52 protein-coding genes, 6 tRNA genes and 1 pseudogene (2 of these 59 only partly in view) are annotated in these 56,057 nt (G+C 61.8%); 19 read left to right on the forward strand and 40 right to left on the reverse strand.

Features of this window, described 5'->3' with window-relative positions:
* Window positions 1-508: the final stretch of a ribonuclease E gene (gene rne, locus PDR5_RS20940; protein ID WP_064598558.1), read on the forward strand. 2,732 nt of this gene lie to the left of the window's left edge; 508 of the gene's 3,240 nt are visible here — the last part of the coding sequence; the start codon falls outside the window, past its left edge; its stop codon occupies window positions 506-508.
* 67 nt (window positions 509-575) lie between these two features.
* Here rne and PDR5_RS20945 read toward each other — a convergent pair whose 3' ends face one another.
* From PDR5_RS20945 to PDR5_RS21000, 12 genes are all read right to left on the reverse strand, one after another.
* A complete protein-coding gene (locus PDR5_RS20945) occupies window positions 576-1,172 on the reverse strand; it encodes a nucleotidyltransferase family protein (protein ID WP_064598560.1) in 597 nt (198 codons plus the stop codon).
* Window positions 1,169-2,149 (reverse strand): XdhC family protein, encoded by a 981-nt coding sequence (locus tag PDR5_RS20950; protein ID WP_064598562.1) that lies wholly within the window; start codon window positions 2,147-2,149, stop codon window positions 1,169-1,171. The genes PDR5_RS20945 and PDR5_RS20950 overlap by 4 nt, the downstream gene beginning before the upstream one ends.
* Entirely contained in the window at window positions 2,149-4,470 is a 2,322-nt protein-coding gene (locus PDR5_RS20955; RefSeq protein WP_064598564.1) for a xanthine dehydrogenase family protein molybdopterin-binding subunit, read from the reverse strand. The genes PDR5_RS20950 and PDR5_RS20955 overlap by 1 nt, the downstream gene beginning before the upstream one ends.
* Entirely contained in the window at window positions 4,467-4,937 is a 471-nt protein-coding gene (locus tag PDR5_RS20960; protein ID WP_039770687.1) for a (2Fe-2S)-binding protein, read from the reverse strand. Before PDR5_RS20960 ends, PDR5_RS20955 begins: the two co-directional genes overlap by 4 nt.
* Before the next feature lie 247 nt (window positions 4,938-5,184).
* A complete protein-coding gene (gene murB, locus PDR5_RS20965) occupies window positions 5,185-6,204 on the reverse strand; it encodes a UDP-N-acetylmuramate dehydrogenase (RefSeq protein ID WP_064598566.1) in 1,020 nt (339 codons plus the stop codon).
* Entirely contained in the window at window positions 6,201-6,665 is a 465-nt protein-coding gene (locus PDR5_RS20970) for a low molecular weight protein-tyrosine-phosphatase (protein ID WP_064598568.1), read from the reverse strand. The genes murB and PDR5_RS20970 overlap by 4 nt, the downstream gene beginning before the upstream one ends.
* Complete coding sequence (gene kdsB / locus PDR5_RS20975; RefSeq protein WP_039770692.1) at window positions 6,665-7,429, reverse strand: 3-deoxy-manno-octulosonate cytidylyltransferase; 765 nt, start codon at window positions 7,427-7,429, stop codon at window positions 6,665-6,667. The genes PDR5_RS20970 and kdsB overlap by 1 nt, the downstream gene beginning before the upstream one ends.
* Window positions 7,426-7,611 (reverse strand): Trm112 family protein, encoded by a 186-nt coding sequence (locus tag PDR5_RS20980; RefSeq protein WP_003179363.1) that lies wholly within the window; start codon window positions 7,609-7,611, stop codon window positions 7,426-7,428. Before PDR5_RS20980 ends, kdsB begins: the two co-directional genes overlap by 4 nt.
* Window positions 7,612-7,634: 23 nt before the next feature.
* Window positions 7,635-8,645 carry a tetraacyldisaccharide 4'-kinase gene (lpxK, locus tag PDR5_RS20985; protein WP_064598570.1) on the reverse strand — a complete coding sequence of 337 codons (1,011 nt, stop codon included), beginning with the start codon at window positions 8,643-8,645 and terminating at the stop codon, window positions 7,635-7,637.
* Complete coding sequence (locus PDR5_RS20990) at window positions 8,645-9,073, reverse strand: ExbD/TolR family protein (protein ID WP_039770694.1); 429 nt, start codon at window positions 9,071-9,073, stop codon at window positions 8,645-8,647. Before PDR5_RS20990 ends, lpxK begins: the two co-directional genes overlap by 1 nt.
* Window positions 9,070-9,705 (reverse strand): MotA/TolQ/ExbB proton channel family protein, encoded by a 636-nt coding sequence (locus tag PDR5_RS20995; RefSeq protein ID WP_163976130.1) that lies wholly within the window; start codon window positions 9,703-9,705, stop codon window positions 9,070-9,072. The genes PDR5_RS20990 and PDR5_RS20995 overlap by 4 nt, the downstream gene beginning before the upstream one ends.
* 78 nt (window positions 9,706-9,783) lie before the next feature.
* The gene (locus tag PDR5_RS21000; RefSeq protein WP_064598572.1) at window positions 9,784-12,027 is read right to left on the reverse strand and encodes a DNA internalization-related competence protein ComEC/Rec2; all 2,244 of its coding nucleotides are present in this window, start codon (window positions 12,025-12,027) and stop codon (window positions 9,784-9,786) included.
* A gap of 136 nt (window positions 12,028-12,163) precedes the next feature.
* Between PDR5_RS21000 and PDR5_RS21005 the strand changes: the two genes are divergently transcribed.
* Window positions 12,164-12,682: a DUF2062 domain-containing protein gene (locus PDR5_RS21005; protein ID WP_064598575.1), complete on the forward strand. Its 519-nt coding sequence runs from the start codon at window positions 12,164-12,166 to the stop codon at window positions 12,680-12,682.
* A 54-nt stretch (window positions 12,683-12,736) separates the two neighbouring features.
* Here the strand turns inward: PDR5_RS21005 and PDR5_RS21010 are convergent, their stop codons facing one another.
* From PDR5_RS21010 to PDR5_RS21025, 4 genes are all read right to left on the reverse strand, one after another.
* Complete coding sequence (locus PDR5_RS21010) at window positions 12,737-13,516, reverse strand: ABC transporter permease (protein WP_064598580.1); 780 nt, start codon at window positions 13,514-13,516, stop codon at window positions 12,737-12,739.
* A complete protein-coding gene (locus PDR5_RS21015) occupies window positions 13,513-14,445 on the reverse strand; it encodes an ABC transporter ATP-binding protein (RefSeq protein ID WP_064598582.1) in 933 nt (310 codons plus the stop codon). The genes PDR5_RS21010 and PDR5_RS21015 overlap by 4 nt, the downstream gene beginning before the upstream one ends.
* A 133-nt stretch (window positions 14,446-14,578) precedes the next feature.
* Window positions 14,579-15,202 carry a glutathione S-transferase family protein gene (locus PDR5_RS21020; RefSeq protein WP_064598584.1) on the reverse strand — a complete coding sequence of 208 codons (624 nt, stop codon included), beginning with the start codon at window positions 15,200-15,202 and terminating at the stop codon, window positions 14,579-14,581.
* Window positions 15,203-15,245: 43 nt separating this feature from the next.
* A complete protein-coding gene (locus PDR5_RS21025; RefSeq protein WP_064598586.1) occupies window positions 15,246-15,905 on the reverse strand; it encodes a transglutaminase-like domain-containing protein in 660 nt (219 codons plus the stop codon).
* 248 nt (window positions 15,906-16,153) lie between these two features.
* Here PDR5_RS21025 and PDR5_RS21030 point away from each other — a divergent pair, with 248 nt between their 5' ends.
* Together PDR5_RS21030 and PDR5_RS21035 are read left to right on the forward strand one after the other, a co-directional pair.
* Window positions 16,154-18,601: an acyl-CoA dehydrogenase gene (locus PDR5_RS21030; protein ID WP_064598588.1), complete on the forward strand. Its 2,448-nt coding sequence runs from the start codon at window positions 16,154-16,156 to the stop codon at window positions 18,599-18,601.
* 74 nt (window positions 18,602-18,675) lie between these two features.
* Window positions 18,676-19,083 carry a PA2817 family protein gene (locus PDR5_RS21035; protein WP_007950758.1) on the forward strand — a complete coding sequence of 136 codons (408 nt, stop codon included), beginning with the start codon at window positions 18,676-18,678 and terminating at the stop codon, window positions 19,081-19,083.
* Between the two features lie 57 nt (window positions 19,084-19,140).
* On the opposite strand, the gene PDR5_RS21040 is transcribed toward PDR5_RS21035, so the two are convergent.
* Entirely contained in the window at window positions 19,141-20,136 is a 996-nt protein-coding gene (locus PDR5_RS21040; RefSeq protein ID WP_064598590.1) for a LysR family transcriptional regulator, read from the reverse strand.
* A gap of 90 nt (window positions 20,137-20,226) precedes the next feature.
* On the opposite strand from PDR5_RS21040, the gene PDR5_RS21045 reads away from it, so the two are divergent.
* From PDR5_RS21045 to PDR5_RS21060, 4 genes are all read left to right on the forward strand, one after another.
* Complete coding sequence (locus PDR5_RS21045; RefSeq protein ID WP_064598592.1) at window positions 20,227-20,853, forward strand: hypothetical protein; 627 nt, start codon at window positions 20,227-20,229, stop codon at window positions 20,851-20,853.
* Between the two features lie 90 nt (window positions 20,854-20,943).
* Window positions 20,944-21,714, forward strand: a complete 771-nt coding sequence (locus PDR5_RS21050; RefSeq protein ID WP_064598593.1) for a 2OG-Fe(II) oxygenase — start codon at window positions 20,944-20,946, stop codon at window positions 21,712-21,714.
* Between the two features lies 1 nt (window position 21,715).
* The gene (locus tag PDR5_RS21055; protein WP_064598595.1) at window positions 21,716-22,354 is read left to right on the forward strand and encodes a LysE family translocator; all 639 of its coding nucleotides are present in this window, start codon (window positions 21,716-21,718) and stop codon (window positions 22,352-22,354) included.
* Window positions 22,355-22,549: 195 nt separating this feature from the next.
* Window positions 22,550-24,289: a dipeptidase gene (locus PDR5_RS21060; protein ID WP_064598597.1), complete on the forward strand. Its 1,740-nt coding sequence runs from the start codon at window positions 22,550-22,552 to the stop codon at window positions 24,287-24,289.
* A gap of 125 nt (window positions 24,290-24,414) precedes the next feature.
* Here the strand turns inward: PDR5_RS21060 and PDR5_RS21065 are convergent.
* The 6 genes from PDR5_RS21065 to PDR5_RS21090 all read right to left on the reverse strand — a co-directional run bounded on the left by PDR5_RS21065 (window position 24,415) and on the right by PDR5_RS21090 (window position 25,041).
* Window positions 24,415-24,490 (reverse strand) — tRNA-Gly (locus tag PDR5_RS21065).
* A gap of 2 nt (window positions 24,491-24,492) precedes the next feature.
* Window positions 24,493-24,568: transfer RNA gene (locus tag PDR5_RS21070), tRNA-Glu, on the reverse strand.
* 60 nt (window positions 24,569-24,628) lie between these two features.
* Window positions 24,629-24,704, reverse strand: a tRNA-Gly gene (locus PDR5_RS21075).
* Window positions 24,705-24,707: 3 nt separating this feature from the next.
* Window positions 24,708-24,783, reverse strand: a tRNA-Glu gene (locus PDR5_RS21080).
* A 104-nt stretch (window positions 24,784-24,887) separates the two neighbouring features.
* Window positions 24,888-24,963, reverse strand: a tRNA-Gly gene (locus tag PDR5_RS21085).
* Window positions 24,964-24,965: 2 nt separating this feature from the next.
* A tRNA-Glu gene (locus PDR5_RS21090) sits at window positions 24,966-25,041 on the reverse strand.
* A 388-nt stretch (window positions 25,042-25,429) separates the two neighbouring features.
* Between PDR5_RS21090 and PDR5_RS21095 the strand changes: the two genes are divergently transcribed.
* Entirely contained in the window at window positions 25,430-26,188 is a 759-nt protein-coding gene (locus PDR5_RS21095) for a hypothetical protein (protein WP_064598599.1), read from the forward strand.
* A gap of 605 nt (window positions 26,189-26,793) precedes the next feature.
* On the opposite strand, the gene PDR5_RS30525 is transcribed toward PDR5_RS21095, so the two are convergent.
* From PDR5_RS30525 to PDR5_RS21110, 4 genes and pseudogenes are all read right to left on the reverse strand, one after another.
* Entirely contained in the window at window positions 26,794-27,675 is an 882-nt protein-coding gene (locus PDR5_RS30525; protein ID WP_371857911.1) for a methyl-accepting chemotaxis protein, read from the reverse strand.
* Window positions 27,655-28,758: pseudogene (locus PDR5_RS30530) on the reverse strand (HAMP domain-containing protein); the annotation flags it as partial. The pseudogene PDR5_RS30530 and the gene PDR5_RS30525, both read right to left, overlap by 21 nt.
* Before the next feature lie 108 nt (window positions 28,759-28,866).
* Window positions 28,867-30,267 (reverse strand): aminotransferase-like domain-containing protein, encoded by a 1,401-nt coding sequence (locus PDR5_RS21105; protein ID WP_064598603.1) that lies wholly within the window; start codon window positions 30,265-30,267, stop codon window positions 28,867-28,869.
* 196 nt (window positions 30,268-30,463) lie between these two features.
* Window positions 30,464-31,225: an SDR family oxidoreductase gene (locus PDR5_RS21110; RefSeq protein ID WP_007917441.1), complete on the reverse strand. Its 762-nt coding sequence runs from the start codon at window positions 31,223-31,225 to the stop codon at window positions 30,464-30,466.
* A gap of 228 nt (window positions 31,226-31,453) precedes the next feature.
* Between PDR5_RS21110 and PDR5_RS21115 the strand changes: the two genes are divergently transcribed.
* Window positions 31,454-32,458, forward strand: coding sequence for an NADP-dependent oxidoreductase (locus PDR5_RS21115; protein ID WP_064598605.1), 1,005 nt, complete (start codon window positions 31,454-31,456; stop codon window positions 32,456-32,458).
* A 52-nt stretch (window positions 32,459-32,510) separates the two neighbouring features.
* On the opposite strand, the gene pyrF is transcribed toward PDR5_RS21115, so the two are convergent.
* Window positions 32,511-33,209: an orotidine-5'-phosphate decarboxylase gene (pyrF, locus tag PDR5_RS21120; RefSeq protein WP_064598607.1), complete on the reverse strand. Its 699-nt coding sequence runs from the start codon at window positions 33,207-33,209 to the stop codon at window positions 32,511-32,513.
* Between the two features lie 295 nt (window positions 33,210-33,504).
* On the opposite strand from pyrF, the gene PDR5_RS21125 reads away from it, so the two are divergent.
* The 3 genes from PDR5_RS21125 (at window position 33,505) to xopAW (ending at window position 36,271) form a co-directional block, all read left to right on the forward strand.
* Window positions 33,505-34,254, forward strand: a complete 750-nt coding sequence (locus tag PDR5_RS21125) for a response regulator (RefSeq protein ID WP_064600917.1) — start codon at window positions 33,505-33,507, stop codon at window positions 34,252-34,254.
* The gene (locus PDR5_RS21130; RefSeq protein WP_064598609.1) at window positions 34,254-35,303 is read left to right on the forward strand and encodes a sensor histidine kinase; all 1,050 of its coding nucleotides are present in this window, start codon (window positions 34,254-34,256) and stop codon (window positions 35,301-35,303) included. The genes PDR5_RS21125 and PDR5_RS21130 overlap by 1 nt, the downstream gene beginning before the upstream one ends.
* 110 nt (window positions 35,304-35,413) lie before the next feature.
* The gene (gene xopAW / locus PDR5_RS21135) at window positions 35,414-36,271 is read left to right on the forward strand and encodes a XopAW family type III secretion system calcium-binding effector (protein WP_064598610.1); all 858 of its coding nucleotides are present in this window, start codon (window positions 35,414-35,416) and stop codon (window positions 36,269-36,271) included.
* Window positions 36,272-36,854: 583 nt separating this feature from the next.
* On the opposite strand, the gene PDR5_RS21140 is transcribed toward xopAW, so the two are convergent.
* From PDR5_RS21140 to PDR5_RS21180, 9 genes are all read right to left on the reverse strand, one after another.
* Window positions 36,855-37,907 carry an AI-2E family transporter gene (locus PDR5_RS21140; protein WP_064598612.1) on the reverse strand — a complete coding sequence of 351 codons (1,053 nt, stop codon included), beginning with the start codon at window positions 37,905-37,907 and terminating at the stop codon, window positions 36,855-36,857.
* A 70-nt stretch (window positions 37,908-37,977) separates the two neighbouring features.
* Window positions 37,978-38,784 (reverse strand): DUF4892 domain-containing protein, encoded by an 807-nt coding sequence (locus PDR5_RS21145; protein ID WP_064598613.1) that lies wholly within the window; start codon window positions 38,782-38,784, stop codon window positions 37,978-37,980.
* Between the two features lie 127 nt (window positions 38,785-38,911).
* Window positions 38,912-39,766: an alpha/beta hydrolase gene (locus PDR5_RS21150; RefSeq protein ID WP_064598615.1), complete on the reverse strand. Its 855-nt coding sequence runs from the start codon at window positions 39,764-39,766 to the stop codon at window positions 38,912-38,914.
* Window positions 39,763-40,569, reverse strand: coding sequence for an alpha/beta fold hydrolase (locus PDR5_RS21155; protein ID WP_039772855.1), 807 nt, complete (start codon window positions 40,567-40,569; stop codon window positions 39,763-39,765). Before PDR5_RS21155 ends, PDR5_RS21150 begins: the two co-directional genes overlap by 4 nt.
* A gap of 118 nt (window positions 40,570-40,687) precedes the next feature.
* Window positions 40,688-41,131, reverse strand: coding sequence for a hotdog fold thioesterase (locus PDR5_RS21160; protein ID WP_007957810.1), 444 nt, complete (start codon window positions 41,129-41,131; stop codon window positions 40,688-40,690).
* 31 nt (window positions 41,132-41,162) lie between these two features.
* On the reverse strand, window positions 41,163-42,818 hold the full coding sequence (locus PDR5_RS21165; RefSeq protein ID WP_064598616.1) for an AMP-binding protein: 1,656 nt from the start codon (window positions 42,816-42,818) through the stop codon (window positions 41,163-41,165).
* Window positions 42,819-42,899: 81 nt separating this feature from the next.
* Window positions 42,900-43,352 (reverse strand): phosphohistidine phosphatase SixA, encoded by a 453-nt coding sequence (sixA, locus tag PDR5_RS21170; RefSeq protein WP_064598618.1) that lies wholly within the window; start codon window positions 43,350-43,352, stop codon window positions 42,900-42,902.
* Window positions 43,349-43,696 carry a DUF4389 domain-containing protein gene (locus PDR5_RS21175; RefSeq protein WP_039772859.1) on the reverse strand — a complete coding sequence of 116 codons (348 nt, stop codon included), beginning with the start codon at window positions 43,694-43,696 and terminating at the stop codon, window positions 43,349-43,351. The genes sixA and PDR5_RS21175 overlap by 4 nt, the downstream gene beginning before the upstream one ends.
* 18 nt (window positions 43,697-43,714) lie before the next feature.
* Window positions 43,715-44,740: an NAD(P)H-dependent glycerol-3-phosphate dehydrogenase gene (locus PDR5_RS21180; RefSeq protein WP_064598625.1), complete on the reverse strand. Its 1,026-nt coding sequence runs from the start codon at window positions 44,738-44,740 to the stop codon at window positions 43,715-43,717.
* Between the two features lie 196 nt (window positions 44,741-44,936).
* Here PDR5_RS21180 and PDR5_RS21185 point away from each other — a divergent pair, with 196 nt between their 5' ends.
* From PDR5_RS21185 to PDR5_RS21210, 6 genes are all read left to right on the forward strand, one after another.
* Window positions 44,937-47,060: a TonB-dependent receptor plug domain-containing protein gene (locus PDR5_RS21185; RefSeq protein WP_064598628.1), complete on the forward strand. Its 2,124-nt coding sequence runs from the start codon at window positions 44,937-44,939 to the stop codon at window positions 47,058-47,060.
* Window positions 47,061-47,993, forward strand: coding sequence for a hypothetical protein (locus PDR5_RS21190; RefSeq protein WP_064598631.1), 933 nt, complete (start codon window positions 47,061-47,063; stop codon window positions 47,991-47,993). It abuts the gene before it with no gap.
* On the forward strand, window positions 47,990-49,891 hold the full coding sequence (locus PDR5_RS21195; protein WP_064598634.1) for an ATP-binding protein: 1,902 nt from the start codon (window positions 47,990-47,992) through the stop codon (window positions 49,889-49,891). Before PDR5_RS21190 ends, PDR5_RS21195 begins: the two co-directional genes overlap by 4 nt.
* Before the next feature lie 247 nt (window positions 49,892-50,138).
* The gene (fabA, locus tag PDR5_RS21200; RefSeq protein WP_003227150.1) at window positions 50,139-50,654 is read left to right on the forward strand and encodes a 3-hydroxyacyl-[acyl-carrier-protein] dehydratase FabA; all 516 of its coding nucleotides are present in this window, start codon (window positions 50,139-50,141) and stop codon (window positions 50,652-50,654) included.
* A gap of 11 nt (window positions 50,655-50,665) precedes the next feature.
* Window positions 50,666-51,886, forward strand: coding sequence for a beta-ketoacyl-ACP synthase I (gene fabB / locus PDR5_RS21205; protein ID WP_007957797.1), 1,221 nt, complete (start codon window positions 50,666-50,668; stop codon window positions 51,884-51,886).
* A 395-nt stretch (window positions 51,887-52,281) separates the two neighbouring features.
* On the forward strand, window positions 52,282-52,470 hold the full coding sequence (locus PDR5_RS21210) for a hypothetical protein (RefSeq protein WP_039772867.1): 189 nt from the start codon (window positions 52,282-52,284) through the stop codon (window positions 52,468-52,470).
* 96 nt (window positions 52,471-52,566) lie between these two features.
* Here the strand turns inward: PDR5_RS21210 and PDR5_RS21215 are convergent, their stop codons facing one another.
* The 3 genes in view from PDR5_RS21215 to relA are tightly spaced (at most 26 nt apart) and all read right to left on the reverse strand, a layout consistent with a single transcriptional unit that may run on beyond the window.
* Window positions 52,567-53,109 carry a DUF2058 domain-containing protein gene (locus PDR5_RS21215; protein ID WP_007957793.1) on the reverse strand — a complete coding sequence of 181 codons (543 nt, stop codon included), beginning with the start codon at window positions 53,107-53,109 and terminating at the stop codon, window positions 52,567-52,569.
* A 26-nt stretch (window positions 53,110-53,135) separates the two neighbouring features.
* On the reverse strand, window positions 53,136-53,978 hold the full coding sequence (gene mazG, locus PDR5_RS21220) for a nucleoside triphosphate pyrophosphohydrolase (RefSeq protein ID WP_064598637.1): 843 nt from the start codon (window positions 53,976-53,978) through the stop codon (window positions 53,136-53,138).
* On the reverse strand, window positions 53,975-56,057 hold the 3' portion of the coding sequence (relA, locus tag PDR5_RS21225; protein ID WP_007957789.1) for a GTP diphosphokinase. Its footprint extends 161 nt past the window's final position; 2,083 of the gene's 2,244 nt are visible here — the last part of the coding sequence; the start codon falls outside the window, past its right edge; it ends in the stop codon at window positions 53,975-53,977. The genes mazG and relA overlap by 4 nt, the downstream gene beginning before the upstream one ends.

Raw genomic sequence — 56,057 nt, forward strand, 5'->3', positions numbered from 1 at the left:
AACCGTGCGTGAAGTTCGCGAAGAACAGACCGCGTTCAACTGGGTCGCCGAGCCGGCTGTCACTGAAACACCAGCGCCAGTGGTTGAAGCGCATGTTGTTGAAGAAGCCAAGGCTGCCGAGCCAGTAGTTGTTGCTGAACCCGCACCGGTCGTTGAAGCCCCTGTGGTTGAAGCGCCAGTTGTAGCCGAAGCACCAGCGCCAGTGGTTGAAGCAGCTCCGGTCAGCGCCCTGACCCCAAGCGGCCGCGCGCCGAACGACCCGCGTGAAGTGCGTCGTCGCAAGCGTGAAGAAGAGCGTCTGCAGAAGGAAGCCGAGCTGGCTGCCGCTGCTGCTCCAGTCGCTGCCCAGCCAGTGGTTGCCGAAGTGGTCGAGGCAGCTCCTGCCCCGGTCGCTGAAGAAGCTGCCGTTGAAGCCGTGATTGCCGAAGCACCACGCTCCGTTCAGGAAGCGGTCGAGCAACACGAAGAGGCCCAGGAAAAAGAACACGAGCCTAAACCCCTCGTCTGATTCCAAAAGCCACTAAAAAGCCCCGCCTGGTGATCCAGGCGGGGCTTTTTTATATCTCAAGGTTTTATCAGGATGGCGGGAACACCAGCGCATCCGGCACATCGATATCCCACAACACCCCCGGGTCATCCACCGCGACTTCAATCACCCGACCTTGGGCAAACAGCGGTCTGGCGCCCCGGTCACCGGACAAAGCCATCAGCCCTGCGGCGAACGAGCGGCCAAACCCGACCGGATGCCCGTAGTCACCGTTCAACGTCGGTACGCTGACGGAATCCTCGGCAATCGCCGCCACGACCCGCTCAATGCTCGACGGCAGGATGAACGGCATGTCGCCCAGCACAATCAGCCAGCCATCGGCCTCCGGGCAAGCCGCCACACCCGCCGCAATGCTGTCGCCCATTCCCGTGGACTCGATCGAGACAATGTCACATCCGTAAGCCTGCGCCATGCGCATCGCCTGCGGCCGCGCCTCGGTCGTCACCAGCACTCGCTTGTCGAGGCTCGCCGGCAGGTTCACCAACACCTGCTCGATCACCGAACACACCGCGCCATCGCGCCCGGTGCAATCGGCCAGCAGCTTGTCCTTGTCGGCACCCGCCACTTCGCGAAAGCGGCTGCCCTCGCCCGCCGCCAGCACAATCACTCCGATGGATCGGCTCATACGCTCTCCAGTGTCTTCTTCTGTTTGAGCTCGACACCATTCTTGATCGCGACGATTTCCGCCAACAGCGACAGGGCGATTTCCGCCGGTGAATGGCTGCCGATGTGCAAACCGATCGGCCCGTGCAAACGGGCGATGGCCGCTTCCGACAAGCCTAGCTCAGCCAGATTTTCCCGACGCTTGCGGCTGTTGACCCGTGAACCGAGTGCGCCGACGTAGAACGCCTTGGAGTCAAGCGCCGTGAGCAGCGCCATGTCATCCAGCCGTGGGTCGTGAGTCAGCGCGACAATCGCCGTGCGTTCATCGGTCTGGATATTCAGCACTGCTTCGTCCGGCATGCCGGGGACAAAACGCCCATGCTGCTCTTCCCAGCCATAGACGAACTCGGTGCGCGGATCACAGATCAGCACTTCGAAATCCAGCAATCGCGCCATCTCGGCCACATACCGCGACAACTGCCCGGCACCGATCAACAGCAGGCGCCAGCGCGGGCCGTAAATGGCGCGCAGGGTCTGGCCGTCGAAGCTCAAGGTGTCAGCCTTGCCGGCCGGTCGCAACACCACCTCGCCAGTGCCGATGTTCAGCTCACGAGCGACGATTTCGTGAGCCTCGCAGCGATCCAGCAACTCGGCAACCCACGCCGGATCGCCGACCCGCTCCTCGGTGAGGCGCAGGGTGCCGCCGCAAGGCAGGCCGAAGCGCGCCGCTTCTTCCTGCGTCACGCCGTAGGTGATCAACTGCACCGGCGGCCCGTTGGCGGGAATCCGCCCATCGTGCAGCCGGGCGATCAGATCGTCCTCGACGCAACCGCCGGACACCGAACCGATCACCACGCCATCTTCGCGCAACGCCAGCATTGCGCCGGGCGCCCGGGGCGCGGTGCCCCAGGTCTGCACCACGCTGAACAACATTACCCGCTGTCCGGCGCGGCGCCATTCGAGCACGCTGCGCAGGACATTCAGATCGGCGCTGTCCATTACGCTTGCGCCTTCTGCCAGCCCTGCAACTGGTAACGCACCGGCAGGTTACGGATGCGCTGACCGGTGGCGGCGAAGATCGCGTTGCACAGCGCCGGCGCAATCGGTGGCACACCCGGTTCGCCGACACCGCCCAGCGGCACCTCGCCCGGCGGCGTCACCAGATGCACCGCGACTTCCTTCGGCGCCAGCGACATGCGCGCCACTTCATACATATGGAAGTTGTCCTGCTGCACCTTGCCGTCCTTGAAGCTGATTTCGCCCCAAACGGCGTTGCCCAGGCCCATCACGCAGGCGCCTTCGAACTGCGAACGGATGCGCTCGGGGTTGATCTGCGGGCCGCAATCCACGGCGATATCGGCCTTGTGCACGATCAGCGTGCCGTCGTCCTTGACCTCGACTTCGATCACCGCCGCCACATAGGTGACGAAGCTGTAATGCACCGCCAATCCGAGGCCACGGCCTTTGGGCAATTGACGCCCCCAACCCGCCGCCTTGGCCGCCGTTTCCAGCACGGTGCGCATGCGCCCGGTGTCGATCGGATAACGCTCGGGGGATTCGCCGTAGTTCCATTCTTCACTGAGCGTGCGCGGGTCGATCTGCCGATCCGGGCCGAGCAACTTGATCTGGTACTTGAGCGGATCCTCCTTGGCTTTGTGCGCCAGTTCATCGACGAAGCTCTGGATCGCGAAGCCATGGGGAATGTTCGACACCGAGCGATACCAGCCGACCCGCGTGTGCACCGTGGCTTCAGGGTTTTCCAGCCGCACGTTGGGAATCGCGTAGGCCATGTTGGTGAATCCCATGCCCAGCTCGAAGGCGGCTTCGTGGTTCATGCCCGGTGCGAACAGCGCGGTGATGCTCGGAGCGACCGTGCGGTGCAACCAGGCGGACGGCAAACCGTCCTTGCCCACGCCGGCCTTGAGGTACTCGGCGGACACGGTGTGAAAATACGAATTGTGGATGTCGTCTTCCCGGGTCCACTGCACACGCACCGCTTTGCCGGGGAATTCCTTGGCGAGAACGGCAGCTTCAACGACGAAGTCCGGTTTGGACTTGCGCCCGAACCCACCGCCCAACAGCGTGACATTGAAGGTGACGTTATCGAATGGCAGCCCCAGGCGTTCGGCGATCCGCTCGCGGGTGACCTGCGGCGCCTGGCTCGGTGCCCAGGCTTCGCAAGTGCCATCCTTGTAACGGGCGATGGCCACCATCGGTTCCATCGGCGCCTGTGCCAGATGCGGCAAGTAATAAGAGGCTTCCAGCGTGCTGGCGGCACCAGCGATGGCTTTGTCGATGTCGCCGGTATTGCGTACCACTTTGCCCGGTTTCAGCGAAGCGGCTTCGATCTCCTTGCGATAGGCGATCGAGTCATAAGTGGCGTTCGGGCCGTCGTCCCACTCGATTTTCAGCGCTTCACGGCCCTTCAATGCCGCCCAGGTATTGCTGGCCACCACAGCCACGCCACCCAACGGCTGAAATTCCGAAGGCAATGGCCGGGGTTCGATCTGGATGACTTTCAGCACGCCCGGCACTTTCAGCGCGGCGCTGTCGTCCACCGACTTGACCTTGCCGCCGTACACCGCCGGACGCGCAATGACCGCGAACAGCATGCCGTCGAAATGCACGTCGGCCCCGTACACCGCGCGGCCATTGACGATGTCGGCACCGTCGATGGCTTTGGTGCCTTCCTTGCCGATATAGCGGAATTCCGACGGCTGCTTGAGCCGCAGACTGTCACGGGCCGGCACCGTCAGGGCACTGGCCGCAGCGGCCAGTTCACCGTAACCCAGCTCGCGTCCGGACGGCGTGTGAATGACTTTATGCAGTTGCGCGCGGCATTCGCCGACTGGCACCTTCCACTGGGCGGCGGCCGCTTGTTCCAGCATGGTACGGGCGGCGGCGCCGCAACGGCGCATCGGTTCGTACCAGTGACGCATGCTGCGCGAGCCGTCGGTGTCCTGGTTGCCGAAGCGCACCTCATCACCCGGCGCCTGCTGGACCTTGACGTGCGCCCAGTCGGCTTCCAGTTCATCGGCGACCACCATGGTCAGGCTGGTGCGCACACCCTGGCCCATCTCCGAACGGTTGCAGACCACGGTTACCGTGCCGTCGACGGCAATGCTGACGTAGACCTTCGGATCGTCGATCCAGCCGTTGGGCATGCCATCGGCGCCAAACTGCTTGGGCTTGTCTTCGGCCAGCGCATCCTGCCAGCCCCAGCTCGCCGCCAGCACCAGCGCACCCGTGGCGCCGACGCCCTTGAGGAAGCCCCGGCGACTCAGGTTGCTCAGGGCGAAATCGTTCGGTAGACGGCTCATGCCTTGGCCTCCTTCAGGTGAGTGGATGCCTGGCGGATCGCGGTCTTGATCCGGTTGTAGGTGCCGCAGCGGCAGATGTTGCCGACCATCGCTTCTTCGATCTGCTCGTCGCTCGGGTTCGGGTTGGTCTTGAGCAACGCGGTGGCGGACATGATCTGGCCGCCCTGGCAGTAACCGCATTGGGCCACAGCGGTGTCGAGCCAGGCTTGCTGGACGATCTGACCGACCGGGTCGGCATGCAGGTTGTCGATGGTGGTCACGTTCTGCCCGACCACCGAACCGATCGGGGTGATGCAACTGCGCGCCGGCGCGCCGTCGATATGAATGGTGCACGCACCGCACAGCCCCATGCCGCAGCCGAACTTGGTGCCGTTGTAACCGGCGACGTCGCGGATCGCCCACAACAGCGGCATGTCCTCGGTGACATCGAGTGGATGATCTTGACCATTGAGTTTCAGGGTAATCATGGGCACGCCCGCATATTCTTGGAGGTTATGGGGTCGAGCCATCTGCCACCGCAGGGACGGTAGTGGTTCGCGCAGATCGGCTCAGGCTAATCAGGCTCTCTTGTGCCGACGGGAATGTCTGCACCGGGCCTTTGGTGGAGCAAATGGTTGGTATCGTTAGCTGGCTACGTTAACCCGCGATTAACAAAAAAGCCCTGCACTTTTTAAATAAGTGCAGGGCTTTGGGTTCAGCCTTGAAAGCGTAGCCTCAATACCTGTTGGGCTCCATTTCCAGCTCGACATTGAAACGTTCTGAAATGTCTTTCTGGATGCGCTGGGCCAGATCGAGTAATTGCAGCCCGGTCGCCGTGCCGTAGTTGACCAGCACCAGCGCCTGCAATTTATGCACGCCGGCATCGGCCTCACGGAAACCTTTCCAGCCGGCACGCTCGATCAACCAGCCGGCCGCCAGTTTCATCTGCCCGTCCGGTTGCGCGTAGGCCACCAGATCCGGATGCTGCGCCTTGATCTGTGCAACCACGGCCGCCGACACCAGCGGGTTCTTGAAGAAGCTGCCGGCATTGCCGAGCACCGCCGGGTCCGGCAGTTTTTCGCTGCGGATGCTGCAGATCGCTCGACTGACGTCTGTCGGCGTCGGCTGCTCGATGCCCTGCTCGGTCAGACGCTGACGCACCGGACCGTATTCCAGATGCAAATGCGCGACTCGGTCCAGTGCGAAGCGCACCCGCAGAATCAGCCAACGCCCCGGCTGCTGCTTGAACACGCTATCGCGGTAGGCGAACCGGCATTCCTCCAGGCTGAAGTCGCGCAGCTCGCCGGTCTGGCGATCCAGCGCCGTCAGGCCGGCGAACACATCCTTGATCTCGACGCCGTAAGCACCGATGTTCTGCATCGGCGCAGCGCCAACAGTGCCGGGGATCAGGCTGAGATTCTCCAGTCCCGAAAAACCCTGCGCCAGCGTGTGCTGCACGAACGGGTGCCACGGCTCACCGGCTTCGGCTTCAATCACCACACGATTGCCGTCGTCGCTGATGACACGGATGCCACGGCTGGCCATGCGCAGCACCAGTGCCGGGATGTCCGCGGTGAGCAACAGGTTGCTGCCGCCGCCGATCACCAGCAACGGCAGGTTGTGAGAAGTCGCGTAAGCCAGGGCTTCGCGCACATCGGCGTCACTGTGGGCTTCGGCAAACAGCTGTGCGCGCACATCAACGCCGAAGGTATTGAAGGGTTTCAGGGAAACCTGCGGTTGTATCTGCAAACTCATAACCGCCCCTTCACTTCAATCAACAGCTGATCGCAGGCACGCTCGATCAGATCCAGCACCTGCTCGAAGCCCTGATCGCCGTCGTAATACGGATCCGGCACCTCGTCGACTTCACCTTCGTAGCGGCGCAGGAACAAGTCCAGCTCGGCCTTGCCGGTGGACGGCTGCAAGGCCTTGAGGTTGCGCAGGTTGCTGTTGTCCATGGCGAGGATCAGGTCGTAGCTGGCGAAATCGGCGCGGCTGACCTGCTGCGCGCGTTGCGCCGACAGGTCATAACCGCGCAGCTTGGCCGCCGCCTGGCTGCGCTTGTCCGGCGGATTGCCAACGTGCCAGTCGCCAGTGCCGGCAGAGGCCACTTCGACCTGATCCGCCAGCCCCGCTTCACGCAACTTGTGGCGCAACACGCCTTCGGCGGTGGGCGAACGGCAGATGTTGCCCAGGCACACGAACAGAACGCGCATCAGGCCTCCAGCAGGCGACGGACGCGCTCGAGGTCTTCGGCGGTGTCGACCCCGGTCGGCGGCGCGATCAACGCGTCAGCCACATGAATCCGCACGCCGTGCCACAGGGCACGCAATTGCTCGAGGGATTCGGTGTTTTCCAGCCAGCACGGACCCCAGCTCACGAAGTCCTGAAGGAAGCCTGCGCGGTAGGCATAAATGCCGATGTGACGACGATACGGCACGCCTTCCGGCAGCACGTCGCGGCTCTTGGCAAACGAATCGCGGGCCCATGGCAGGGTTGCGCGACTGAAGGTCAGCGCCAGACCGTTGAGGTCGCTGACAACCTTGACCACGTTCGGATTGAACAGGGTTTCCACGTCTTCGATCGGCTCGGCCAGGGTGGCCATGCGCGCTTCGGTGTGGGCCGCAAGATTCGCGGCGACCTGATCGATCACGCTCGGCGGGATCAGCGGTTCGTCGCCTTGCACGTTGACCACGATGGCATCCGGCTCAAGGCCCAGCTTCGCCGCCACTTCAGCCAGACGATCGGTACCGGAATTATGATCTTCACGGGTCAGCACTACTTCGGCGCCAAAAGCCTTGCAGGCCTCGACGATACGCGCATCGTCGGTCGCCACGACCACACGGCTGGCGCTGCTTTTGCTGGCCTGTTCCCAGACGTGCTGGATCATCGGCTTGCCGGCGATGTCCAGCAGCGGTTTGCCCGGCAGACGGGTCGAGGCGTAACGCGACGGGATGACAACGGTGAAGGCGGTGGTCATTTATCCAGACGCTCGTCGGTGGTCAGGGTGCGGGCTTCGCTTTCCAGCATGACCGGGATGCCGTCGCGGATCGGGTACGCCAGACCGGCGCCCTTGCTGATCAGTTCGGTCTTGTCGGCGCTGAGCTTGAGCGGGCCTTTGCAGACCGGGCAGGCGAGGATGTCGAGCAATTTGGTGTCCATGAACATTCCCTGGATAAAACGGATTAAGGCAAAAGACGATCCGGCAACAGGCGCATCAACTGCGTGTCGAACCAGGCCACGAAGGCCGATGACGGCACAGCATCGACCGCCAGGTACCACCAGTCGGCAGCGGCGAAGGCACGGCACTTCACCGCGTCCTTTTCAGTCATCACCACTGGCAATGACGGCGTAAAACTCAAGGCCTGCACGCTGTATTCGGCGTGGTCGGCGAAGGCGTGGGGCACAGGCCGCCAGTCTAGCGCTTCGAGGGTATTGAAGAAACGTTGCGGGTTGCCGATCCCGGCCACCGCGTGCACGGCCTGACCGGGCGGAAAATGATCGAGCGGCCGACGTTCACCGCTGCGCAGGTTGACCAGCGCCGAGGGCTGCAGACGGAAGGCGAAACCGCCGTCGCGATCCTCAAGGGCGCCGTTGAACAGCACACCGTCAACGCTTTGCAGGCGCTCGACCGGTTCGCGCAGGGGGCCGGCGGGCAAGCAGCGCTTGTTGCCAAGCCCACGGGCAGCGTCGATCAGCACCAGTTCCAGATCCCGCGCGAGGCGGTAATGTTGCATACCGTCATCGGACAGGATCAGGTCCAGCGGCTCGCTGTCCAGCAGGGCTCTGACGGCGGCGCTGCGATCGGGATCGATCATCAGCGGTACGCGGGTGCGCTGCACGATCAGCAACGGCTCGTCGCCGGCGATGTCGGCAGTCTGCTCAGCGTCGACCCGCCACGGCAGTTGCGCCGGTTTGGCGCCGTAACCACGGCTGACCACGCCGACCCGCAGCCCGTGGCGTCGGCAGTGCTCGATCAGCCACAGGATCATCGGTGTCTTGCCGGTGCCGCCGACCGTGATGTTGCCGACCACGATCACCGGCACCGGCGACTGGTAGATCTCACCTTCGCCATCGAGAAACCGCTGACGCTTGCCCGCCACCACGCGGCGGTACAGCCACTCCAGCGGCCGCAACAGCGTCAGGGCCGGGTGCCCCTGATACCACGCGGCGAGCAGACGATCGGACATGGCCATCAGGATTTGGGCGCCGCCTCGACCGTGGTCATGCGCAGATGGCTGAAACCGAGCTTGCCGGCCGCATCCATGGCGGTGATCACGGATTGATGCTGAGCCTTGCCGTCAGCACTGATCGACAACGGCATGTTGGTGTCGCCGTTGGCTTCTTTCTGCATGGCTTCCATCAGGGTGGCCAGATCATTCTTCGGCAGAATCCTGTTGTTCACCGAGAACACGCCTTCGGCGCTGATGGCCACGTCCAGTTGCTTGACCTGCTGATCCTCGGCCGGCGAGCCACTGACCGCTTCCGGCAGGTCGACACGCAGTTGGGTTTCGCGGGTGAAGGTGGTGGTCACGACGAAAAACAGCAACAGGATGAACACCACATCGATCAGCGACGCGAGGTTGATGTCGATGGTTTCCCGGGGCTTGCGACGGAATTTCACGCTTTGCCCCCGGCCAGATCGACGTCACGGTCGCCCTGCACCACTTCCACCAGTTTGATCGCTTCCTGTTCCATGCCCACCACCAGTTCATCGATGCGTCGTTGCAGGAAACGGTGGAAGAACACTGCCGGAATACCGACCATCAGCCCCGCAGCGGTAGTGATCAAAGCCTTGGAAATACCGCCGGCCAGCACCGCAGCATTGGTGGTCATGCCGGAGCCGGTGAAGGCACTGAAGATGTCGATCATGCCCAGCACCGTGCCCAGCAGACCCAGCAACGGCGACATGGCGGCAATGGTGCCCAGCGCGTTGACGTAGCGTTCCAGCTCGTGGATGACCCGGGCGGCGGCCTCTTCGATGCACTCTTTCATGATCTCGCGACCATGCTTGGAGTTGGCCAGGCCCGCGGCGAGGATTTCCCCCAGCGGCGAGTTGGCGCGCAATTCCTTGAGTTTTTCCTTGTTGAGCTGCTTGTCCTTGATCCAGACCCAGACCTGACCCAGCAGATGCTCAGGGGTGACGCGACTGGCGCGCAGGGTCCACAGGCGCTCGGCGACGATCGCCATGGCGGCGATGGAACTCAGAATGATCGGCAACATCATCCAGCCGCCGGATTTGACCAATTCCCACACAGTGACAGCCCCCTCGAAAAAGTGCGCCACTTTACCATACCGGTTCGCGATAAAGACCCGTCGCCCCGACGACCGTGCTCAACGGTACTCCGCCCCCGGCAACGGCGGGTCGCGCCAGAAGCGGCGTTGTTGACGCATCGACCGGGCCGGCTGAAACCGCCCCAGTTGCAGATGAATGGCGCCCTGCTCGGCGCTGTCATGGATGTGTATTCCCTGCTTGCGGTAACGGGCAATGACCGTCGGGTGCGGATGGCCGAACGAGTTGCCCTGCCCTCGGGAAATCAGCACGGCCTGGGGCTGCAAAACCTTGAGCAAGGCCATCGATGAGGAACTGCGGCTGCCGTGATGCGGGGCTTGCAGCCACTGGGTCGGAACCGCCAGCGCGCTGTTGAGCAAATCCCGCTCGGCATTGGTGTCGATGTCACCGGTCAGCAGCAGCCGCTCGCCGTTGGCTTCGATCTGCAACACGCAGGAACGCTGGTTGCTGTCATGGGCTTCTGCCCATTGCCATAGATGAAAGGCAACGCCGTCCCACTGCCATTGCCGACCGCTTTCACAGGCCTCGGCGTTCAGCGCCTCGGGCAGACCCGGCGGGTCGCCACTGATGACCCGACTGACGGCCAGTCCTTTCGCCACGGCGAGTGCACCACCCGCGTGATCGGCATCGGCATGGCTGAGCAGCATCAGGTCGAGTCGCTCGACGCCCAACTTGTGCAGGGCTGGCAACACCACCCGCTCGCCGACATCGAAATCGCCGAAGCGCGGGCCGCTGTCGTACAGCAAGGCGTGATGGCGCGTGCGGATCAGAATCGCCAGCCCTTGGCCAACATCAAGCTGCCAGACATCCGCCACGCCTTCGGCCAGTCGCTCCCGGGGCGGAAATGCCAGCACCAGCAGCAACGGCCAGCCCAGCGGGCGCAAAGGAACGCCTCGGGGCAGCAATAACAGCACTGCACCGATGCAACCCAGCGCCACGATCCAGCCCGGCATCGATTCTGCAACCCACGCCGGCCAGCGTCCGGCAATCAGGGCCAGCGCCCGGAACAATCCATCGATCAGTCCGCCGGCCAGCCACAGCAGCCCTTCGCCGACATGAGGAATTGACAGCAACAAAGTCCCGAGCAACGCCGGCGGCAGCACCGCAAAACTGACCCACGGCACCGCCAGCAAATTGGCCAGCGGCCCGCTAAGACTGATCGGCAGACTCAACGCCAGCAGCACCGGGCACAATCCGATTGCGATCAGCCACTGCGCGCGCGTCCAGGTTTGCCACCAGCGCCACGGCCCCAGACGGCCGCCGAAGGTGAAGATCAACACAGCCACCGCCGCAAAAGACAGCCACAACCCCGGACGCAAGCTGGCCAGCGGATCCATCAACAACACGCCATTGAAGGCCAGCAGCAATGGCCACCATGCACCGAGGTGGCGGAAGCGCAAACGCCACAGCAGCACCAGCGCAACCATCACGCAGGCCCGCCGCACCGGTACATCGAATCCGGCCAGCAAGCCGTAACCCAGCGCCGCCGTGAATGCCAGACCGCACGCCCAGGGCAGCCAGGGCCAACGCAGCGGCCAAAATCCGAATCGGGCCAACCCGGCGACCAGCGCGTACATCAACGCTGCCAACAGCCCGATGTGCTGGCCGGAAATCACCAGCAGATGCACGGTGCCGGTGTCCTGCAAGATCTGCCAGTCTTCGCGACTGAGGCCGGAACCATCGCCGAGCACCAACGCGGCCAAGGCGCCGTTACGACCCTGGGCGTCAACGGCAAGCAGGCGCTGGCGAATACTGTCGCGCCGGGCCCACTGCGCCGGCGCCAGACGCTGGCCATCCTTCACCGTCCCGGTAGCACCAATGCGTTGCGCCAGCAGCCAGGCCTCGTAATCGAACGCATCCGGATTGAGCAAGCCACCGGGACGCTTGAGCTTGACCGCCAATCGCCAGCGTTCGCCGCTTTTGACCTCAGGCCCGGCGTACCAGGCCAGGCGCATCAGCGACGGCAGCTTTTCGTGACGCGAGCGCGCATCGGCCAGCTCAAACCGCACGACGCCCTCGGCACTCTGCGGCAAGCCGACGACCCGGCCCTCCACCCAGCGCGTTTCGCCATCCAGCCGGGACGGCAGTCGATCATTCAACGCCAGTTGCGCGTTGAATCCCGCCCATGCGAATCCAAGCAGTAAAAACGCCAGTGGATAGCTGCGAAACGGCAGCAGCATCAGCGCCACCCACGGCAACACCAGCAATAACCCGACCGGCGGCAAGGCCGGTAAAAAAACCGCAGCCAGCAGACCGACTGCCAGCGCCATCATCCCTGTGCGCATAAGCCCGTCCTTGAGAGTCCCACCTTCAGGCATAGCGGTTGCGGGGCACGGGCGTCGTTATCAATTGTCACAAAGTCTGAATGGGCGGTTCGTAGAATCCAGACATACTTGCCGCCTTAACCGACCGAGAAGCCTTATGCCCCGGCGCTTATTCAAACGTTACATGCCCGACCCGACGAGCATCAGGGAACACAAATCCTTACGCTTTCTCGGCACGTTGCTGCATGACCCGAACCTCTGGCACCTCAACCGACACTCGGTGGCCCGCGCCATGGCCGTTGGTCTGTTCGCCGCGTTCCTGCCGATTCCCGCACAAATGCTGGTGGCCGCTGTCCTTGCGATCATGGTGCGCGGCAATATGCCGATTGCCGTCAGCCTGGTCTGGCTGACCAATCCGATCACCATGCCGGCGGTGTTCTTCTGCACCTATCAGGCCGGGGCCTGGCTGATGGATGTTCCCGCCCGCACACTTCCAGACGAATTGACCTGGGAATGGATCAGCGGCGAGCTTTCGACCCTGTGGCAACCGTTCCTGCTGGGTTCGGTGGTGGTCGGGCTGGCACTGGGCGCCCTCGCCTACTGTCTGGTGATGCTGTACTGGCGCTGGTGGGTGGCCCGGCAATGGGCGCGGCGCAAGAAAAGACGTCAGGCGTGAATGCAAAACGGCCTCCACTGTGGGAGGCCGTTTTTCATTGCAGCATTGAAGAAATCAGGTACGCATTCCGCGCCCGCTCACCAGCAGGCGTGCGCAACCGAAATACAGCGCCACGGTCGCCACCAGCATGAAAGTGATCGCGATACCGATGCGGATGTCCGACACACCGAGGATGCCGTAACGGAAGGCGTTGACCATGTGCAGCACCGGGTTGGCCAGCGACACGGTCTGCCAGAACGGCGGCAGCAAGGTGATCGAATAGAACACACCGCCAAGGTAGGTCAACGGGGTCAGCACGAAGGTCGGGATGATCGAGATGTCATCGAAGTTGCGCGCAAACACCGCGTTGATGAAACCCAGCAGCGAGAAGATCGTCGCCGTCAGCACCACCACCAGAACGGTCACGCCCAGGTGATGCACCTGCAGACTGGTAAAGAACAACGACAGAACCGTCACGATGACGCCCACCATCAAGCCACGCAGTACGCCGCCAAGGGTGTAGCCGATCAGGATCGTATGCGGTGAAACCGGCGACACCATCAACTCTTCGATGGAGCGCTGGAACTTGCTGCCGAAGAAGCTCGACACCACGTTGCCGTAAGAGTTGGTGATCACCGACATCATGATCAGCCCCGGCACGATGTACTCCATGTAGGTGAAGCCACCCATGTCACCGATCTGCCGACCGATCAGGTTACCGAAGATCACGAAGTACAGAACCATGGTGATCGCCGGCGGCAGCAAAGTCTGCGGCCAGATCCGGGTGAAGCGTCTGACCTCGCGATAAACGATGGTATTGAGGGCAACGAGGTTGGGGCGCAGCTCGGAACTCATACCGCCACCTTCGACAGATTCTTCTCCACCAGGGACACGAACAGCTCCTCGAGGCGATTGGTTTTATTGCGCAGGCTCAGCACTTCGATGTTCTGCAGGGCCAGTTGGCCGAACAGCGCGGTGATGCCCATGGACTTGTCGACCTGGACTTCCAGGGTATGGCCGTCCACCAGGCGCGCCGGATAGCCCGCCAGTTGCGGCGCAGCACTCAGGCCGTTTTTCAGATCCAGCAGGAAGGTTTCCACATGCAGCTGGCCGAGCAGCTGACGCATGCTGGTGTTCTCGACGATGGTGCCGTGGTCGATGATGCCGATGTTGCGGCACAACTGCTCAGCCTCTTCCAGGTAGTGGGTGGTGAGGATGATGGTGATGCCTTTCTGGTTCAGTTCGGTGAGGAACGTCCACATCGAACGACGCAGTTCGATGTCGACGCCGGCAGTCGGTTCGTCGAGGATCAGCAGACGCGGTTCATGCACCAGCGCACGGGCGATCATCAGACGCCGCTTCATGCCGCCGGACAGCGAACGTGACGGCACATCGCGCTTGTCCCACAGGCCGAGCTGGGTCAGGTACTGCTCGGCGCGTTCCTTGGCGACCTTCGCCGGAATGCCGTAGTAACCGGCCTGGGTCACGACGATGTCGAACGTCTTTTCGAACTGGTTGAAGTTGAACTCCTGGGGCACCACGCCGATCGAGCGCTTGAGCGCCGCCGGGTTCTTGTCCAGGTCGTGGCCGAAGATATTCACGGTGCCGCTGGTCTTGTTGACCAGGGTCGAGAGGATGCCGATGGTCGTGGATTTGCCGGCGCCGTTGGGGCCGAGCAAGGCGAAGAAGTCACCTTCGGCGACGTCCAGATCGATACCACTCAAGGCCTGGAACCCGTTGCCGTAGGTTTTGGTTAGCTGCCGGATGGACAGAGCGGAACTCATATCGGATTTACGCACCCAGTAAGGAAAAAAGGACTGATAAAAAGCCGGCGGCGAGGAAGACAACCGCAGCGCTCGAGCGCAATGGTGCTTGCCGTCGCCGCACAAGTACAGTCAAGTGTGTCGATAGTAGGTATTAAGTCAACGCGGTCATGACGGCTTTGCGATAGGCCGGACGCTGTTTCAACCGCGCATACCAGGCCTCAAGGTTCGGCTGTGGCGCGCGCTCGATCGGCATCTCGAACCAGGCATAAATGAAACTGCCGAGCGGGATATCGCCCATGCCGATTTCACTCCCGGACAGATACGGCTGGTGCTTCAGTGCCTGATCGGCCATCGCCAGCAAGCCGTCACATTCCTTGATCGCCGCGTGGATGGCCGGCCAGTCCTGCTTGTCTGCCGGGGTACGCAGAACGCCCCAGAACACTGTGCGAAACGGTCCGGCAAAACTGGAAGTCGTCCAGTCCATCCACTTGTCAGCGGTGGCGCGGGTCTGCGGATCCGCCGGATACCACGAAGTATCGGCCGCATGTTTTGCCAGCAGGTAACGCACGATGGCATTCGATTCCCACAGCACAAAACCGTCGTCCTGAATCACCGGCACTCGCCCGTTCGGGTTCATTGCCCGGTACTCCGGCGTGTCGACCACACCAAACGCGCCACCGGCATCGATGGCCTCGTAGGCCAGTCCGAGCTCTTCGGCAGCCCACAACGGCTTTCTGACATTCGACGAATTCTTGCGACCCCAGATCTTCAGCATGACCGCCTCTTTTCCAGTAAATGGGCAGGCAGCATACGCCGGATCAGAGGCTGCCGACATCACCGCGCATGTCACTGGACAGTGGCTTCTGCTGATCGTTGAACAGGTGCGGATAACATTTCTGCAGATGTTCGAAGAAAAAAGATTCCGGTACATCGGCGAACTGGCCGTGATCGACCAGGTACTCCATCAGCAGCGCGCCATCGCTGTTGTACGGGTGAAAAACGCTGTCGTTCATGCCGTCGAATTCCAGCGGCGCAACGTTGAACATTTCGCAGAGCTTCTGGTTGAACGCGGGCGTGGCTTTCACCCAGCGATCATTGAGAAACAGCTCGGTATAACCATGCATGGCGAACACTTCGCTTCTCAGCAGTTCAAGCAGACGCGGCGTCGACAGATGATTTTTCACATCCGCCAGACCGATGCGTGCGGGGATCCCGCAATGGCGCGCGCAACCGGCGAGCAACGTGGCCTTGGGCACGCAATAACTCTCACCCGCCGCCAGCGCATAGCTGCCGCGCAAGGTCTGCGGGTCGCGGCTGAAGGTGTACATGTTGTAACGCACCGCCTCGCGCACGGCGTAATAAAGACTGATCGCCTGCGCGAGTGGATCGCGGCTGGCACCACGGTGCTGCTCGGCGAACTCCACCACCGAGGGGTGGTCACTATCGATGAAGCGGCCGGGGCTCAGATACTCGTGCATGACGACATTCTCCTGATTGAGCCCCGAGTCTAGCGAGAGGTTCAGCACAGAGATAACGACGTTTCGGCCAAACATGCACGCAAAGACGCGGAAACGGCGAACGATTTCCCACGCGTGTTGCCCACCGAACCTACAAAAGACATCCGGGGTTTCCCACGATTTCAATCACCTTGCTCTGACCGCCCCGTTTTGCAGATGCCGTCTAAGCTCTGGAGGGTCGGTTCGCCCTGGTTCACGGAGGATTAAATATGCTGTTGTTGTGGATACTGGTTCTGATCGTCGGCGTGGCGTATCTGGCCCACCGGCGCATCGCCCCGCTGCCGGCGCTGGGCATCGTTGCCGCTTACCTGTTGGCGATGGGAATTTTCAGCCACGCACCGGGCTGGTTGCTGCTGATTTTCTGGGTGGTGCTGGCCTTGGTGGCCGCCCCGTTGCTGTTGCCTGACCTGCGCCGCAAACACTTCACCGCGCCGCTGTTCAGCTGGTTCCAGAAAACCCTGCCACCGATGTCGCAGACCGAGCGCGACGCGATCGACGCCGGCACGGTGTGGTGGGACGGCGAACTGTTCAGCGGCCGTCCGGACTGGGACAAGCTGCTGTCCTATCCCAAGGTTCAATTGAGCGAAGAGGAACAGGCGTTCATCGACGGCCCGACCGAAGAGCTCTGCGCGATGGTCACCGACTGGCAGATCGGCCAGTCGATGGACCTGCCGCCGGAAGCCTGGACTCACATCAAGGAACACGGTTTCTTCGCCCTGATCATTCCCAAGGAATTCGGCGGCAAGGGTTTCTCCGCCTACGCCCACTCCCAGGTGGCGATGAAACTGGCGACCCGCAGCGGCGATCTTGCCTCCACCGTGATGGTGCCCAACTCCCTCGGTCCGGCTGAACTGCTGCTGCATTACGGCACCGACGAACAACGCAATCATTACCTGCCACGGCTGGCCCGGGGCGACGACATTCCGTGTTTTGCGCTGACCGGCCCGCTCGCTGGTTCCGACGCCGGCGCCATGCCCGACACCGGGATCATCTGCAAAGGCGAATGGGAAGGTCAGGAAACCCTCGGCCTGCGCCTGAACTGGGAAAAACGCTACATCACCCTCGGCCCGGTCGCGACCTTGCTTGGCCTGGCCTTCAAGGCCTACGACCCGGATCACCTGCTCGGCGACAAGGAAGACCTCGGCATCAGCCTGGCGCTGATCCCGACCGACACCCCTGGCGTGGAAATCGGTCGTCGCCACCTGCCGCTGGGCGCTGCGTTCATGAACGGCCCGAACTCCGGCAAGGACGTATTCATCCCGCTGGACTTCCTCATCGGCGGCCAGGACATGCTCGGCAAAGGCTGGATGATGCTGATGAACTGCCTGTCGGTCGGGCGTTCTATCTCGCTGCCGGCAGTGGGTACCGGCGCGGCCAAGTTCACCAGTCTGGTGACCGGGCAGTACGCGCAGATTCGCGAGCAGTTCAACGTGCCACTCTCAGCATTCGAAGGCATTCAGGAAGCCATGGCGCGGATCGGCGGCAACGCCTGGATGATGGACGCGGCACGAATGCTGACCGCCAACGCGGTGGATCTGGGCGAGAAGCCGTCGGTGCTGTCGGCAATCCTCAAGTACCACCTCACCGAACGCGGTCGCGAGTGCATCAGCCACGCCATGGACGTACACGGCGGCAAGGCGATCATCATGGGCCCGAACAACTACCTGGGCCGCAGCTGGAACGGTGCGCCGATCTTCATCACGGTGGAAGGCGCGAACATTCTTTCGCGCAACCTGATGATCTTCGGCCAGGGCGCGATCCGCTGCCATCCGTTCGTCCTCAAGGAAATGGCCCTCGCCGGGCGCGAGGACAAGGATCAGGCACTCAAGGAGTTTGATGGCCTGCTGCTCAAGCACATCGGATTTGCCGTGAGCAACGCCGCCAGCACCCTGGTGTTGAACCTTGGCTTCGGCCATTTCGAACATGCACCGGGAGACAAGCTCAGCCAGGGTTATTTCCGCGCCCTCAACCGTCAGGCTGCCGCATTTGCCATGCTCGCCGACCTGAGCATGATGTTGCTGGGTGGTGAACTGAAACGCCGCGAGCGTCTGTCGGCACGATTGGGCGATGTGCTGAGCAACCTGTATCTGGCGTCGGCGGCGCTCAAGCGCTATCACGACCTCGATTCCCCGGCGTACATGGAACCGCTGTTCCGATGGGCCATGGAAGAAAGCCTCGGCCAGTCGGAAAAGGCGCTGGATGAACTGCTGACCAACTTCCCGAACCGAGTCTTTGGCTGCCTGTTGCGCGTGATCGTGTTCCCGTTCGGCCGCCGTCACAAAGGGCCTTCGGACAAACTCGGTGCCGAGGTGGCTGCGGTCATCGGCCGGGCCAAGGGCGATCCGGCGCTGGAAGAACTGCTTGCCGGCTGCTATCGCCCGCAATCGACCGATGATGCAGTCGGTGCGCTGCAACACGCCTGCGATCAACTGAACGCTGCGCAACCGCTGCACAAGAAATTGCACTCGTCGCTCAAGAGCGGTCAGGTCAAACCGGTAGCTGGTGAACACGCCATCGATGCGGCACTGGAAGCCGGGGTGTTGCAGGCCGTGGAAGCCCAGACCCTGCGTGATGCCGAAGCGGCGCGGCGCAAGGTGATCGATGTCGATGATTTCGACAAGGAGCAACTCAAACCCGCGGAAGGCAAAATCCGCTGATCCCTTCAATCAGTGAAAAACGGGCGCGGGCGCTTTATACTCCCGCGCCCGTTTTGCTCTTGAGGACTTATCTCGTGTCCAACGTCGTTGCCGATCATCTGGTTTTGCTCGACCATCTGCGCAGTATCCTGGTCGCCGTAGGTGAGGCCGATCAGGTTCCCGAAGAAAGCCATGCCCTGTTCCTGGAGCGTTTCGACGAACTGCTGGCGTCACTGCCGATCGAGCCAATCGAAAGCCAATACCTGGGCCAGGACATCCTGACTCAAGTGATTACCCGTTACCCGCAAATTGCCCACCTGATCCCGCGGGATCTGCTGTGGTTCTTCGCCGGCGACTGCCTGCATTACCTGTCCGACGAAGAAATCGACATGTATCAGGCGCTGGAAGAACGCCGCTACGAAGCCGAACAGAACGACGAACCGTTCGACTGGAACCAGGAAAAACAGCTGCTGGCGATGTCCGCCCAGGACAGCAAGCACTGATTTTCCCCGGTAATGAAAAGGCCCGCATGGTGATCCATGCGGGCCTTTTTCATGGGGTCAGAGCAACCCTTCGCTCTCGGGCAATTCGTACTCGGCCAACGGTTTTGAACCGCCAGACTTCCCCGGCTTGCTCAGGGTCGGCTCTTTCTCCAGGCACTCCACCAGATAGTCGATGAATACCCGCAGCTTCGGCGGCAGATAGCGCGTCGGCGAATGCAGCAACCACAATCCGCCGTGGTACGAGGCCAGGAACGTCCAGTCCGGCAGCACCTGCACGATCAGCCCTTGCTCCAGTGCATAACGCGCAGTGAAATACGGCAGGCTGCCAATACCGATGTGCTGCAACACCGCGCCCAGACGCACGCCGGTGTGATTGGCGGCATACCGGCCGCGCACGCCGACGGTGACGGCTTTGGTGCCTTTCTTGAATTTCCAGCGCGCATCACTCGGGGTTTCGCCCAGGTAAATGCAACTGTGATTGAGCAAGTCGTGGGGATGGGTCGGCGTCCCGTGTTCGGCCAGGTATTGCGGTGTGGCGCAGAGCAAATGGTCGATGGTCAGCAGTTGTCGGCCGACCAGTCCGGCCGGTGGACGATCCGTGATGCGAATAGCCAGGTCGACATGGTCATCGATCAGATCAACCTGGCGGTCTTCCAGCAACAACTCCACATCGACCTTCGGGTAGCGCCGCAGAAACTCCGGCATGTGCGGGTGAATCACGAAGCGCCCCACCGCTTTCGGCACGCTGACCCGCACCAGACCTTCGGCTTCGTGGGTGAACTGGCCGCTGATCTCCATCACCGACTTGGCGGCGCTGACCATTTCCTGGCAGCGCTTGAACACCTCTTCCCCGCCATCGCTCAAGCGCAGTTTGCGCGTGGTGCGTTGCAGCAGCCGCGTGGCCAGCGCTTTCTCCAGCCGGGAAATACTGCGACTGACTGCCGAGGGCGATGAGCCCAACTGGCGAGCGGCTTCGGAGAAACTGCCGGTCTCGACGACCTTGACGAAAATCGCCATCTCACCAAGCAGCGGCAGGGGAAGATTTATGCTCACAGCGCAACAGTCCTTTGATGTTTGAACGGATTATCACGTTATTGCACGATTCATATAATTAAAAAAGAAACTTTAATAAGGGCATGGAATATGACGCTTCGCCTCTTTTTCCATAGTGATGACCTCAAGGCCAATGTGGAAGTCCTCGACTGCACGCCCCACGAGAACGAATTCGCCGTTGTGTTGCGCGCTACGCTTTTCCATCCCCAGGGCGGTGGCCAACCCTGCGATACCGGTTGGATTGGCGAAAGCAAGGTTCTGCGCGTCGTCCAGGAACCGGACCGGATCATTCATTTTGTCGATCAGCCGGTGCCACTGGGCATGACCCAGATTCGCGTCGACGAAGAACGCCGCCGCTTCAACACCCGCATGCACTCTGCCGGACATTTGATCGGCCACTTCGTCCAGGCCATGGGCTGGATGCCGATCAAGGCGCACCACTGGCCGGACGAGGGCCGGGTTCAATTCAAACCCGGAGATTCGGCCCAGGAAGTCGATGCGCAAACCGTTCAATACGGCATCGAGCAATGGATCGAACACGACCTGCCACGCCTGACTTCCCTGCGCGAAGGCGCGCGGGAAATCGGTTTCGGTGAACTGCCAGCCTATGGCTGCGGTGGCACCCATGTACGCAGCCTGAAGGATTTGGGCACAGTCACGATCGCGTCCCTTTCGCAGAAGAAAGGCACGTTGTCCGTCCACTACAACGTGGATTGAGGATTTCGGAGGCTGCCAGATGCAGCGTCCGACGCCGGGGGAACCGCGTTCGCCGGTTCCGTTGACTATTCGATAGATGGACCTGAAACCATGATGCTTGACGTCGAGCGTCTCGATGAGACGTGCATAAAAAAACTGGCCAACGAAGAAGTCCTCGCCATCCGCTTCAAAGGCTTTCTGCCCCAGGCGCAGGCAATCCAGATTGGCGACAAGATCCTCGCCCCCGGCTTCGAGGGCTACATCAATGCGCCGAGCATCGGCCGCATCGGCATGGCGTTCTACGAGGCGGAAAACCAGCCGCTGCTGATCGAAGATTATTTCGAGCGCGCCACCAGCAACATCGCCGAACTACGTAACCGTTGCGCACCCTACTCGTCGCCGGTCGATACCTTGCGCTGCATGCTCGACGAATCCTGGCCGGCGGGTGCCCACCTGGAAAACCTCTACGGTCGCAAGATGTACGTCGGCCTGTCCCGCGTGGTGAAACCGGGCGTGTGCTTCCTGGCCCACCACGACATCTTCGCCAAGGACGCCCCGGACAGTTTTCAGGCCCGCAGCCTGGAGGCGCAGTTTGCCTGCAACGTCTACCTCAACATGCCGACCGAAGGCGGCGCGTTGCAGATGTGGGAAGACGACATTTCCCCGGACCGCTTCGACGAAATGCGCGGCGACAGCTACGGCATCGACCCGGCACTGCTCGGCCCGCCCGCCCTCGAAGTTCGCCCGGAACCGGGGGATTTCATCATGTTCAATTCGCGTCGCATGCACTCGGTAACGCCGGGCGTGGCCGATCCGCGCTTGAGCCTTTCGTTTTTTGTCGGCTATCGCGGCAATGCCTCACCCCTGACTTTCTGGAGCTGAAATGACATCGAATTATCTGGGCGAGTTTCTGGCGCTGGCCACCATCCACTTTCTGGCCGTGGTCGCACCCGGCCCGGACTTCGCCGTGACCATCCGCCAGAGTGTGCGTTTCGGTCGTTTGGTCGGCATCTGCACGGCACTGGGCATCGGCGCGGGGATTTCCGTGCACGTGCTGTACACCCTGCTGGGCGTCGGCGCCTTGATGCACACCACGCCGTGGTTGCTGACTGTCGCGAAAGTGGTAGGCGGTGCTTACATTCTTTATCTGGGCGTCAGCCTGATCCGCAGCAAACCCAAGACAACACTGGAAGGCGAAAAGACCAGTGACGAACCGCTGGTCGAGCAATCGCTGTTCAAGGCGTTTTCCACCGGTTTCCTGACCAACGCCACCAACCCCAAGGCCACGCTGTTTTTCCTGGCGATCTTCACCACGATCATCAGCGCCAGCACACCGCTGCAAATTCAGGCCCTGTACGGGTTGTGGATGTGCGGGGTGAATGCGTTGTGGTTCGTGATCGTCGCGCTGTTCTTTTCCAGCAGCAAAGTGCGCGTGCTGTTCATGCGCATGGGCCACTGGTTCGAGCGCAGCATGGGGGTGATTCTGATCCTGTTTGCCGGGCGTCTGGTGTTGTCGATGTAAAGCGCGCTGATCGCAGAAGCCCGATCCAGACAGACTGGACGGGCTTTTTCGATTCTGCGCCGCTTTTGCATTTCTGTGCGACGCGTCCCACTTCGGGGGCTCCCGGGCACGCTCGTGTGGTGGTAGTTTGCGAGACCGTCTGACGCATCTGTCAGACAACTCCTTCTCACCGCCTGCAAAGGAATGCCCTTAGCAATGGATTTTTCACTCAAGCAACTGGCCGCGTCGACACTGATCCTGGCCAGCCTTTCATCCGTCACACTGCCAGCCCATGCCAACCTTACCGAGCAGCAGAGCGCGACCATTCTCAAGACCTTCAATGAGGCAAAGATCAGTGACTTCAGAGCATTTCTCGGTGATCTGGCCAAGAACGACCTGAGCAAGACCGACGATCTGCGCCCTGCCATCAGCGCCTTCCTCGACAACAAGACGCTGACCGCCGAACAGCAAAACGAAATCCATCGCCTGCTCGGTCTCTACACCCGCGTGAAGTACGGCAAGGCCGCCCTGGAAACCCTGCGCGAACTGGTGGAAATTCCGACCTTCCGCAAGGACGGCGTCGATCAGCACGACAACCCCGAACTCATCAAGATCGCCGGCAAGATCAAGGATCTGGCTGAGTCTTTCGGCCTGAACTATCGCAATATCGACAACCGCGTTTACGAAATCTCCCTGGACGGCAGCGGCAAGGACGTCGTCGGCATTCACGCTCACGCCGACGTGGTGCCGGTAACGCCGGAAAACTGGGTGCTGAAGGACGGCACCAAACTTGATCCGTTCAAGGTCACGCTGATCGGCGACCGCATGTACGGCCGCGGCACCGAGGACGACAAGAACGGCATCGTTGTGACGCTGTACGCCATGAAGGTGATCAAGGAAGAGAAGCTGCCGCTGGCGCGCAATTTCAAACTGCTGGTGGACACCACCGAAGAAACTACCGGTGACGCGATTCCCTACTACTTCGAACGCAACCCGACGCCCGAGTACAACCTGGCACTGGATGGCGGCTATCCCGTAGTGATTGCGGAAAAAGGCTACGGCACCGTCATGGCCAAGTTCGCCAAGCGCAAGGCCGAGGGTAAAGGCGCGGAAATCGCCTCGATGACCGGCGGCCTGGCGACCAACCAGATTCCATCGGTTTCGGTCGTCACGCTGGTGACAGACAAACCCGCCGAGCTTGCGGCCAGCCTGCAAAAGGCCGGCACTGAATACGCCAAGCGCAATGGCGGCGATTTCGAAGTGAACGCCAAGGTCGATGGCAAAGACGTCAAACTCACCGTGACCGGTGTTTCCGCGCACTCGTCCGAGCCAGAATCCGGCGTTAATCCGGTCGCGCGCATGCTCGACTTCATCCACAGCGTGGACGGCAAGATCGCCTTCAAGCACAACCACATCACCGACGCTGCCCACTACGCCGCCGACAACTGGGGCCTGGATTACAAGGGTGGCAAGTTGGGCGTCGGTTTCGCCGATGATTTCATGGGCCCGCTGACCACGTCCCCGACCTACGTCGGCATAGACGACAAAACCTTCAAACTCGCGGTCAACCTGCGCGTGCCGAAGGGCAAGTCGCCGGAAGTGCTCAAGCGCGAAATCGCCGACAAACTGGCGGCCTGGAGCAAGAAGACCCATGTCGCGGTCAACTTCGACTATTCGATCGCCGAACCGATGTACCGCAACCCAGAAGGTGAGTGGGTCAAGGCGCTGCTGGCCGTGGCCACCGAAAACCTGGGCATGAAACACGAATTCGGCACTTCGGCCGGCGCCACCTCGGTGCATGAACTGCCGAACGGCGTGCAATTCGGCCTGGCGCGACCTGAGGTCAAGTACACCGGTCACACCGATGGCGAATTCAAGACCGTTGACCAGTTCCTGCTGGACCTGCAGATCGTCACCGAAATGATGGGACGCATCGGGCAGTTGCCGAAGCTCTGATCGCGTACCGGGCTCGCCACATTGGCGGGCCCACAAAAAAAGGACCGTGAGGTCCTTTTCTATTGCCTGACAAAAACCGCACAAACAAAAACGCCGCTCATCACTGAGCGGCGTTTTTGTGAATTTGGAGCGGGAAACGAGACTCGAACTCGCGACCCCGACCTTGGCAAGGTCGTGCTCTACCAACTGAGCTATTCCCGCAATGGCGTCCCCTAGGGGACTCGAACCCCTGTTACCGCCGTGAAAGGGCGGTGTCCTAGGCCACTAGACGAAGGGGACACAGGCTACAACTTTCACTAATAAAAACGCCGCTCTTTGCAAAGCGGCGCTTTTTGAATTTGGAGCGGGAAACGAGACTCGAACTCGCGACCCCGACCTTGGCAAGGTCGTGCTCTACCAACTGAGCTATTCCCGCAAATGGCGTCCCCTAGGGGACTCGAACCCCTGTTACCGCCGTGAAAGGGCGGTGTCCTAGGCCACTAGACGAAGGGGACACGCTACCCGGAACACATGGTGTGTGTTTCGGTGTCCAGATCCGCCTCCGAAGAGTTGGCTCTGGTTTCACTCAGCACCGCCCTGAAGCGTTGCTGTTTAAAATTGGAGCGGGAAACGAGACTCGAACTCGCGACCCCGACCTTGGCAAGGTCGTGCTCTACCAACTGAGCTATTCCCGCATTGGCGTCCCCTAGGGGACTCGAACCCCTGTTACCGCCGTGAAAGGGCGGTGTCCTAGGCCACTAGACGAAGGGGACACACTACAACATTCACTCCCTGCCGCGTTTCGCTGTGTGCTTTACGCTGCAAGTGGCGCGCATTCTATGGATGGATTGAAAGGTCGTCAACCCCCAGATATAAATTTATTTAAATCAATGACTTCGACCTGCTTTACGCACCGTTTCCGGCTTTTGCGTCGCCCGACGATTGACGCCTATATTCCGACACTCGCCAAGGCGTTATAGTCCACGGCACAGGTGATGGCAATCTGCACCCCAAGGGCCAGCATTTATATAAGCCGGTTCCTGGCCGATACAGATTCAGCTTCTCCGATCCAAACCCGTCGAGCGGCGCTAGGCTCCTGTATGCCAAGCCACTACACTCGCACGCGAACCCTATAAAGAGGTCTTACCGGTGACACCACTCATGATCACCCTGCTAGTCATAGCCGGGATCGCAATCTTGATCGCCATTGGCTACATGAACCATGTGGTGGAAAACACCAAACTGGAGAAGGCCCGCACCAAGGTCGAACTCAATGACCGCCTGCGCCGTTGCGGCGAACTGACCGAAACCTTCCCCGGCCAGTTCATGACCCCGGCCCTCAAACTGCTGCTGACTCGCCTCGAGCTGAACGTCTGCCAGCGCCTGCTGAACCTGGAAAAGACCAGCGCCACCACCAAGGATCGCATCACAGAACTCAGCGCCCTGGTCGCCCAGGGCGAATCGATCCCGGTCAACAACCCGCCGGCACCGATCCAGACCGAAGCCAAGGCCAAAGACGTCCGCTTCCTCCTCGAAGCCCTCCACGGCCAAATCACCCGCGCCGCGCAGGACGGCTTCCTGCCACCGAACGAAGCCAAACACTGGATCCGCGAAGTCCGCCACATCCTCGTATTGCTGCACATCGAGTTCTTCAACAACCTCGGCCAGCACGCCCTCCAGCAAAACCAGCCAGGCCAGGCCCGCCTCGCCTTCGAACGCGGCGTGCAATACCTGCGCAAACAGCAGGACCCGCAAATCTACGCCGAACAACTCCAATACCTGGAAAAACTCCTGGCCCGCGCCAACGCCCAGGTCATGGACAAGATCGCCCCGGTCGAAGGCGAAGAAAACCAACTGACTGCCGGCCTCAAGGATGTCGAGGCTGATGCGGACTGGAAGAAGAAAGTGATTTACGACTGAGTGCAGTCAAAGAGAGAAGCCACCGAGAGGTGGCTTTTTTATTGCCTGCGGGAAAGATCAAAATCAAAAGCGCCCTAACCCTCTCCCGGGGGGAGAGGGGACTGACCGCATTGCTTGGGGGAGGTACGCCGACGTGAAAAACCGAGTCGCACTCGGTTTTTGAAACACATGCAACTCAACTCACACTGCCGCACCTTCTGCACCTTCTGCCTCTTCTACTCTTGCTTCTGCTTTGGCTTCGGCTTCCCACCACTCAAAACGATGAGCGTTAGCTCGAGTACCGCTTTTGACGTACCGGCCCCTTCGGAAGGCTGAGTGGAGGGATTTATCCGGGGGTGGGAGCGCAGCGACCGTGCGGCGCAGCCGCATGCATCGAGAGGAGGTGCAGCGAAGCAAACCGTAGGCGATGCCCCCGGATGAATCCCGGAACGAAGGAACACCGAGCCACAGCGAGGTGCCGAACGCAGGGGCCCAGCCTTTTGGTTCCTTTTTGGCGTCTGAAAAAGGGACTCGCCGTAAGGGCGAAACCGCCAGCGGCAGCACCCGAAGCAACGGATATTCACCCCAAACAACCAACAACCTGGTCGGCCCAAAGGCCGCCAAGGTCAAAGCCGGAAATGCCCCACCATCCCCCGAAGCTCACTCCCCAACTGCGCCAGCTCAACACTCGAAGCCGCATTCCCGCGCATGGCAATCGAAGACTGATCCGCACTCGCCCGAATACTCGTCACACTGCGATTGATCTCCTCGGCCACCGAACTCTGCTCCTCGGCCGCCGCCGCAATCTGCTGGTTCATCTGCTGAATCAACGAAACCGCCGCCGCAATACTCCCCAGGGCGCTTTCGGTCTGCAACGCATCGCTCACCGCCAGTTTCACCAGTTCGCCACTGCTCTGAATCTGCTGCACCGACGAATGCGCCGCCGAACGCAAGGCACTGACCAGCCGCTCGATTTCCTCGGTCGACTGCTGCGTGCGCCGGGCCAGCGCCCGCACCTCATCGGCGACCACCGCAAAGCCCCTGCCCTGCTCGCCCGCCCTCGCCGCTTCGATCGCCGCGTTGAGCGCCAGCAGATTGGTCTGCTCGGCGACACTCTTGATCACTTCCAGCACCGTGCCGATGTTCTGGATTTCCGCACTGAGGCTTTCGATGCTCGAACTGGCCGACGTCGCCGAGTCCGCCAGTTGCTCGATCCGCGCCATGCTCTGACGCACCACCTGCTGACCGCTTTCGACCTTGCCATCAGCGGTCTGCGCTGCGAGCGCCGCTTCTTCGGCGTTGCGCGCCACATCATGAACGGTGGCGGTCATCTGGTTCATCGCCGTCGCCACCTGTTCGGTTTCCTCTTTCTGGCTGCTGACCTCAAGGTTGGTCTGCTCGGTCACCGCCGACAGCGATTGCGCCGAACTGGCCAACTGTTCGATACCCGCCTGCAACCCGCTGACAATCGTGCTCAAGCCCGCGCCCATCTGCTGCATGGCCAGCATCAATTGACCGATTTCATCACGGCGCGATACCTCGATCGTTCCACTCAAATCACCGGCCGCAATCTGTTGCGCCACGTGAATCACGCTGCGCAACGGTGCAACGATCAACCGGGTAATCACCCACGCCGCAATCAGCCCGACGAGCAACGCCAGCGCCGATGAGCCAATGATCAGCACCGAATTCTTTTTCAGTTCGCTCTGCATGGCGCCGTCTTGCGCAACATAGGCCTGTTGGACCCGCGCCACGACTTCGTCGGCCCGTTGGTGCAGCTGTTGATAGACGGTCTTTTCCTGGGCCAGCAACCCGGTGTACTCGGCCAGCTTGTCGCTGAAACCGGCAATGTGCCCGGACACTTCATTGAGCACCGTCAGATAGCCTTCGTCCTTGACCGTGGACTTAAGCTGCTCGGCTTGCGCCTGGGCTTGCGCAGCCTGCTCGATATTGCCCTGACCTGCGCTGTCATCACCCTTGCGGCTTTGATCCAGGCGTACCCGCGCCTCGTTCATCGCCTGCAACATCAACCGTGAGACCTGACTGACCTGGCCGGCCTGCTCGATGAATTGCGCCCCGTCCTTGCCCTCGCTGTCTTTCAGGGTGTACGCGCCGTCATCAGCGAGACCGGCCTGCAACACATCGAGATTGTTGGCGACGCTGGACACCGACCAACTGGCCATCTCCAGCGCCAGATCCTTGGCCTGGGACAACGAGACGAATTCATCGAATGCCTTGCGGTAAGCGCCCAATGACTGTTGGACGTCGTTCATGACCGACTCATTGCCCGGCGACAAAATCTTGAGTTGGTCGGCCATGGCGACCAGACCGTCGACACCTTCGTGCAAGGCCTCGACGGTTTTCGGGTTGCCATGCAAGGCGTAGTCCTGCTCCAGCAGCCGCACCTTGAGCAGGCCACTGTTGAGCGATGACATCTGCTTGAGGCCATCGAAGCGCTGGCTGATGGTTTGCAGGGACCAGACGCCAATCGCCGCCACCAGTGCAGTCAGCAACAACACCAGCACAAACCCGATACCCAGTTTTTTTGCCATACCGAGGTTGGCAAAACGTCCTTGCACGGCCGAAATCATTGCGCGTAGTCCCCTGCCATAGTCTGTTGTCGAAGATTCGCAACGGCCTTGAACCAGCACAAGTCTCTGGCGTCGGAATAATGGCAAAAAGCTACGCACGCGTCGTTTTCAGAACGTTCGAGGTCGATCCATGGCTGTATCGCGAAAAAACTGCCGTGCCCGGGGATCGCAGGCGTAAGCCACGTTGATCCGCTGCCAGTCGCAGGCTTCGCCACTGGGACTGAACGACGTTGCGCAGGACAACTGCACACCGCATCGCAGAGCATGCCTGCGCAGGCGCGCCTCATCGGCCACTGGCGAACGTGCCCAGATGAACAGGCCGCCCGTGGGTTTGCCGAACACCTCCCAGTCAGCGTCTTCCAGCGCCTGAAGAGCAGCCGCACGATCAGTGGAAAGCCGCTGACGCTGACGCTGTACCAGTTTTCGATAGGCACCACTAGCAAGCATCCCCGCCAGCACCGCCTCGCAGAACCTTGGGGTCCCCATGCAACTGATCATCTTGACCCGCGCCATCCGCTCGATCAGCTCGCCATCGGCCAGCACGAAACCCACCCGTAGCGAGCTGCTCAGGGTCTTGGAAAAACTGCCGACGTAAATGACCCGCCCCTCGTCATCCAGCGCCGCCAGGCGAGTGCCGCTGCCGTTGTGCAGGTCGGCGTAGACATCATCTTCTATCAGCCGCAGGTCGTAGATCCTGCTCAGCTGCAGGATGCGTCGGGCGACCGCCGGCACCAGGCAACTGCCCGTGGGATTGTGATGATGACTGTTGATGAACAGCGCCGAGGGTCGGAACTGCTGCAGCAACGCCTCAAGGGCCTCGACATCCGGCCCGCCCGCCATGCGGCGAACCTCCAGCATGCGCACGCCATGCAAGCGCAGGAGATCGAACAGCGGCGCATAACCGGGGGTTTCTACCACGACGCAATCACCGGCCTTGAACAAGGTCCGCACGACCAGGTCGAGTGCGTGGCTGGCGCCGGCGGTAGTCATCACCTGCTCGTCAGCAGCCTTGATATTCAGCAATCCGAGGCGCCTGACAATCTGTTCGCGCAACGCCGGCAGCCCAAGAGGCGTGCTGTAGTTGAACAGGCTGGCCATGTCGGCGCGTGTCACCTCGCGGATCGCATAGCCGAGATCATCGGGCTCGCGCCAACTCTCTGGCAGGACGCCACTCCCCAGCGTCAAACCGCCGCGCCATCGGAGGGCCGGATCGCCCCCGGTGCGCTCCCCCTCACACCCGGAGCCATCGATCGCCTTGCAACAATCGGGCGACGAAGCCGCCACCATGAATCCCGAGCCCTGACGCGAGGCCAGAACCCCTTGCGCCACCAGGCGCTCGCAAGCCTCCATGACGCAGGACTGGCTGAGCAGATTGCACCGTGCGATCTCGCGCACGGAGGGCAGACGCGTCGTCGGCGGCACCTGCCCCTGCATGATCCACTCGGTCAACCCGTCAACAATCTGCTGTACGACCGGCACCATTGCCTGTCGGTCAATTCTCAATTCCATGAGCACGCAAACTCCTGTCCGTTTTTGCTGGCGGCAGTAAATCACAGCCACGCCCTTGAGGCTGTGCGACAAAACCGCCAAAAGGCTCCGTTCTCACCATTTGAAACACATTGTTTAGCGGGCTAAAGGAACCGCTCCCGAGGCGAAAAAAAACCCGCCAGTGGGCGGGTCGTTTATTGACTCGGTCGACGCCATCTTAGAAGGCGGTCACGCCGCCATCCACGGCCAGCGAATGGCCGGTGGTAAAGGCCGCACCGTCGCTGCACAGATACAGCACGGCACTGGCAATTTCCTCGACTTTGCCAATGCGCCCGACCGGGTGCATGGCGTTGGCGAATTCACCTTTTTTCGGGTCCGCTTCATAGGCGCGACGGAACATGTCAGTGTCGATCACCGCCGGGCAGACGGCGTTGACGCGGATTTTCTTCTTGGCGTATTCGATCGCAGCCGACTTGGTCAGACCGATCACCGCATGTTTGGAAGCCGCGTAGATACTCATCTTCGGCGCGGCGCCCAATCCAGCCACCGACGCGGTGTTGACGATAGCCCCGCCACCCTGAGCCAGCAGCAACGGCAGCTGATACTTCATGCACAGCCAGACGCCCTTGACGTTGACGCCCATGATCGCGTCGAACTCGTCCATCGAGCCTTCGGCCAGTTTGCCCTTCTCGATTTCGATCCCGGCATTGTTGAAGGCGTAGTCGAGACGGCCGTAGGTATTGATCACCTCGTCCATCAGATTTTTCACTTCGCTTTCGACGGTCACGTTGCAGCGCACGAAGGTCGCTTCGCCACCGGCTGTACGAATCAGCGCCACGGTGCCCTCGCCCCCGGCCGCATCCAGATCGGCCACCACCACTTTCAGACCTTCGGCGGCGAATGCCTGGGCCGTCGCGCGGCCGATGCCGTTGGCCGCGCCAGTGACGACGGCTACCTGACCGGAAAACGTCATGCTCATTGTTATGTCCTCGAATGCGGGGGAATGGATGAAGGCAGCATAGCCACAGGGGCCTGAGTGACGTCAGCACTATCAGAAGGCCGGTTAGGCTTGCATGAATCGCAGTGATGAAACCCAGGCCTGCACTATCACCGTACTGGATCAGCCTGCATTCGCCCCGTGAGCCAACCTTGCGGCATCGCTCATGAAGGTCTATCAACAAGGCTTCATTCAATTCGAGTGCCTGTCATGACCAACCAGACCAATCGCCAGTTCCTGCTCGCCAAACGCCCAGTGGGCGCCGCCACCCGCGAGACCTTCACCTATCAGGAAGTACCGGTCGGCGAGCCGGCGGCAGGGCAGATTCTGGTCAAGAACGAATACCTGTCCCTCGACCCGGCCATGCGCGGCTGGATGAACGAAGGCAAGTCCTACATTCCGCCGGTGGGTCTGGGCGAAGTCATGCGCGCGTTGGGCGTAGGTAAAGTCGTCGCGTCGAACAATCCGGGGTTTGCCGTCGGCGACTACGTCAACGGTGCCATTGGCGTGCAGGATTATTTCCTAGGCGAGCCAAGAGGTTTCTACAAGGTCGATCCGAAACTGGCACCGCTGCCGGTTTATCTGTCCGCACTGGGCATGACCGGCATGACCGCCTACTTTGCCCTGCTCGATGTCGGCGCGCCGAAGGCCGGGGACACCGTGGTGCTGTCCGGTGCCGCGGGCGCGGTCGGCAGCATCGCCGGGCAGATCGCCAAAATAAAAGGCTGCCGGGTGGTCGGCATCGCTGGCGGCGCCGACAAGTGCAAGTTCCTGATCGATGAACTGGGCTTCGACGGTGCCATCGACTACAAGAGCGAAGACGTGCTCGCCGGTCTCAAACGCGAATGCCCGAAAGGCGTGGACGTGTATTTCGACAACGTCGGCGGCGACATCCTCGACGCCGTACTCAGCCGTATCAACCTGAAAGCACGCGTGGTGATCTGCGGCGCGATCAGCCAGTACAACAACAAGGATGCGGTCAAAGGCCCGGCCAACTACCTGTCGCTGCTGGTCAACCGCGCGCGGATGGAAGGCTTCGTGGTGATGGATTACGCCGCGCAGTACGCCAGTGCCGCCCAGGAAATGGCCGGGTGGATGGCCAAGGGTCAGCTCAAGAGCAAGGAAGACATCGTTGAAGGCCTGGAAACATTCCCCGAGACCCTGGGCAAACTGTTCAGCGGCGAGAACTTCGGCAAGCTGGTGTTGAAGGTCTGAAAACAATGAAGGGAGCCATCGGGCTCCCTTCATTGTTTCTTCAGCTGTTCGCTCAGGCCAGTTCGGCAACCACCGAGGCCAGTGCCTTGGCCGGATCCGCCGCCTGGCTGATCGGACGGCCGATCACCAGATAGTCGGAACCGGCATCCAGCGCCTGACGCGGGGTCAGGATGCGACGCTGGTCGTCCTGGGCACTGCCCGCCGGACGAATCCCCGGAGTCACCAGTTGCAGCGACGGGTGCGCGGTTTTCAGCGCAGTGGCTTCCAGCGCCGAGCACACCAGACCGTCCATCCCGGCCTTTTCGGCCAGCGCCGCCAGACGCAGCACCTGCTCCTGCGGCTCGATGTCCAGACCGATACCCGCCAGATCCTCACGCTCCATGCTGGTCAGCACGGTCACGCCGATCAGCAACGGCTGCGGACCGCTGCGCTTGTCCAGCTCTTCACGGCAGGTCGCCATCATGCGCAGGCCGCCGGAGCAGTGAACGTTGACCATCCACACGCCCATCTCTGCCGCGGCTTTTACCGCCATCGCCGTGGTGTTGGGAATGTCGTGGAATTTAAGATCCAGGAATACTTCAAAACCCTTGTCACGCAGGGTGCCGACGATTTCCGCGGCGCAACTGGTGAACAGTTCCTTGCCCACTTTGACCCGGCACAGTTTCGGGTCCAACTGGTCAGCCAGCTTCAGTGCGGCGTCACGGGTAGGGAAATCCAGGGCGACGATGATAGGAGTCTGGCAGGCGGACATGGATGGGCTCTCAGGCAAGTCGAAATCGGCGCGCATTGTAGCGGAACCGGCGGCGGCGCGGCACCCGATGATCGGTAAATCGTCGCGCCAACCGTGATCAGCATAGCCTTGCAGGGTATTGTGTCGAACCCGATACACAACCGACACGCCGACAACATGCTCCCGCGCTAGCCTCGCCAGCCGCAACAAGTCCTTACAGCAGCCCTTCCCGCCTCACGGCCGGACGCCTATGCTGAAACCACAACCTCGCAGCCTATCTTTGTGGTTGGCGGCCTACTGGCAGATGAACAGCCTCATGCACAACTCCCAAGCCTCCGTGAACGACGAGCAGAAAGACGACAAGCGCTGGAACATCCGCGCGCTGATCGTCGACGATGACGTGCCGATCCGTGAATTGATGATCGACTACCTGGCCCGCTTCAACATTCACGCCAGCGGTGTCACCGACGGCGCGGCGATGCGCCAGGCGATGCAGGCCGAACATTTCGACGTGGTGGTGCTCGACCTGATGCTGCCCGGCGAAGACGGTCTGTCGCTGTGCCGCTGGCTGCGCGCTGAATCCGATATCCCGATCCTGATGCTCACCGCCCGCTGCGAACCCACCGACCGGATCATCGGCCTGGAACTGGGCGCCGATGATTACATGGCCAAGCCGTTCGAACCCCGGGAACTGGTGGCGCGGATCCAGACGATTCTGCGTCGGGTGCGCGACGACCGCAGCGAACAGCGTGCGAACATTCGCTTCGACAACTGGCGCCTGAACAGCGTCCTGCGCCAGTTGATCGCCGACGATGGTCTGGTGGTGCCGCTGTCCAACGCTGAATTCCGCCTGCTCTGGGTGTTCATCGAACGCCCGCGCCGGGTGCTCAGCCGCGAACAGTTGCTGGACGCCGCCCGTGGCCGCTCGATCGAAGCCTTCGACCGTAGCATCGACCTGCTGGTCTCGCGTCTGCGGCAAAAACTCGGCGACGACCCGAAAGCCCCGCAACTGATCAAGACCGTACGTGGTGAAGGCTACCTGTTCGACGCCCGGGACATCGGCTGATGCGGGCGCGCTTCGACACGCTGTTCGGCCGCCTGTTTGGCATGCTGTTGGTGGCGATCGTCCTGGCGCACCTGCTGGCCTTCGCCTGGTTCCGCCTCTACGGCCCACCGCCCCCGCCACCGCCGCCGGAGTTCTCGCAAAACCTCGACGGCCAACAGCCGGCTCAGGATCCACGCTACCCGCCCCGTCCACCGCGACCCTGGTTCGGCGGGCCGATCGTGCCGCTAACCTTCCAGTTCATCTCGCTGATCATCGCCGCCTGGTACGGCGCCAAGCTGCTGACCCGACCGATCCAGCGTCTGAGCGATGCGGCCGAGCGCCTGAGCGAAGACCTCGACAGCCCGCCGCTGGACGAAACCGGCCCGCGGGAAGCACGGCAGGCTGCGTACACCTTCAACCTGATGCAGCAGCGCATCCGCGAACAGGTGCAGCAACGGGCGCGGATGCTCGGCGCCGTCTCCCACGACCTGCGCACCCCGCTGTCGCGACTGAAACTGCGTCTGGAAAATATCAGCGACGACAAACTGCAGGGCCAGATGCGCCAGGATCTGGACGACATGATCGGCATGCTCGACGCCACCCTCACCTACCTGCACGAACAGCGCACCAGCGAGGCCTTGCAGTTGATGGACGTGCAGGCGCTGGTCGAATCACTGTGCGAAAACGCCCAGGATCAAGGCGCCGACGTTCAGGTCAGCGGCCACTGCGCCCCGTTGCAGGTACAGCCGATGGCACTGCGCTCGTGCATCAACAACCTGATGGACAACGCCCTGCGCTACGCCGGCCAAGCGCACATCGACCTGCAAGACCAGCGCGAACAACTGCTGATCCGCGTCATTGACCACGGCCCGGGCATCGCGGCGGACAAGCGTGAAGCGGTATTCGAGCCGTTCTTCCGCCTCGAAGGCTCACGTAACCGCAACTCCGGCGGCGTCGGCCTGGGCATGACCATCGCCCGGGAAGCGGCGCAGCGCCAGGGCGGACAACTGACCCTGGCAGAAACCCCCGGCGGCGGCCTGACCGCCGTGATCCAACTGCCTCGCCACTGATCCCGACTGTGTACCGGCCGGTACAAACCTCACATACCCACGACACCTTGCACCATAAGGCTGCATAAGCCGGTACACACACCGGTTTTCCAGTCCAAGGAGCGAGCCCGATGATCGGTAGCGTCAGCAACTACACGAGCTATACCAGCACCAGCAGCACCTCCACCCAAAACGCCCGCAGCCAGCAGCTGCAAAAAGAACTGTTCGCCAAACTCGACAGCAACGGCGACGGCGCCGTGGATCAGGACGAACTCGGCAGCGCCCTATCGCAGAAGTCCAACGACGGCCTGCTGGTCAGCCTGAGCAAACAATTCGGCGATCTGGACAGCGACGCCAGCGGCAGCCTCAGCGCCGAAGAAATGACCGCCATGGCCCCACCCCCACCGCCCCCTGGCGATCAGGCCCCCAACACCGAACTCGCCGACGCCCTGATCAGCGCCCTCGACGCCGACGGCGACGGCGCCATCAGCAGCGACGAACTGAGCAACGGCCTGACCAGCGCCGGCAGCATCGCCGACAGCAGCAAAATCTTCTCGGCCCTGGACAAAAACGAAGACGGCGTCGTCAGCCAGGACGAACTCGCCGCCAGCCTCACCCCACCGCCACCCCCACCGCCGCAAGCCTCCAGCGATGAACTGTTCAGCCAACTCGATGCCGACGGTGACGGCACTGTTACCGCCACCGAACTGAACAGCGCGTTGCAGGTCAGCGACAGCACCTCATCGAACAACACCGACACCGCCGCCGCTCTGCTCAAGGTTCTGGACAGCGACAGCAGCGCAGGCGTCAGCAGCGACGAACTGAAAGCTGCGCTGCATGCTGGCCGTGAGCGCCCGGATGACGAACAGACCGCCAGCAATACTCAAACCACCACCGAAGCGCTGAACCGGATGATTGCCAATCTGAGCAAGCAGTACTCGCTCGAAAGTACCGCGTCGGTGGGCAAGTATTTGAATGTGGCGACGTGAGATTGGGTGAGGATTTGAGGGACGACTGAGGTTGGCTGGGTGAGTGGTTTGCTTTGGCTCTGCGGTGTGTCATCAAAGCTGCCCTCACCCTAGCCCTCTCCCAGAGGGAGAGGGGACCGACCGAGGTGTTTAAGCGAACTACACCGACGTGGAATACCGAAGTGAACTCAGGTTTTCAAAAACATATACAACCCCACTCCTGATTTGGCTTTGGCTTCCCACCACTCAACACAATGAGCGTTAGCTCGAGTACCGCTTTTGACGTACCGGCCCCTTCGGAAGGCTGAGTGGAGGGATTTATCCGGGGGTGGGAGCGCAGCGACCGTGCGGCGCAGCCGCATGCATCGAGAGGAGGTGCAGCGAAGCAAACCGTAGGCGATGCCCCCGGATGAATCCCGGAGCGAAGGAACGCCGAGCCACAGCGAGGCGCCGAACGCAGGGGCCAAGACCTTTGGTTACTTTGGGGCGTTTGCCAAAGTGACCCGCTGTAAGAGCGGAACCGCCAGCGGCCGCACCCGAAGAAACGGATATGTACACAGTAGACCCAGAGCCTGGCCGGCCCAAAGGCAGCCAAGGCTCAGCATCAACGCCGATCGTCGACCCGAGCCTGACTCTTACTCCAATCCGTCAACAAACTATAAGCAACAGCCAAAAGCGTAGGCCCAATAAACAACCCGATAAACCCAAACGCAATCAACCCGCCAAACACCCCAAGCAACACAATCACCAACGGCAGATTCCCGCCCCGGCTGATCAGATACGGCTTGAGTACGTTATCCACGCCACTGATGATGAACGTCCCCCAGATCCCGAGAAACACCGCCATCCCGTACTCGCCCTTCCAGGCCAGCCATGCCGTGGCCGGAATCCACACCAGCGGTGGCCCCATCGGAATCAGACTGAGCAGGAACGTCACGATCCCCAGCACCAGCGCCCCCGGCACCCCGGCAATCAGGAACCCGATCAGCGCCAGCACCGCTTGCGCCGCCGCTGTACCAATTACCCCGTTGACCACCCGTTGCACGGTACCGGCCACCAGATCGATGTAGTACCCGGCCCGGTCACCGATCAGGCGTTCCAGCAGACTGTGCACGAATGCCGCCAGCCGCGGCCCGTCGCGGTAGAAAAAGAACACGAAGACAATGCTCAGGGTCAGCTCGAGAATCCCGCTGCCGATCTGCGCACTGCGCGCCAGCAGCCAGTTGCCGACCTGCCCCAGATAGGGTTTGACCGTCACCATCAGCGCCGCGCCCTGCTGATCGATGCTGTTCCAGATCCCCACCAGCCGTTCGCCCACCAACGGCACGCCACCCAGCCAGCTCGGTGCCTCCGGCAGACCGTCGACCTGCACATCCTTGATGAACGCCGTAGCGTCACGCACGTGATCGGCCAGGTTAAAGCCGAGCCACACCAGCGGCCCCGCTACCAGCAACATCCAGCCCATGGTCAGAACCAGGGCCGCCAGCGATTCCCGGCCATTGAGCCAGCGGGTCAGCAAACGCATCAGCGGCCAACTGGCGAACGCCAGCACCGCGCCCCAGAACAGCGCCGACCAGAACGGCGCCATCACCCAGAAACTGGCACCAAACAGCACCAGCAACAGGATCTGCACCAACAGACGATCATTATTGGGCATGTGAAATCTCGAAAAAAATCAGTCAGGCAAAGAGTAGGCGAACACGTCGAGCGTGTCCGCCAAAGACACCTTATCGCAACAGATCGATGCGCAGACCTTCGCCGTCGACACTGCCGGTTTCCATTCGCGCGGCGCGCACGCCCTGCCCGATCAGCGCCTGCCGCCAGGCCTCGGCCTTGGGCCCGGACACTGTCACCCGCAAGGTGGTGTCGAGGTTCAGTCCACGGGACAGCAAGCGCAGCCAGGTGTCATCCGGATCGCCGGCCAGCTTTGGAAAGTCCAGCTCACCGGTGCTTTTGAGTTCCCGCAGCAGCGTGGCCGAAGTCGGCAGCAGGTCACCGAGCGGTGCCAGCGCCTCGAACTGTTCAACGTGCAGATAGGCTTTGCGATTGCCGCGGGTGATGCTGTACAGCGCCACCAGCGTGTTGTCGCGCGGGGCCGCGAGCCTCAGCAGCAGATAGGCCTGCTGCTCGTCGGCACCGTAAAGCTTGGCGTTGCCGAACACCTCGTTGGCCCACAGGCTGCTCTCGCCGCAATCCCGGGCCTGGCACCAGAACAACAGCTGGGCCTCCTGCTTTTGCAGGGCTTCGCGGGCAAGGGTAAAGGCTTCGGTGGCGGAATGCTCCGGCGGTAATTCATAGGTCACCGAGGTGGTTTGCCCCCGGGCGCTGACCTGGCCGTCGAAACGCAATTGACCGCTGATCTTGCGGATCGAGCCGAGCGGGTAGATCCGCTCCAGCTCCACGGCGGGGCGATAGTCGACGATCTGCGCATCGGCCACACGCGGCACGATCGGCAAGTCCTGACTGCCCGGCAGGTCGGCAGCGAATAGAAAGTGACTGAAACAGCACAGCGCCAGCAGACTGATAGATCGCATGGACAGGCTCATCGCAGGGACATGGCCTGGATGCCTTGGGGGCAGTTCGAAGTCGCAGCGGTGTAGAAATCCATCTTGGTTGTCTCCCATTTCAACCCGCCCAGCCTCGACAGTTGCCGGGAGCAAGTCAAGGAATGGCGAAGAACCGATTGAAACAGTCTGCGACAAGCTCGGCCCCGGCCTCATCGTTCAGGTGCAGATGATGCCCGCCCGGCAGCTGTTCCCGGGCAAAGGGTAGACGTTCCAGCAGCTCGGGATGTTTGGCCAGCATGCCATCGGCGGCGACCACCAATTGTGCGGGGCAGGCAATGCGCTGCACGAACGCCATCGCCTGTTCCTGGGTCAGACGCAGCGGCGAAGGCAAAGTCAGGCGGTTGTCGGTGCGCCAGGTGTACCCACCGGGCACCGGCATCAGTCCGCGTTGCGCCAGCAGTTCGGCGGCTTCGCGACTGACCGCCACCAGCCCTTTCATCCGCGCTTCGATCGCCCGGTCGAGGGTGTTGTAGACCGGTTTGCGCTTTTCCCGAAGATCGAGCTGCGCCTGTAAGGCCATGCCCATGCGCTCGGCGGCATTTTCGCCTTTGTCGGTAGGAGGAATAACCCCGTCGATCAACGCCAGATGGGTGATGCGTTCGGGCAACGACCCGGCCAGCACCAGCGAAACAATGGCGCCCATGGAGTGCCCGAGCAGGCCGAAACGCTTCCAGCCCAGTTGTTCGGCGACCTGCAGCACGTCATGGGCGTAATCCCACAGTGCGTAACCGGCGCCGTTCGGCCGGTGCCCGGAATGCCCGTGGCCGGCCATGTCTAGCGCGACGATGCGCAAGCCTTTGAGCTTCGGCGCCAGTCGGGCGAAGCTGTTGGCGTTGTCCAGCCAGCCGTGCAGGGCGATCACCGGCAACCCGTCGTCCGGGCCGAACAGGTGGGCCGCCAGTTCGATATGCGGCAGGCTCAGGCGCACTTCTTCGACGGCCGGGTTCATGCGCAGTCCTTGTCTTGCCGGCGTTCCCAGCGATTGAACAGGTTTTTCAGTAATTGTGCGGTGTCCTGCGGACGCTCAAGCGGAAACATGTGCCCGCCGGGCACGGTCAGCGACTCGCCCTGAGGCAGGCGTCCGACAAATCGGGTGTGGTGGTTCATCACCACGCGGCTCTTGTGTCCACGTACCACCGCCAGCGGCACTTTCAATTGCCGGGTATGCGCAGGACTGGTGTGCGGCACGCCGCGATAGATGCTGATCTCGGTCGCAGGATCGAAGCGCAGACGCAGCTTGTCGCCGACCTTGTGCAGACCGTGCTGCAAGTAGGCATCGAAACATTCCGGATCAAAGCTGCGGAACAGGGTCTTGCCAGCGAAATAACCACGGGCACTGTCCAGATCGGCAAATTCTTCGCGCCGTCCCAGCGTGCGGCCGGCCGGGGTCAGTTTGTCGATGAAACCAAAACGCTTGGCGGCCCGGATCACCCATTGATCGGTGCGGGTCAGCACCGGCGAGTCGAGCATCACCACGCCCCGATACAGTTCAGGGCAACGCAGCGCGGCGTGCAAATGCAGCATGCCGCCGAAGGAATGGCCCACGCCCCACACCGGCTCGTCTTGCTGTTGAAGATGATGGATGAGTTCATCGACCAGGTGATACCAGTTATCACCTGCCGGGAAACGCGGGTCATGGGCATGTTGTTCCAGATGCGCGACCCGGTACTCGGGCGCCAGCGCCGCGAACAGTTTGCCGTAGGTGCCCGAAGGGAAACCGTTGGCGTGGGCGAAGAAGATCGGTTGCGACATACCGGCAAATCCATGAGCGGAAAACAGGCGTTGATTGTCCGTAAGACCGCGTCCTACAGCAATGACCGTAACTGCCAGGAATGATGACAGTCCGGTCAGGGCTATGACGCTGCGGCCATTAACGCGCCGGCGGTTGTTCTCCCAGCGGCACCACCGCCATGGTCAGGCGCGACACACAACTGGCCTTGCCTTCATCGCTGGTCAGGCGGATATCCCAGACGTGGGTGGTGCGGCCGATGTGGATCGGTTTGGCCACCGCCGTCACTCGTCCACTGCGCAGGCCGCGCAAGTGGTTGGCGTTGATTTCCAGGCCCACGCAATAGAACTTGCTGGCGTCGATGCACAGGTAACTCGCCATCGACCCGACCGTTTCCGCCAGCACCACCGAGGCGCCGCCGTGCAGCAGGCCGTAAGGCTGATGGGTGCGATGGTCGATGACCATGCTGGCCGTCAGCGATTCCTCGTCGAAGGACTCGAAGCGAATGTCCAGCACTTCGCCGATGGTGTTTTTCTGGATTGCGTTCAACTGCTCGATGTTCGGAGTGGTGCGCCACAAGGTCATCGCAGGCTTCCTTTGTTGTTTTGATCGACGCTCAATCCTGCCACAGCACCGCCTCGCTGCGCTCGCTCCATTCTTCGAAACGTGCTCCGTAGGTGTCTTCGATGATGTTGCGTTTGATCTTCAAGGTCGGCGTGAGGAAGCCGTTCTCCACCGCCCAGCTGTCCTTGACCACCACCAGCCGGCGCAGGCGCTCGTGCTTGTCGAGGACGGCGTTGACCTCCTCCAGCAATTTTTCCAGGCTCGAATGCAGCGGTGCGCGGGGCTCCTCCCGGCCCACGGCCGAGAGCACGCACAACCCCAGCGGCGCACTCAGGCCATCGCCGACCACGCAGACCTGCTCGATCCGCGAATGCACCGCCAGACGGTTTTCGATCGGCGCCGGGGCGACGTATTTGCCCTTGCTGGTCTTGAAGATTTCCTTGAGCCGCCCGGTCAGGCGCAAACGCCCTTCGGCGTCCTGTTCGCCCTTGTCGCCGGTGCGCAGGAAGCCGTCTTCGGTGAGGGTCTCGGCGGTTTTCTGCGGTTCCTTGAAATAGCCGAGCATGTTCGCCTGGCTGCGCACCTGCACTTCGCCGGACTCGTCGATCCGCACTTCCACGTCAGGACACGGCCGGCCGATCCAGCCTTCCTTGTATTGCCCCGGCAGGCAGATGTGCGAATAACCGCAGCTTTCTGTCATGCCGTAGACCTCCAGCACGTCGAGCCCGAGTTTCTGATACCAGCGCAACAGGGTCAGCGGCACCGGCGCCGCACCGGACAGCGCCACGCGCAAGGCATCCAGACCCAATCCGGCCAGGACCTTGTGGCCGATCCGTCGGCCGATAAAAGGCAGACCGAGCAGCAAATCCAGGCGTTTCGCCGGGATCTTGCTGTAGACGCCCATCTGGAACTTGGTCCAGATCCGCGGCACACCGAACATCGCCGTCGGCCGTGCCCGCTTGAGATCGGCAAGAAAGGTATCGAGGCTTTCGGCGAAAAACACCGTTTGCCCGGTATAGATCGACGCCAGCTCGACGAACATCCGCTCGGCGACATGACACAGCGGCAGATACGACAGCAGCCGATCGTTCTCATTGAGTCCGAACAGCTGCGTGCCGCGCGTCGTCGCGAACCCGAGATTGGCGAAGCTGTGCATCACGCCCTTGGGCTGGCCGGTGGTGCCGGAGGTGTAAATGATCGTCGCCAGTTGCTCGGCGGCGGGACGCGGATCGTCCTGGATCGGTGAGCTGCGCTGCAAATCATCCCAGTTGAAATCGAACGTGCCCGGTGGGTGCAGCGGCAGGCTGACGGTGGTCAGGCCGGCCGGTATGCCCGCTGACATGCTCGGCCAGTCATCGAGCTTGCCGATGAACGCCAGCACGCTTTCCGAGTGGGTGAGCACCTGATTCACCGATTCGGCGGTGAGGTTCGGATAGAGCGGCACCGAAACGTGCCCGGCCATCCAGATCGCCAGGTCGGCGATGATCCAGTGCGCGCAGTTTTTCGAGATCAGGGCGATGTGGCTGCCTTGCGGCAATTCCCGGGAGCGCAGCCAGTGCGCGGCGCAGCGGGCCTGATGGCCGACGTCGGCCCAGGTCAGTGTCTCGACCTGCTCGCCGCCGATCGGCTGCACCAGAAAACGCTGACGCGGGTGCCGGGCCTCGCGTTCGTAAAACACGTCCAGCGGCAAACGGAAGGCGGAAGACATTCGACTCGCTCCTGTTTTTTGGTCTGGAGCAAGCGTAGTCAACCAAGCAAGTGCTTGGTTGACTATTTCATACAAAAAATTTCAGGGATGTTTAAGGCTGTTGAGCGTCATCGAGCCGATCAGCAACTCGCTGTGTTCGAGCTCGGCCAGCCCGGCGGTGCTGACTTTTTCCGGTGGGTAGCCCGCACCGTGTTGCAGGTAGCTGAGCAGATTGCCCACCAGCGGATTGTGGCTGACCAGCAGCACGTTGCTCACCGACACCAGTTGCTCGGCCACGCGGTCCGGGTCAACTTCCGGGGTCAACCACTCGACTGTACGGATTTCCGGCTCGAAGCCCAGCGCCTCGCGCACCAGTTGCGCCGTCTGCTGCGCCCGCAGGTACGGGCTGGCGTAGATCGCCGTCAGCGGCTGGCCCATCAAACGGGCCGCGCTGCTCAACACTTCCTTGCGACCGTGGTCGGTCAGTTCCCGCTCGGAGTCGGGGCGCGAGCCATAGGGCTCGGCCTCACCGTGACGCAATACCCAGAGTTTCATAGCTTGGGTTCCTCATCCCGGGCCGGATGCGGTGCCGGCGCAACAACGTGTGGCGCTTCACCTTCCGGCGTACGCGGCGCCGGCCAGTCGGCGAACGGCCAGGGTTTCTGGTCGCTGTGGAAGCTGCCGAAACGGCCGATCTGCGCCAGAAACTGGCTCAGGCTGTCGCCGAAATTCATCAGGCTGGCGCTCGGGGCGCCATAGAACAAACGATAGATCAACTGCACCAGCACCACCGCGCCGAGGATGAACTGCGCTACCTGCCAGACCAGGATGTAAACAATCATCCACAACACCCGCAGGAGGATGGATTCATATTTGGCTTCGGTTTTCGGATCGTTCATGGCCTGCTCCCTGCTGAATCAGTTGAAACCACTGGTGGAAATAAAGTCGACATCGGTTTTCGGTTCGGCACGCATCAGCAGACCGATCACCTGCTCAAGCGTGCGCCCTTCGAACAGAATTGCATGCAATCCGGCGACCAGCGGCATGTACACGCCAACCTCCTGAGCCTTGGCCTTAAGCACTTTCAGGGTGTTGACCCCTTCGGCCACTTCACCCAGGCGCGACACCGCTTCGTCGAGGCTCAAACCCTGACCGAGGGCGAAACCGACCTGGTAGTTACGGCTTTTCGGCGACGAGCAGGTGACGATCAGGTCGCCGACACCGGCCAGACCGAGGAAGGTCATAGGGTTGGCGCCCTGATTCACCGCAAACCGGGTCATTTCGGCCAGCGCCCGGGTAATCAGCATGCTCTTGGTGTTCTCGCCCATTTCCAGCGCCACCGCCATGCCGGCGATGATCGCGTAGACGTTTTTCAGTGCGCCGCCCAACTCCACGCCGAAACGGTCGGCGCTGGCGTAGACGCGGAAAGTGCGGCCATGCAATGCGGCCTGCACGGCTTTGCAGAGTTCTTCGTCTTCGCTGGCGACCACGGTGGCGGTCAGTGCGTGCTCGGCGATTTCCCGCGCCAGGTTCGGCCCGGACAGCACGCCGATACGCGCCTGGGGGGCGATCTCTTCGAGGATCTGGCTCATCAGTTTGAAGGTGTGGGCTTCGATGCCCTTGGTCAGGCTGACCAGCATCTTGCCGCTCAGGCGTTCGGCGTGTGCCGCCAATACCGTGCGCAGCGCGCTGGACGGCAACGCGACGAAACACAAATCGCAGGCGTCGAGGGTTTCCTGCAGGTCGGTGACCGCGGTCACGCCGGGCAGAATCCTGATGCCTTTGAGGTACCGCGGGTTCTCGCGATTGACCCGGATGGCCTCGGCCTGCTCGGGGTCACGCATCCACTGCCGGACTTGATGGCCGTTCTCGGCCAACAGATTGGCCACGGCGGTACCGAAACTTCCGCCTCCCAGGACCGCAATCGGGCGCTGTTCAGTCATATGTAATCCGTTAATCCATACCAGTGGCGATGCCGGCATTATACGGAGCGTCCCCTTCTCGGACAGCCCCGGCGTCAATTACCCGCACTTGTAGGAAGAAGACCAATAAAACCGAGGAAAATGCCTGCAACGTGACTGGAAAAGTCGTCGAGCTCGGTTAACATGCGCGCCAATTCTTTGCTATCAAGGCTGCGTCGTGTTTTCTGGCTCCCCTTCCCCGCGTTCGTCCCTGCTGCTGGCGCTGCTGTTCAGCCCGGTGCTGCTGGCGGACGACCTGTTTGTCGACAGTGAGGCCTTGCCGCAGATCCTGACCGCCACGCGCCTGAAACAGTCGCCGGCGGAAGTCCCGGGCAGCATGACCGTGCTCGACAGCGAACTGATCAGCGCCAGCGGTGCCCGGGACATCAGTGAACTGCTGCGCCTGGTGCCGGGGATGATGGTCGGTAATATCAGCGGCAATCAGGCGGCGGTGAACTATCACGGGACCAACGCCAGCGAAGCCCGGCGCATGCAGGTGTTGATCGACGGCCGCTCGGTGTACCGCGCCGGTCTGGCGACCGTGGACTGGAGCGATATCCCGGTGGCCATGGAAGACATCGAGCGCATCGAAGTCTTTCGCGGCCCGAACACCGTCAGCTACGGCGCCAACGCGCTGATGGCGGTGATCAACATCATCACCCGCAACCCGGCGGACAGCCACGGCACACGACTGAAGCTGACCCGCGGCCAACGCGGCATCAACGATTTCTATGCCAGCCAGAGCACCGGCTGGAATGGCGGCGACCTGCGTCTGTCGCTGTCCGGCCAGGAAGACGACGGCTTTGACAGCGACCGCACCGGCGCCGATTACCGCGACAACCGCCGCTTGAACCGCTTCAGTCTCGCGGTCAGCCAGACCCTGAACGACAACCAGAGCCTGGACTGGCAGGTCAATGCCAAGGACGGGACCAATCAGCGGCCTTACACCTACCGCCCGGTGTTCTCCGGAATTACCGCTGCCGGGAACAATTCCGACGTGGTTGCCAAGGACTACGCCGGTTCGGTGCGCTGGAACCTGGACATCAACCCCGATCACAGCCTTTATGTGCAAGGCTCGGCGCAACACTGGGATCGCCAGCAGACCTGGCGCGCCTGTGACGCCGAAGTGTCGTTCAGCCCGCAATTGACCGAGCTGTGGCAACTCAATCCGAACTACACCGAACGCCTGGCCCGCAACATGACGCTGTTCACCGGGCCCGGCGCACCCGCCGGCACGCCACAGGAAATGACCCTGGCCAATCAGGTGCTGGATCAGTGGCGCAACGGCGCGCGCCAGACTCTGTGCGGCGACATCGACCAAAGTGCCCGGGAATCGCGCTACGACCTGGAGTTGCAGGACACCCTCAGCCTGTCCGATAGCCTGCGTCTGGTCAGCGGCCTGAACTATCGTTACGACCGGGCCGACTCCGAGACCTATTTCAACGGCACGCTGGACGACACCACCTGGCGCGCCTTCGGCCAGCTCGAATGGCGCGCCAGCGAACACTGGCTGTTGCAGGGCGGCGCCATGTTCGAAGACACGCAATTGATCGGCAGCTCGCTGACGCCCCGGTTTGCGGTCAACTACCTGTTCAACCCGCGGCACAGCCTGCGCGCGGTGTATTCGGAAGCCATCCGTTCACCGGACATGTTCGAGAACAACGTCAACTGGAGTTATCAGGTGACCAACCTGCGGCCCGCCGCCTATGGCCAGTCTTCGGCCCGCTACTTCGTCAAGACCCGGGGCCCCGGCGATCTGGACCAGGAGCACATGCGCTCGCGGGAACTGGGCTACAACGGCTTTTTCCCGGAATGGGGCCTGGCCCTGGACGTGAAGCTGTTCTACGACGAAATCACCGGGATGATCAGCGAGCCGCTGCGCAACAATCAGTACATCGCCAGCAACGCCAACGATTCGCGCTTTCGCGGCACCGAGACGCAACTGGACTGGCGCCTGAGTGCGGCCGACCGCCTGCGCCTGACCTACGCCTTCGTCGACGCCGAGGCGAGCAACCCGCTGGACCAGCAATTCACCGCGCGCAACAGCGGCTCGGCCGGCTGGCTGCGCGATTGGGGCCACGGCTGGAACAGCGCCCTCTTCTATTACGGTGACAACGCGCTCAACGGTTACCGCTTCGAGCGGGTCGACACGCGCATTGCCAAACGCATCGCCCTGGGCAAGGCCCAATTGCAACTGGCCGGCGTGCTGCAACAACGCCTCGACCATGAGCCGACCACCTTCGTCGACAACAATTACGACGAACGCCGCGTGGTGTATTTCAGCGCCGAGCTGGAGTTCTAGATGCGTTACGCCATGTCACGGAAGATGCCAACGCTCGGCCAATGGCTGGCCGGGCTCTGTCTGTTCCTGACAGCGTGGCTGCATGGCGTGGCGGTGCAGGCGGCCGACATTCTGCTGACCGGCGCCGAAGAAAGCCCCGGCGTGCAGTCCTTCGTCCAGGCCCTGAGCGAGCTGCGCCCGACCGACCGCGTGCATTTCCAGCCACTGGCCAGCCTGCCGGCGCCGGGCAAGTTGCCGTCGAGCCTGCGCCTGATCCTGCTCGATCTGCCGAGCCTCGACTGGCGCATGCAGGAATCCCAAGGGCCGGCGACGTTGGTCCTGCGCATCAGCCGTTTGCAGGCCCGCCAACGCTTCGGCGACGCGCAGCCACCCCACTTGAGCCTGCTGTGGGCCGATCCGCCGCTGAGTCGTCAGTTGCAACTGATCCGTCGGATTCTGCCCCAGGCCGGGCGCGTCGGCGTGCTGTTCGATCAGCACAGCGAGTTCCTGCTCAAGGAGCTGCAATCGGCCGCCCAGCCGCTGAATCTGCAAATCGTCCCGCAGCGCTGGGATAACACCCACGACAGCCGACCCTTGCAGACCGTGCTGAAAAACAGCGACGTGCTGCTGGGCCTCGACGACCCTGACCTGTACAACCCGAAAACCGCAAAAAACCTGTTGCTCAGCAGTTACTCTCGGCAACTGGCACTGGTCGGGCCGAATGTCTCGTTCGTTCGCGCCGGCAGCCTGGCCAGTACCTACAGCGATCAGAACGACTGGCTGGCCGTCCTCGACGAATTGCTGGACCGGCCACCGGCCACCTGGCCGCGCACGCTCTACCCCGGGCGTTTCAAAGTCTCAAGTAATGCGCAGGTGGCTCGTTCCCTAGGGATAGAACCGATCAATGAAGCGTCTGTCGCCGCAGAGCTGGCCGAAGGAGAGCGCCGCCCATGATTTTCCGCCGTTGGGACATCAACACCCGCACCCAGTTGATCAGCCTGGGCCCTGCGCTGTTGCTGACCTTGCTGCTGATCAGCTTTTTCACCTTCGTGCGCATTCAGGATCTGCGTCAGGAGCTGAATCACACCGGCCAGTTGATCGCTAACCAACTCGCACCGGCCACCGAGTACGGGGTGATTTCCGGCAACAACGAAGTCCTGGAAAGCCTGCTCAAGGCCACGCTGGCCACGCCGAACGTACGGTTTCTGGAAGTGCAGGACAGCGCCAACCGGATTCTGGCCTACGTCGAACAGCCGGCGGATGCGCACAATCGCCCGCATCAGGTCGAAGTGTTCCAGGCGCCGGTGCGGCTGCAACGCATCGCCCTGCACAACGATTTCTTCCAGGACGGCAAGAGCAGCCCCGGGGTGGCCAGCGAGGATTATCTGGGGCGGGTGATCGTCGGGCTGTCGAATGACGCCTTCAGTCAGCGCCAACAGGAGATCCTGCTCAAGGCCGGGATTCTGGCGTTGTTCGCCCTGCTCTTCACCTTTGTGCTGGCGCGGCGACTGGCCGGCAGCCTGTCGCAGCCGATCCGCGACATCGGCAATGCGGTCAAGGCGATTCAGGAGGGCGACTACAAGACCCCGCTGCCGATCGTCGATGACACCGAGCTGGGCGCACTGTCCCAGCACATCAACAACCTGGCCCAGGCACTGGAGCAGGCCAGCCGCGAACAGCATCAGGCGATGGCGCAACTGATCCAGACCCGCGAAGAGGCGGAAAAGGCCAACAACGCCAAATCGGATTTCCTGGCGATGATGAGCCATGAGCTGCGCACCCCGATGAACGGCGTGCTGGGCATGCTGCAATTGCTGGAAACCACCGACATGACCGAGGAGCAGGTCGAGTACGCGGCGCTGGCTTCCGAGTCCACCGAGCACTTGCTCAAGGTGATCAACGACATTCTGGATTTCTCGCGCATCGAACGTTCGGAGCTGGAGCTGGAGCACATTCCGTTCAACCTCGCCGACCTGATCGGCGCCTGCGCCCATTCCTTCCAGCACAGCGCGGCGCAACGCGGGCTGGCCCTGCAGCTGCGGATCCCCGATGACATGCACGACTTGCAGGTACAGGGCGATCCGACGCGGATCCGGCAGATTCTGGTCAACCTGGTCGGCAATGCGCTGAAGTTCACCGAGCAGGGGCGCGTCAGCATCGAGGCGCAATGGCAATCGCTGGATCACGAATTGCTGTGGTTCACCTGCGCGGTACGTGACAGTGGCATCGGCATTTCGCCGGAAAGCCTGGAGCTGATGTTCAACGCGTTCCAGCAGGCCGACAGCTCGATTTCCCGTCGATATGGCGGCACCGGCCTGGGCCTGCCGATTGCCCGCACCCTCGCCGAGCGGATGGGCGGCACCTTGCGTGCCCAGAGTGAAGAAGGTCGCGGCTCGGTGTTCACCCTGGAAATACCACTGGCCCTATATAAGCAGGCACTGCCCGCGCTGGCGGCACCGCGCGCATTGAACGGCAACGGTCACGGCGAAGGACGCCATGTGTTGCTGGTCGAGGACAACCCGGTCAACCAGACCGTGATCGAAGCGATGCTGCGCAGCCTGGGCTTTACCGTCAGCGTCGCCACCGATGGCGTGCAGGCGGTGCGCAGTGCCGGGGACAGCCGTTTCGAAGCGATCCTGATGGATTGCCGCTTGCCACTCATCGATGGATACGAGGCGACCCGACAGATCCGCCGCCTGCCCGGCTGCGGCCACGTGCCGATCATCGCCCTGACCGCCAACGCGTTGCAGGGTGATCGCGAAAACTGCCTGTCGGCGGGGATGAACGATTACCTGGCCAAGCCATTCAAACGCAATGACCTGCAGCAGATTCTGCAGCGCTGGGTGCAGTAGAGAGGCCCTTTCGAGCATCTGCGACTGGCGTGAAAAGCGAAAGTGCGGCAGTCTTAGGCACCCGAACGGGCCTCAAAAGGGGCTTGATTAAAAATTTCAGTGCACAAGTGTACATTCATGTCCTTGGTGCTGTGACTTTCACCACAACGCAATAGTCTATGAGTAGGCTGCCGGTTCGAGGCATGAACGCGTCGATCGGCCGGGAAGATTTGCCCCACCTGCCGCATGGGATTATTGAGGAGCTCGCATGACCAAACAAAACGCCTTTACTCGGGAAGACCTGCTGCGCTGCAGTCGCGGTGAGCTGTTCGGCCCAGGTAACGCGCAACTGCCCGCCCCGAACATGCTGATGGTGGATCGCATCACCCTGATCAGCGAAGAAGGCGGCAAGTACGGCAAAGGTGAATTGGTCGCCGAGCTGGATATCAACCCTGACCTGTGGTTCTTCGCGTGCCACTTCGAAGGCGATCCGGTGATGCCGGGCTGCCTGGGTCTGGACGCCATGTGGCAATTGGTCGGCTTCTTCCTGGGCTGGCAAGGCCTGCCGGGCCGCGGCCGTGCGCTGGGTTCGGGCGAAGTGAAATTCTTCGGCCAGGTCCTGCCGACCGCCAAGAAAGTCACCTACAACATTCATATCAAGCGCGTCCTCAAGGGCAAGCTGAACCTGGCCATCGCCGACGGTTCGGTGACTGTCGACGGTCGCGAAATCTACACCGCCGAAGGCCTTCGCGTCGGCGTGTTCACCTCCACTGACAACTTCTAAGGGTTATTCGCATGCGCCGCGTCGTTATCACTGGTCTGGGCATCGTTTCGTGCCTGGGCAATGACAAAGAGACCGTCTCCGCTAACCTGCGTGCAAGCCGCCCTGGCATCCGGTTCAACCCGGAATACGCCGAAATGGGTCTGCGTAGCCAGGTTTCCGGCTCCATCGACCTCAACCTTGAAGAGCTGATCGATCGCAAGATCTATCGCTTCGTCGGCCACGCAGCGGCTTACGCCTACCTGGCCATGAAAGACGCCATCGCTGACTCCGGTCTGACCGAAGAGCAGGTGTCCAACCCGCGTACCGGCCTGATCGCAGGTTCCGGCGGCGCGTCGACCCTGAACCAGATGGAAGCGCTGGACATCCTGCGCGAGAAAGGCGTCAAGCGCGTCGGCCCATACCGTGTAACGCGGACCATGAGCAGCACCGTTTCGGCTTGCCTGGCCACCCCGTTCAAGATCAAGGGCCTGAACTACTCCATCGCTTCTGCCTGCGCCACCAGTGCTCACTGCATCGGTACCGCCATGGAACAGATCCAGATGGGCAAGCAGGACATCGTGTTCGCCGGCGGCGGTGAAGAAGAGCACTGGAGCCAGTCGTTCCTGTTCGACGCGATGGGCGCCCTGTCCAGCAAGCGTAACGACACCCCTGAGCAAGCTTCCCGCGCCTACGACGCCGACCGTGACGGTTTCGTCATCGCTGGCGGTGGCGGCATGGTGGTGGTCGAGGAGCTGGAACACGCTCTGGCCCGTGGCGCGAAGATCTACGCGGAAATCGTTGGCTACGGCGCGACTTCCGACGGCTACGACATGGTGGCCCCGAGCGGCGAAGGCGCGATCCGCTGCATGCAGCAGGCGCTGTCCACCGTCGACACCCCGATCGACTACCTGAACACCCACGGCACTTCGACTCCGGTCGGCGACGTCGCGGAAATGAAAGGTGTGCGCGAAGTGTTCGGCGACAAGGCCCCGGCCATCAGCTCCACCAAGAGCCTGTCGGGTCACTCCCTGGGCGCCGCCGGCGTTCACGAAGCGATCTACTGCATGCTGATGATGGAAGGCAACTTCATCGCCGGTTCGGCCAACATCGACGAACTGGACCCTGAAGTGGCCGATCTGCCGGTGCTGACCAAGACCCGCGAGAACGCCACCATCAACACCGTGATGAGCAACAGCTTCGGCTTCGGTGGCACCAACGCCACCCTCGTGCTGAAGCGCTGGGAAGGCAAGTAATTCCCTCCCGCTGAACCGCACATGAAAACGCCCCGACTGGTTCGGGGCGTTTTTTTTCGCCAGCCATAAACACAACCTCCTGTGGGAGCGGGCTTGCTCGCGAAAGCGGTGGGTCAGTCGACAAAAAATGTTGAATGTTAAATCGCATTCGCGAGCAAGCCCGCTCCCACAGGGTCGGTGTATTGCTTGAAAATCGCCGTCAGGAACATGAAGCTTTTGTCATGGAACTCAATGCCCTGCGACTGAATGTCGCGGTTTCCGCGGGCTCCAGCGCTGTTGCAGATTTCGCAAGAATACATTGCACGAATCGGGCGTTTACTTAGCAGGCTAACAAAATCTATAACGGAGTCCTGCACACGCCTTGCTGCAGATAACTTGAGATTTGGAGCTAGCAGATGACTGTAAAAGTAACTGAACGCGACGATTCACACATGTCCCATGAAGGCGTAGCCGCCGGCGTACGGATCTGGGATGTGCATCAACAAGACTTGCTGGTCGGCATGTTCCACAACGAGATCGACGCCCACAACTACAAGGCCGAACTGGAACTGCAGGAACAGCAGCGGGATCGGAAATCCGCCTGAAACAAAACCACAGCATTGAAAACGACAAACCCCGCCATGAGCGGGGTTTGTCGTTTTGGGGATTTCAGGGCCGCTTCGCAGCCCGGCGGAACCCGCTTACCACATCAGATCATCAGGGATCACATAGGCCGCGTACGGATCGTCCTCGGCATTGACCTCTTCGACCTTCTCGTTGAGCTGGACGATGCGCTGTGGATCGCGCTCCTGAATCTTCAGGGCGGCCTCACGAGGAATCACTTCGTAGCCGCCGGCGTGGTGCACGATCGCCAGCGAGCCGCTGCTGAGCTTGTTGCGCATCAGCGTGTTGACCGAGATGCGCTTGACCTTCTTGTCGTCGACGAAGTTGTAGTAGTCCTCGGTCGTCAGCTTCGGCAGACGCGAGACCTCGATCAACTGCTTGACCTGCGCGGCGCGGGCCTTGGCTTCCGCCTTCTCCTGCTGCTGGCGGTTCAGCTCCTGGTCGCGCTTGACCTTCTCGGCCTGGGCTTCCTGGGCAGCACGCTGCTGGGAGTCGTCCAGTTCGATCTGGCCTTTGTGGGCCAGGCGCTGTTGTTTCTGTTTGTCTTTGCTGACCTGCTTGGCCTGCTTTTGGTTGACCAGTCCTGCCTTGAGCAACTGGTCGCGAAGGGAAAGGCTCATTGATGCTTACTCACTTGGGCAACGGCTCAGCCACAGCTGGGCGAATTCTTTTCCTGACGTTTGGCTTCGCCCCACAGGGCGTCCAACTCTTCGAGGGTGCAATCTTCCATGGGTCGGTGGGTGTCGCGCAATGCCTGTTCGATAAAACGGAAACGTCGCTCGAACTTGGCGTTGGCGCCACGCAATGCGGTTTCCGGATCGACCTTCAGGTGCCGGGCCAGATTGACCACGGAAAACAGCAGGTCACCGATCTCGTCGGCCACCGCTTGCGGGTCATTTTCGGACATGGCTTCGAGCACTTCATCGAGCTCTTCACGGACCTTGTCCAGCACCGGCAAGGCATCCGGCCAGTCGAAACCGACCTGACCGGCGCGCTTCTGCAACTTGGCCGAGCGGGATAATGCCGGCAACGCAGCAGGCACATCGTCGAGCAGTGACAGTTGCTGCGGCTCGGTGGATTTCCCGGCGCGCTCCTCGGCCTTGATTTCCTCCCAGCGCTGCTTGACCTGCTCTTCACTCAGACGCGGCACGTCCAGCGACGCATACAGATCGCCAGTGGGGAACACATGCGGATGACGACGGATCAGTTTGCGGGTGATGCCGTCGACCACGCCGGCGAATTCGAATCGCCCTTCTTCCCGGGCCAACTGGCTGTAATACACCACCTGAAACAGCAGATCGCCCAACTCGCCCTGCAAGTGGTCGAAGTCGCCGCGCTCGATGGCGTCGGCGACTTCGTAGGCCTCTTCAAGGGTGTGTGGAACGATGGTCGCGTAAGTCTGCCTGATATCCCACGGGCAACCATACTGCGGGTCACGCAGACGGTTCATCAGGTGCAGCAGGTCGTCAAGGCTGTAGGTCGGTTTCATGGAGTCCGGTTACGCCGCGTTTCGATGATGTTCGGCAACTGGGAAATCCGCCCCAGCAACCGCCCCAGCGCGTCCAGACCCGGAATCTCGATGGTCAGGGACATCAGCGCGGTGTTGTCCTCCTTGTTCGAGCGGGTGTTGACCGCCAGCACGTTGATCCGCTCGTTGAGCAGCACCTGCGAGACGTCACGCAGCAGACCGGAACGATCGTAGGCGCGGATGACGATGTCCACCGGATAGGTGAGCACCGGCACCGGGCCCCAGCTGACCTGGATGATCCGCTCCGGCTCGCGCCCGGCCAGTTGCAACACCGAGGCGCAGTCCTGGCGGTGAATGCTCACGCCACGGCCCTGGGTGATGTAACCGACGATCGCATCGCCCGGCAACGGCTGGCAGCAGCCGGCCATCTGGGTCATCAGGTTGCCGACGCCCTGGATCTGAATGTCGCCGCGCTTGCCCGGTTTGTAGCCGGTGGCCTTGCGCGGAATCAGCTCCAGCTGTTCGTTGCCGCGTTCCGGCTCGACCAGTTGTTGCGCCAGATTGACCAGTTGCGCCAGACGCAGGTCGCCGGCACCGAGGGCGGCGAACATGTCTTCGGCGGTTTTCATGTTGGCCTTGTCGGCCAGCTTGTCAAAATCCACCGCCGGCAGGCCGAGGCGATTGAGCTCGCGCTCGAGCAGGGTCTTGCCCGCCGCGACGTTCTGGTCGCGCGCCTGCAACTTGAACCAGTGCACGATCTTCGCCCGCGCCCGGGACGTGGTGACGTAGCCCAGGTTCGGGTTCAGCCAGTCGCGGCTCGGAGTGCCGTGCTTGCTGGTGATGATCTCGACCTGTTCACCGGTCTGCAGGCTGTAGTTGAGCGGAACGATGCGCCCGTTGATCTTCGCGCCACGGCAGTTGTGGCCGATTTCGGTGTGTACGCGGTAGGCGAAGTCCAGCGGCGTCGCGCCCTTCGGCAAGTCGATGGCGTGACCGTCCGGGGTGAAGATGTAGACCCGGTCCGGCTCGATATCGACCCGCAGCTGTTCGGCGAGACCACCGATGTCGCCCAACTCCTCGTGCCACTCGAGCACCTGACGCAGCCAGGAGATTTTCTCTTCGTAGTGATTGGAGCCGGACTTGACGTCGGTGCCCTTGTAGCGCCAGTGCGCGCAGACACCGAGTTCGGCCTCTTCGTGCATCGAATGGGTCCGGATCTGGACTTCCAGCACCTTGCCTTCCGGGCCGATTACCGCCGTGTGCAGCGAGCGGTAGCCGTTCTCTTTCGGGTTGGCGATGTAGTCGTCGAACTCTTTCGGGATGTGCCGCCACAGGGTGTGGACGATACCGAGCGCGGTGTAGCAGTCGCGCATTTCCGGCACCAGCACGCGCACCGCACGCACGTCGTAGATCTGGCTGAACTCCAGACCCTTGCGCTGCATTTTGCGCCAGATCGAATAGATGTGTTTGGCCCGGCCGCTGATGTCGGCTTCGACGCCGGTGGCCTGCAGTTCGTCCTTGAGCTGGGTCATCACGTCGGCGATGAAACGCTCGCGGTCGAGCCGCCGCTCATGCAGCAGCTTGGCAATCTGTTTGTATTGATCGGGCTCCAGGTAACGGAAGGACAGGTCCTCCAGTTCCCATTTGATATGACCGATGCCGAGTCGATGCGCGAGCGGCGCATAGATGTCGAACACTTCCCGGGCGACCCGGTTACGTTTTTCGTCGTCGGCGGTTTTCACCGCGCGGATCGCACAGGTGCGTTCGGCGAGTTTGATCAGCGCGACACGCACGTCGTCGACCATCGCCACCAGCATCTTGCGCAAGTTTTCCACCTGGCCCTGGGTGCCAAGCACCATCGACTGGCGCGGGCTGAGGCTGGCACTGATCGCCGCCATGCGCAGCACGCCGTCGATCAGCTTGGCGACCACCGGGCCGAAGCGCTGGCTGACCGCTGCGAGTTCAATCTGACCTTCGCGTACGCCGCGATACAGAACCGCGGCAACCAGCGAATCCTGATCGAGCTTGAGGTCGGCGAGGATCTCGGCGATCTCAAGGCCCGTGCTGAAACTGCCGCTGCCTTCGGACCAGAGATTCTTC

Origin of the sequence: Pseudomonas sp. DR 5-09 (assembly GCF_001655595.1) — a bacterium.
Lineage (GTDB): Bacteria > Pseudomonadota > Gammaproteobacteria > Pseudomonadales > Pseudomonadaceae > Aquipseudomonas > Aquipseudomonas pharyngis.

What these genes read in the sequence shown, in the direction of transcription:
- PDR5_RS20945 (WP_064598560.1), bottom strand. Translation starts at nt 1,172, where the DNA reads ATGAGCCGATCCATCGGAGTGATTGTGCTGGCGGCGGGCGAGGGCAGC.
- PDR5_RS20950 (WP_064598562.1), bottom strand. Translation starts at nt 2,149, where the DNA reads ATGGACAGCGCCGATCTGAATGTCCTGCGCAGCGTGCTCGAATGGCGC.
- PDR5_RS20955 (WP_064598564.1), bottom strand. Translation starts at nt 4,470, where the DNA reads ATGAGCCGTCTACCGAACGATTTCGCCCTGAGCAACCTGAGTCGCCGG.
- PDR5_RS20960 (WP_039770687.1), bottom strand. Translation starts at nt 4,937, where the DNA reads ATGATTACCCTGAAACTCAATGGTCAAGATCATCCACTCGATGTCACC.
- murB (WP_064598566.1), bottom strand. Translation starts at nt 6,204, where the DNA reads ATGAGTTTGCAGATACAACCGCAGGTTTCCCTGAAACCCTTCAATACC.
- PDR5_RS20970 (WP_064598568.1), bottom strand. Translation starts at nt 6,665, where the DNA reads ATGCGCGTTCTGTTCGTGTGCCTGGGCAACATCTGCCGTTCGCCCACC.
- kdsB (WP_039770692.1), bottom strand. Translation starts at nt 7,429, where the DNA reads ATGACCACCGCCTTCACCGTTGTCATCCCGTCGCGTTACGCCTCGACC.
- PDR5_RS20980 (WP_003179363.1), bottom strand. Translation starts at nt 7,611, where the DNA reads ATGGACACCAAATTGCTCGACATCCTCGCCTGCCCGGTCTGCAAAGGC.
- lpxK (WP_064598570.1), bottom strand. Translation starts at nt 8,645, where the DNA reads ATGGCCATGTCCGATCGTCTGCTCGCCGCGTGGTATCAGGGGCACCCG.
- PDR5_RS21000 (WP_064598572.1), bottom strand. Translation starts at nt 12,027, where the DNA reads ATGCGCACAGGGATGATGGCGCTGGCAGTCGGTCTGCTGGCTGCGGTT.
- PDR5_RS21005 (WP_064598575.1), top strand. Translation starts at nt 12,164, where the DNA reads ATGCCCCGGCGCTTATTCAAACGTTACATGCCCGACCCGACGAGCATC.
- PDR5_RS21010 (WP_064598580.1), bottom strand. Translation starts at nt 13,516, where the DNA reads ATGAGTTCCGAGCTGCGCCCCAACCTCGTTGCCCTCAATACCATCGTT.
- PDR5_RS21015 (WP_064598582.1), bottom strand. Translation starts at nt 14,445, where the DNA reads ATGAGTTCCGCTCTGTCCATCCGGCAGCTAACCAAAACCTACGGCAAC.
- PDR5_RS21020 (WP_064598584.1), bottom strand. Translation starts at nt 15,202, where the DNA reads ATGCTGAAGATCTGGGGTCGCAAGAATTCGTCGAATGTCAGAAAGCCG.
- PDR5_RS21025 (WP_064598586.1), bottom strand. Translation starts at nt 15,905, where the DNA reads ATGCACGAGTATCTGAGCCCCGGCCGCTTCATCGATAGTGACCACCCC.
- PDR5_RS21030 (WP_064598588.1), top strand. Translation starts at nt 16,154, where the DNA reads ATGCTGTTGTTGTGGATACTGGTTCTGATCGTCGGCGTGGCGTATCTG.
- PDR5_RS21045 (WP_064598592.1), top strand. Translation starts at nt 20,227, where the DNA reads ATGACGCTTCGCCTCTTTTTCCATAGTGATGACCTCAAGGCCAATGTG.
- PDR5_RS21050 (WP_064598593.1), top strand. Translation starts at nt 20,944, where the DNA reads ATGATGCTTGACGTCGAGCGTCTCGATGAGACGTGCATAAAAAAACTG.
- PDR5_RS21055 (WP_064598595.1), top strand. Translation starts at nt 21,716, where the DNA reads ATGACATCGAATTATCTGGGCGAGTTTCTGGCGCTGGCCACCATCCAC.
- PDR5_RS21060 (WP_064598597.1), top strand. Translation starts at nt 22,550, where the DNA reads ATGGATTTTTCACTCAAGCAACTGGCCGCGTCGACACTGATCCTGGCC.
- PDR5_RS21095 (WP_064598599.1), top strand. Translation starts at nt 25,430, where the DNA reads ATGATCACCCTGCTAGTCATAGCCGGGATCGCAATCTTGATCGCCATT.
- PDR5_RS30525 (WP_371857911.1), bottom strand. Translation starts at nt 27,675, where the DNA reads ATGCTGGCCATGCAGCAGATGGGCGCGGGCTTGAGCACGATTGTCAGC.
- PDR5_RS21105 (WP_064598603.1), bottom strand. Translation starts at nt 30,267, where the DNA reads ATGGAATTGAGAATTGACCGACAGGCAATGGTGCCGGTCGTACAGCAG.
- PDR5_RS21110 (WP_007917441.1), bottom strand. Translation starts at nt 31,225, where the DNA reads ATGAGCATGACGTTTTCCGGTCAGGTAGCCGTCGTCACTGGCGCGGCC.
- PDR5_RS21115 (WP_064598605.1), top strand. Translation starts at nt 31,454, where the DNA reads ATGACCAACCAGACCAATCGCCAGTTCCTGCTCGCCAAACGCCCAGTG.
- pyrF (WP_064598607.1), bottom strand. Translation starts at nt 33,209, where the DNA reads ATGTCCGCCTGCCAGACTCCTATCATCGTCGCCCTGGATTTCCCTACC.
- PDR5_RS21125 (WP_064600917.1), top strand. Translation starts at nt 33,505, where the DNA reads ATGCACAACTCCCAAGCCTCCGTGAACGACGAGCAGAAAGACGACAAG.
- PDR5_RS21130 (WP_064598609.1), top strand. Translation starts at nt 34,254, where the DNA reads ATGCGGGCGCGCTTCGACACGCTGTTCGGCCGCCTGTTTGGCATGCTG.
- xopAW (WP_064598610.1), top strand. Translation starts at nt 35,414, where the DNA reads ATGATCGGTAGCGTCAGCAACTACACGAGCTATACCAGCACCAGCAGC.
- PDR5_RS21140 (WP_064598612.1), bottom strand. Translation starts at nt 37,907, where the DNA reads ATGCCCAATAATGATCGTCTGTTGGTGCAGATCCTGTTGCTGGTGCTG.
- PDR5_RS21145 (WP_064598613.1), bottom strand. Translation starts at nt 38,784, where the DNA reads ATGCGATCTATCAGTCTGCTGGCGCTGTGCTGTTTCAGTCACTTTCTA.
- PDR5_RS21150 (WP_064598615.1), bottom strand. Translation starts at nt 39,766, where the DNA reads ATGAACCCGGCCGTCGAAGAAGTGCGCCTGAGCCTGCCGCATATCGAA.
- PDR5_RS21155 (WP_039772855.1), bottom strand. Translation starts at nt 40,569, where the DNA reads ATGTCGCAACCGATCTTCTTCGCCCACGCCAACGGTTTCCCTTCGGGC.
- PDR5_RS21160 (WP_007957810.1), bottom strand. Translation starts at nt 41,131, where the DNA reads ATGACCTTGTGGCGCACCACTCCGAACATCGAGCAGTTGAACGCAATC.
- PDR5_RS21165 (WP_064598616.1), bottom strand. Translation starts at nt 42,818, where the DNA reads ATGTCTTCCGCCTTCCGTTTGCCGCTGGACGTGTTTTACGAACGCGAG.
- sixA (WP_064598618.1), bottom strand. Translation starts at nt 43,352, where the DNA reads ATGAAACTCTGGGTATTGCGTCACGGTGAGGCCGAGCCCTATGGCTCG.
- PDR5_RS21175 (WP_039772859.1), bottom strand. Translation starts at nt 43,696, where the DNA reads ATGAACGATCCGAAAACCGAAGCCAAATATGAATCCATCCTCCTGCGG.
- PDR5_RS21180 (WP_064598625.1), bottom strand. Translation starts at nt 44,740, where the DNA reads ATGACTGAACAGCGCCCGATTGCGGTCCTGGGAGGCGGAAGTTTCGGT.
- PDR5_RS21190 (WP_064598631.1), top strand. Translation starts at nt 47,061, where the DNA reads ATGCGTTACGCCATGTCACGGAAGATGCCAACGCTCGGCCAATGGCTG.
- PDR5_RS21195 (WP_064598634.1), top strand. Translation starts at nt 47,990, where the DNA reads ATGATTTTCCGCCGTTGGGACATCAACACCCGCACCCAGTTGATCAGC.
- fabA (WP_003227150.1), top strand. Translation starts at nt 50,139, where the DNA reads ATGACCAAACAAAACGCCTTTACTCGGGAAGACCTGCTGCGCTGCAGT.
- fabB (WP_007957797.1), top strand. Translation starts at nt 50,666, where the DNA reads ATGCGCCGCGTCGTTATCACTGGTCTGGGCATCGTTTCGTGCCTGGGC.
- PDR5_RS21210 (WP_039772867.1), top strand. Translation starts at nt 52,282, where the DNA reads ATGACTGTAAAAGTAACTGAACGCGACGATTCACACATGTCCCATGAA.
- PDR5_RS21215 (WP_007957793.1), bottom strand. Translation starts at nt 53,109, where the DNA reads ATGAGCCTTTCCCTTCGCGACCAGTTGCTCAAGGCAGGACTGGTCAAC.
- mazG (WP_064598637.1), bottom strand. Translation starts at nt 53,978, where the DNA reads ATGAAACCGACCTACAGCCTTGACGACCTGCTGCACCTGATGAACCGT.